Annotated in this window: 40 protein-coding genes and 1 pseudogene (2 of these 41 only partly in view); 15 read left to right on the top strand and 26 right to left on the bottom strand. The window is 61.2% G+C overall.

All coding sequences use genetic code 11. From position 1 onward, the window contains the following. The 3 genes from AC3IX1_RS03320 to AC3IX1_RS03330 form a co-directional block, all read left to right on the top strand. A protein-coding gene (locus tag AC3IX1_RS03320) for a prepilin peptidase (RefSeq protein WP_489387126.1) crosses the window boundary here: on the top strand, window positions 1–104 show its 3' portion. Its footprint begins 367 nt before the window's first position; only the last 104 of its 471 coding nucleotides appear in the window; the start codon falls outside the window, past its left edge; its stop codon occupies window positions 102–104. Window positions 105–218: 114 nt separating this feature from the next. Then, window positions 219–998, top strand: coding sequence for a response regulator transcription factor (locus AC3IX1_RS03325; protein WP_489387127.1), 780 nt, complete (start codon window positions 219–221; stop codon window positions 996–998). A 915-nt stretch (window positions 999–1,913) separates the two neighbouring features. Continuing rightward, on the top strand, window positions 1,914–2,177 hold the full coding sequence (locus AC3IX1_RS03330) for a DUF6124 family protein (RefSeq protein WP_489387128.1): 264 nt from the start codon (window positions 1,914–1,916) through the stop codon (window positions 2,175–2,177). Here the strand turns inward: AC3IX1_RS03330 and AC3IX1_RS03335 are convergent. The 5 genes from AC3IX1_RS03335 to cpaB all read right to left on the bottom strand — a co-directional run bounded on the left by AC3IX1_RS03335 (window position 2,174) and on the right by cpaB (window position 7,492). Further along, a complete protein-coding gene (locus AC3IX1_RS03335; protein WP_489388682.1) occupies window positions 2,174–3,064 on the bottom strand; it encodes a type II secretion system F family protein in 891 nt (296 codons plus the stop codon). The genes AC3IX1_RS03330 and AC3IX1_RS03335 overlap by 4 nt on opposite strands. A 2-nt stretch (window positions 3,065–3,066) precedes the next feature. After that, entirely contained in the window at window positions 3,067–3,951 is an 885-nt protein-coding gene (locus AC3IX1_RS03340) for a type II secretion system F family protein (RefSeq protein WP_489387129.1), read from the bottom strand. Window positions 3,952–3,960: 9 nt separating this feature from the next. Then, a complete protein-coding gene (locus AC3IX1_RS03345) occupies window positions 3,961–5,241 on the bottom strand; it encodes a TadA family conjugal transfer-associated ATPase (protein WP_489387130.1) in 1,281 nt (426 codons plus the stop codon). Continuing rightward, window positions 5,238–6,428: a CpaE/TadZ family protein gene (locus AC3IX1_RS03350; protein ID WP_489387131.1), complete on the bottom strand. Its 1,191-nt coding sequence runs from the start codon at window positions 6,426–6,428 to the stop codon at window positions 5,238–5,240. The genes AC3IX1_RS03345 and AC3IX1_RS03350 overlap by 4 nt, the downstream gene beginning before the upstream one ends. A gap of 119 nt (window positions 6,429–6,547) precedes the next feature. Beyond that, window positions 6,548–7,492, bottom strand: coding sequence for a Flp pilus assembly protein CpaB (gene cpaB / locus AC3IX1_RS03355; RefSeq protein ID WP_489387132.1), 945 nt, complete (start codon window positions 7,490–7,492; stop codon window positions 6,548–6,550). A 323-nt stretch (window positions 7,493–7,815) separates the two neighbouring features. On the opposite strand from cpaB, the gene AC3IX1_RS03360 reads away from it, so the two are divergent. From AC3IX1_RS03360 to AC3IX1_RS03370, 3 genes are all read left to right on the top strand, one after another. After that, on the top strand, window positions 7,816–8,013 hold the full coding sequence (locus AC3IX1_RS03360) for a Flp family type IVb pilin (protein ID WP_489387133.1): 198 nt from the start codon (window positions 7,816–7,818) through the stop codon (window positions 8,011–8,013). A gap of 75 nt (window positions 8,014–8,088) precedes the next feature. Beyond that, entirely contained in the window at window positions 8,089–8,502 is a 414-nt protein-coding gene (locus AC3IX1_RS03365) for a response regulator (RefSeq protein ID WP_489387134.1), read from the top strand. Window positions 8,503–8,703: 201 nt separating this feature from the next. Then, entirely contained in the window at window positions 8,704–10,008 is a 1,305-nt protein-coding gene (locus tag AC3IX1_RS03370) for an IS4 family transposase (RefSeq protein WP_489385590.1), read from the top strand. Between the two features lie 571 nt (window positions 10,009–10,579). Here AC3IX1_RS03370 and AC3IX1_RS03375 read toward each other — a convergent pair. Continuing rightward, window positions 10,580–11,434, bottom strand: coding sequence for a MaoC family dehydratase (locus AC3IX1_RS03375; protein WP_489387135.1), 855 nt, complete (start codon window positions 11,432–11,434; stop codon window positions 10,580–10,582). 2 nt (window positions 11,435–11,436) lie between these two features. Further along, entirely contained in the window at window positions 11,437–12,789 is a 1,353-nt protein-coding gene (locus tag AC3IX1_RS03380) for a 3-oxoacyl-ACP reductase (protein WP_489387136.1), read from the bottom strand. 221 nt (window positions 12,790–13,010) lie between these two features. On the opposite strand from AC3IX1_RS03380, the gene AC3IX1_RS03385 reads away from it, so the two are divergent. Beyond that, window positions 13,011–14,288 carry an acetyl-CoA C-acetyltransferase gene (locus AC3IX1_RS03385; protein ID WP_489387137.1) on the top strand — a complete coding sequence of 426 codons (1,278 nt, stop codon included), beginning with the start codon at window positions 13,011–13,013 and terminating at the stop codon, window positions 14,286–14,288. A 138-nt stretch (window positions 14,289–14,426) separates the two neighbouring features. Here the strand turns inward: AC3IX1_RS03385 and AC3IX1_RS03390 are convergent, their stop codons facing one another. Further along, a complete protein-coding gene (locus AC3IX1_RS03390; RefSeq protein ID WP_371319548.1) occupies window positions 14,427–15,194 on the bottom strand; it encodes a methyl-accepting chemotaxis protein in 768 nt (255 codons plus the stop codon). Window positions 15,195–15,284: 90 nt separating this feature from the next. Continuing rightward, window positions 15,285–16,706: pseudogene (locus tag AC3IX1_RS03395) on the bottom strand (cache domain-containing protein); the annotation flags it as partial. Between the two features lie 112 nt (window positions 16,707–16,818). Here AC3IX1_RS03395 and AC3IX1_RS03400 point away from each other — a divergent pair. Then, window positions 16,819–17,712: a PA4780 family RIO1-like protein kinase gene (locus AC3IX1_RS03400; protein WP_150727786.1), complete on the top strand. Its 894-nt coding sequence runs from the start codon at window positions 16,819–16,821 to the stop codon at window positions 17,710–17,712. Window positions 17,713–17,852: 140 nt separating this feature from the next. Here the strand turns inward: AC3IX1_RS03400 and cueR are convergent, their stop codons facing one another. From cueR to AC3IX1_RS03415, 3 genes are all read right to left on the bottom strand, one after another. Further along, the gene (gene cueR, locus AC3IX1_RS03405) at window positions 17,853–18,278 is read right to left on the bottom strand and encodes a Cu(I)-responsive transcriptional regulator (protein ID WP_489387138.1); all 426 of its coding nucleotides are present in this window, start codon (window positions 18,276–18,278) and stop codon (window positions 17,853–17,855) included. Next, complete coding sequence (locus AC3IX1_RS03410) at window positions 18,275–20,668, bottom strand: heavy metal translocating P-type ATPase (RefSeq protein ID WP_489387139.1); 2,394 nt, start codon at window positions 20,666–20,668, stop codon at window positions 18,275–18,277. The genes cueR and AC3IX1_RS03410 overlap by 4 nt, the downstream gene beginning before the upstream one ends. An 87-nt stretch (window positions 20,669–20,755) precedes the next feature. Further along, entirely contained in the window at window positions 20,756–21,139 is a 384-nt protein-coding gene (locus AC3IX1_RS03415) for a hypothetical protein (RefSeq protein ID WP_489387140.1), read from the bottom strand. Window positions 21,140–21,287: 148 nt separating this feature from the next. On the opposite strand from AC3IX1_RS03415, the gene AC3IX1_RS03420 reads away from it, so the two are divergent. Both AC3IX1_RS03420 and AC3IX1_RS03425 read left to right on the top strand, forming a co-directional pair. After that, the gene (locus AC3IX1_RS03420; RefSeq protein ID WP_046043755.1) at window positions 21,288–21,485 is read left to right on the top strand and encodes a cation transporter; all 198 of its coding nucleotides are present in this window, start codon (window positions 21,288–21,290) and stop codon (window positions 21,483–21,485) included. Window positions 21,486–21,575: 90 nt separating this feature from the next. Further along, complete coding sequence (locus AC3IX1_RS03425) at window positions 21,576–22,772, top strand: multidrug effflux MFS transporter (protein ID WP_489387141.1); 1,197 nt, start codon at window positions 21,576–21,578, stop codon at window positions 22,770–22,772. An 8-nt stretch (window positions 22,773–22,780) separates the two neighbouring features. Here AC3IX1_RS03425 and AC3IX1_RS03430 read toward each other — a convergent pair whose 3' ends face one another. Further along, window positions 22,781–22,954, bottom strand: coding sequence for a hypothetical protein (locus AC3IX1_RS03430; RefSeq protein ID WP_008050343.1), 174 nt, complete (start codon window positions 22,952–22,954; stop codon window positions 22,781–22,783). A gap of 238 nt (window positions 22,955–23,192) precedes the next feature. Then, the gene (locus AC3IX1_RS03435) at window positions 23,193–24,206 is read right to left on the bottom strand and encodes a zinc-binding alcohol dehydrogenase family protein (RefSeq protein WP_489387142.1); all 1,014 of its coding nucleotides are present in this window, start codon (window positions 24,204–24,206) and stop codon (window positions 23,193–23,195) included. 124 nt (window positions 24,207–24,330) lie between these two features. Between AC3IX1_RS03435 and AC3IX1_RS03440 the strand changes: the two genes are divergently transcribed. Further along, on the top strand, window positions 24,331–25,260 hold the full coding sequence (locus AC3IX1_RS03440; protein WP_489387143.1) for a LysR family transcriptional regulator: 930 nt from the start codon (window positions 24,331–24,333) through the stop codon (window positions 25,258–25,260). Window positions 25,261–25,575: 315 nt separating this feature from the next. Then, entirely contained in the window at window positions 25,576–26,310 is a 735-nt protein-coding gene (locus tag AC3IX1_RS03445; RefSeq protein WP_489387144.1) for a transcriptional regulator, read from the top strand. 54 nt (window positions 26,311–26,364) lie between these two features. Here the strand turns inward: AC3IX1_RS03445 and AC3IX1_RS03450 are convergent, their stop codons facing one another. The 6 genes from AC3IX1_RS03450 to AC3IX1_RS03475 form a co-directional block, all read right to left on the bottom strand. Further along, window positions 26,365–27,318, bottom strand: coding sequence for an adenosine deaminase (locus AC3IX1_RS03450; protein ID WP_218430886.1), 954 nt, complete (start codon window positions 27,316–27,318; stop codon window positions 26,365–26,367). 82 nt (window positions 27,319–27,400) lie between these two features. Then, the gene (locus AC3IX1_RS03455; protein ID WP_489387145.1) at window positions 27,401–28,366 is read right to left on the bottom strand and encodes an isopenicillin N synthase family dioxygenase; all 966 of its coding nucleotides are present in this window, start codon (window positions 28,364–28,366) and stop codon (window positions 27,401–27,403) included. 144 nt (window positions 28,367–28,510) lie between these two features. Beyond that, complete coding sequence (locus AC3IX1_RS03460; protein ID WP_489387146.1) at window positions 28,511–29,593, bottom strand: BMP family ABC transporter substrate-binding protein; 1,083 nt, start codon at window positions 29,591–29,593, stop codon at window positions 28,511–28,513. 245 nt (window positions 29,594–29,838) lie between these two features. Further along, a complete protein-coding gene (locus AC3IX1_RS03465; protein ID WP_489387147.1) occupies window positions 29,839–31,197 on the bottom strand; it encodes an 8-oxoguanine deaminase in 1,359 nt (452 codons plus the stop codon). A 164-nt stretch (window positions 31,198–31,361) separates the two neighbouring features. Beyond that, window positions 31,362–32,051, bottom strand: coding sequence for an SDR family oxidoreductase (locus tag AC3IX1_RS03470; protein ID WP_489387148.1), 690 nt, complete (start codon window positions 32,049–32,051; stop codon window positions 31,362–31,364). Between the two features lie 19 nt (window positions 32,052–32,070). Continuing rightward, window positions 32,071–32,427 (bottom strand): MerR family transcriptional regulator, encoded by a 357-nt coding sequence (locus AC3IX1_RS03475; RefSeq protein ID WP_150727943.1) that lies wholly within the window; start codon window positions 32,425–32,427, stop codon window positions 32,071–32,073. 83 nt (window positions 32,428–32,510) lie between these two features. Here AC3IX1_RS03475 and AC3IX1_RS03480 point away from each other — a divergent pair, with 83 nt between their 5' ends. Continuing rightward, on the top strand, window positions 32,511–32,945 hold the full coding sequence (locus AC3IX1_RS03480; protein WP_489387149.1) for a hypothetical protein: 435 nt from the start codon (window positions 32,511–32,513) through the stop codon (window positions 32,943–32,945). 72 nt (window positions 32,946–33,017) lie between these two features. On the opposite strand, the gene AC3IX1_RS03485 is transcribed toward AC3IX1_RS03480, so the two are convergent. The 6 genes from AC3IX1_RS03485 to AC3IX1_RS03510 all read right to left on the bottom strand — a co-directional run bounded on the left by AC3IX1_RS03485 (window position 33,018) and on the right by AC3IX1_RS03510 (window position 39,436). Further along, window positions 33,018–33,944 carry an ABC transporter permease gene (locus AC3IX1_RS03485; protein WP_489387150.1) on the bottom strand — a complete coding sequence of 309 codons (927 nt, stop codon included), beginning with the start codon at window positions 33,942–33,944 and terminating at the stop codon, window positions 33,018–33,020. Further along, complete coding sequence (locus AC3IX1_RS03490) at window positions 33,944–35,050, bottom strand: ABC transporter permease (protein ID WP_489387151.1); 1,107 nt, start codon at window positions 35,048–35,050, stop codon at window positions 33,944–33,946. Before AC3IX1_RS03490 ends, AC3IX1_RS03485 begins: the two co-directional genes overlap by 1 nt. Window positions 35,051–35,061: 11 nt before the next feature. Beyond that, complete coding sequence (locus AC3IX1_RS03495) at window positions 35,062–36,627, bottom strand: ABC transporter ATP-binding protein (protein WP_489387152.1); 1,566 nt, start codon at window positions 36,625–36,627, stop codon at window positions 35,062–35,064. Between the two features lie 548 nt (window positions 36,628–37,175). Beyond that, the gene (locus AC3IX1_RS03500; protein ID WP_489387153.1) at window positions 37,176–37,757 is read right to left on the bottom strand and encodes an IMPACT family protein; all 582 of its coding nucleotides are present in this window, start codon (window positions 37,755–37,757) and stop codon (window positions 37,176–37,178) included. Window positions 37,758–37,775: 18 nt separating this feature from the next. Further along, window positions 37,776–38,426, bottom strand: coding sequence for a TetR/AcrR family transcriptional regulator (locus AC3IX1_RS03505; protein WP_218480712.1), 651 nt, complete (start codon window positions 38,424–38,426; stop codon window positions 37,776–37,778). Between the two features lie 89 nt (window positions 38,427–38,515). Beyond that, window positions 38,516–39,436, bottom strand: coding sequence for a LysR family transcriptional regulator (locus AC3IX1_RS03510; RefSeq protein WP_056725212.1), 921 nt, complete (start codon window positions 39,434–39,436; stop codon window positions 38,516–38,518). Window positions 39,437–39,575: 139 nt separating this feature from the next. Between AC3IX1_RS03510 and aptA the strand changes: the two genes are divergently transcribed. Then, window positions 39,576–40,925, top strand: a complete 1,350-nt coding sequence (gene aptA / locus AC3IX1_RS03515; protein WP_150727764.1) for an omega-aminotransferase AptA — start codon at window positions 39,576–39,578, stop codon at window positions 40,923–40,925. 74 nt (window positions 40,926–40,999) lie between these two features. Next, window positions 41,000–41,451, top strand: partial view of a CoA-acylating methylmalonate-semialdehyde dehydrogenase gene (locus AC3IX1_RS03520; RefSeq protein WP_056725206.1) — the start only. It continues 1,042 nt past the right edge of the window; the window shows 452 of its 1,494 coding nt (coding positions 1–452); it begins with the start codon at window positions 41,000–41,002; its stop codon lies beyond the right edge, outside the window.

Here is a 41,451-nt window from a genome sequence, read left to right on the forward strand (position 1 = left end):
TTAGAACCCATCTTTTTTATATGGCACCTGAACTGTCAAGGAAGCAGCCATTTGCACCCTTCGTGCTGGTAGGGCTGATGCTGACATTTGCCTGGCTCCACTAGTCGACCCTTTTGTGTACATAGCTGGAAACTACGTCTACTTTTCAGACAGAAGTCGTACAGCCGCTGGCTGTTGGTGAGGGACGGGTCAACCTTTGACCTGACAGGGAGTTGCTCGTGAGCAAGTTTACTTCGGCAGTAAAAGTCCTTGTGGTCGACGATGCGCCATTGATCGTTGAAGAGCTTTGCGAATTTCTGGAGGGCAAAGGTTACCGTTGTGTTCCCTGCGAATCGGGCTATCAGGCGATCGAGCGTTTCAACGAAGACCTCGATATCGGTCTGGTGCTGCTGGACTTGCACATACCCGGCATGGACGGTATTGAGCTGATGCAGGAACTGCAACGGCTATCGGGCAAGCACCGGGCGTTCGAGGCGATCATGCTCACCGGGTGTGCCGACAAACAGGACGTAATCAAGGCCCTGCGCGCTGGCGTTGCCGACTATTACCAGAAGCCGATCGATCTGGATGAGTTGTTCGAAGGTTTGCAGCGGCAGGAAGTGGCCTTGCAGGAGAGGCACAAGAATCTGCAGTTGGGGCATTTGAATCAGAAGCTGCAGTATTTGTCAGAGTCGATCGATGATCTTTACCAGGACCTGGACAAGGTTCGGCGCGGTCCGCATGCCGACGCCGGTGACCGGGGTGTCGCTGATACTGATGCGGTGGAGGTTCCGGCGATTTTCCATCAGCTGTCTCCGCGGCAGCTGGAGGTGGCGCGGTTGGTGGGCAAGGGGCAGACCAATTATCAGATTGCCTGTGAGTTGGGGATTACCGAGAATACGGTGAAGTTGTATGTGTCGCAGGTGTTGCGGTTGACGCATATGCATAATCGGACGCAGTTGGCGTTGGCCTTGTCGCCCAGTGGTTCCGTGGGGCGGCAGCGGGTTACGGCGCATTGAGTCTTGGCGGCCTCTGGGCCGACCATGCTGGTGGTTTGAGTTGAGTACATATCCATTCCTGCGGTAACGGCTGCTTACGGTTCCGCTCTTACAGCGGGTCACTTTGGCAAACGCCCCAAAGTAACCAAAGGTCTCGCCCCTTACGTACGGCCCCTCGCTTAGGCTCGGCGTTCCTTCGCTACGGTATTCATCCGGGGGCATTGCCCTCCGGTCGGCTTCGCTTCGACCTACATGCAATGAGTTCGACTGCGTCGAACGGCGCTGCGCGCCAGTCCCCGGATGAACACCTCCACTCAGCCTTCCGAGGGGGCGGGTGGATCAAGATCAAAAGCTGCAGGCGAGCTAACGCTCGGCCTGATGAGTGGTGAAGAGCGTTGGTGTACGCCGACCTGCCTTTGCTCTTCTGTGGGAGCGAGCCTGCTCGCGAAGGCGGCCTGCCGGCCGACCTGAATCTGACAGATGTACCTCGACCCTGTGGGAGCGGGCTTGCTCGCGAAGGCGGCCTGCCAGCCGACCTGAATCTGGCGGATGTACCTCGACCCTGTGGGAGCGGGCTTGCCCGCGATGACGTCCTTCCAGCCAACAGATTCCTGTGTAGTTTTCCTCGGATCCCTAGGAATTCTCCGACACGCTTTTCAGGTTGTCCGTCGGAAGCGCGATCTCTAGCCTTTGTCGGTCGCTGCAAAATCAGTGACCGGGCTGTCGCGACCTTTTAGTCTACTTGGTGCATAATCCACCGGCTCAAACCGGAGCGCTTCGGTGCTTGTCGTTTGATGTAATGGTGGCTGTGCGCGGGATACCTTCGGGTATGCCGGGTTTCCAAGTAGCTCGGTCCGCGACCCCGCGTACAGCTGCCACCCTTGATTGCTGTCGCGGCGATCAGTGGCAGCTCCATTTCATACTTGGAGCTTCACCATGATCAAACCCACCCCAAATCCCCCCAGGCAACCTGTCCCCCACAAGCCCGGCACGATGTTCGTCGTCACCCCGGACATCGACACCGAGACCCTGCTGGCCCACGCCTGTGAATCACTGGCGTCGGCGAGTGTGATGGCGAGTGATTTCGCGGGGTTTTTGCAGGGCTCGCAGTGCAATACGATGCTGGGTATTGCGCAGGTGATCATGCTGGGTGAGCTGGCGGTGAATCGGGCGCTGGATAATCTCGATCCGCAGGATTAGTGACCAAAGGACCGGGCCAGGGCCGTGAAGCCCGGGCCGGCCAGGACGATCAACAACGCCGGGAAGAGAAACAGCATCATCACGACGGACATTTTGGCGGACATCTTGGAGATGTATTCCTGCAGGCGCGTCAGGCGCCGGTCGTCGAGCAATTGTTTGAGCGCCAGCAGGGACTTCATCGCGCCGCCACCCTGATGGATCAATTGTTGAAGGATCACGCAGGTGTCGGTGAACTCGTCTACCGCAAGCAAGCGGGTGGTCTTGTTCAGCTCTTCGCCCAGTTCCAGGCCGGAATCGACGCGGGTCAGAATCAGGCGTAGTTCATGGGTCAGGGCGGGCAGCAATAGTCTGCCCTCCTGGCTCAGCACACGCAGGGATTGCTCCACCGCCATGCCGGATTCGAACAGGGTGCGCAGCAGCGCAATGAAGGTCGAGGTCTCGGTGGCGAGTTGTTTTTGCCGGCGTTGTGCAGCTGCGGCCAGCCAGCGTTTGGGCAGTAGATAGCCGGCGCTGGTGGCGAGCATCGGGGCGATCCAGTGGTTCTCCACATTCGGGTAGAAAAGTCCCTGGATCAGCAGGCACAAGGTCAGTGCCAACACCGGCACGCCCACCTGCAAGGCGGCGAACAGTGAGCGCTGGCGTACACTGCGCCAGCCCAGGCGGTTGAGCAGGGCCTGGGTTTCGTTGTCCATTTTGACCGACTGCTGCCCCAGCCGACTGGCGCCCAGGGCCTGCAGCAGTAAGGTGAGGTGGCTATCACCCGGCGCCTTGCCATCCAGTCGCTGGGCTACCTGGCGTGCTCGTCGGCTTTGGTCCAGCAAGGCGCTGAGCAACAACAGTGCTGCCCCGAAAAGCAGCAGCGCGCTCACCAGCAAGAGCATCTTCATATTCATAGGCTACGCAACATGCGCCAAAGCGCCAGGCATCCGAACACCTGAAATCCGAAGGCACTCGCCAGCATCGTTTGCCCCGAGCTGTCGTGCCACATGTAAAGCAGGTAGGTCGGATTGGTGAGTAAAAAGTAGCCAGCGACCGAGACCGGCAGCAAGGCCAGGACCACAGCAGTGATACGGGTTTCGCCGGTCATGGCCTTCAGCTGGCGAGCCGCTTGCTCGCGTTCGCGGATCATCTTGATCAGGTTTTCCAGCAGCTCACTGGCATTGCCGCCGTAGCGGTGGTTGACCTTCAAGCCGAGTGCGAGCAGGCGCAGTTCGTCTTTCTCGTACAGCTCGGCGAAGTCCGAAGCGGCGTCTGCCAGGCTGACCCCCAGTAGCACATTGCGCTGAATCCGGCCCATGGCATTTTTCAGCGGGTCTTCGGCGGCATCGATGGCACCGAGCACGGCATCGGCCAGGGTCCGCCCGGACTTCAGGCTGCGCACGGCATGGTCGAGCAGCATCGGCAACTGTTCGATCATGCGACTGAGGCGACGCTGATAACGCCAGCTGATGAACAGTCGTACCGCCACCGGAGGCACCAGCAGCGCCAGCAGCGCGCCGACCCAGCCCCCCAGGGCAATTCCCGGCAGCACCCCGAGTATCCAGAACACCAGCCATTGGCCCAGGCGTTCGGTGGGGCGTCCGAGTCCGGCGCGCAGGAACGCCCGCTCAAGTCCCGCCCATGACGACTTCTGCACGACCCGCAGCGGTTGCCCCTGACTCAGGCGTCCCAGAATCCGTTCGTTGCCGGTCTGGCGCAAACCGCTATAGAGCAGGCGCAGCGCCAGACCGAGAAAGATCAGGCAAACGAGGATGAGCAGCGCCGGTTTGAGCATGCCGTGGCCTCAGTACGCCGAGGGAGACAGCGCCGAGTCCCGGCGCAATTTGTCGCCAGCCGGGTTCACGGCTTCGCGCAGGAAACCGAATCCGGTGTGGCGGTCGAAACGGAAAAGCGTGTTGGTGACATACACGTCGTCGCGCACACCGACGACTTCCACCACTTCACTGACGCAACGGCGCCCGTCGGGCATGCGCGTGAGCTGGATGACCACGTCGAGTGCCGCGCAGATCATTTGCCGCAGAGTGCGCTCGGCAATGCTGCGGCCGGTCAAGCCCACCAGGGTCTCCAGGCGCAGCAACGCATCCTGGGCGTTGTTGGCGTGTACGGTACTCATCGAACCGTCGTGGCCGGTGTTCATGGCGGTCAACACATCGACCACTTCGACTCCGCGAATTTCGCCGAGGATGATCCGGTCCGGGCGCATCCGCAGGGCGTTGCGAATCAGGTCGCTGGCTTTCACCTCGCCATGGCCTTCGGCATTCGGTGGACGGGTTTCCAGGCGCACGACGTGAGGGTGGCCCAGTTGCAGTTCGGCGACGTCTTCGATGGTGACCAGTCGTTCGTGAGGGTTGATCAACTGGCTGAGAATGTTCAGCAGCGTGGTCTTGCCGGTGCCGGTGCCGCCGCTGATCAGGATGTTGCAGCGTTTGCCCACGGCTTCCTGAATGAATTCGTAGATCGCGTGATCGATGGTTTGCATCGCCATCAGGTCGGAGCTTTTGAGCATGTCCTGGCGGAATTTTCGGATCGACAGGCACGGGCCATCGAGGGCTATCGGCGGGATGATGGCATTGACCCGGCTGCCGTCCGGCAGGCGCGCGTCGACCATAGGCGAAGATTCATCGAGACGTCGACCCAGGGGCGCGAGAATTCGTTGCATGACGCGTTCGACGTGGTGCGAATCGATAAAGCGCAAGTCACTCAGATGCAGCACGCCTTCGCGTTCGACAAATACCCGGTGCGGACCGTTGACCAGAATCTCGGTCACCGCCGTGTCGCGCAGCAGTACTTCCAACGGGCCGAAACCGGTGAGTTCGTCGACGATCTCTTCGGCCAGACGCTCCATTTCATAGCGGGAAATCGCCAGGTGCAAACGCGCGATGTACTCGGCCACCTTGTCGATCACGAACTGCGACAGCGCCTGGCGCGAACCCTCCAGCAGGTTTTTCCCCGACTCTTCGATGGCGTCGATGATGTAGCGGTGCAGCACCAGTTTCAGGCCTTCGTGGTCGGTATTGCCGACCGCGCCGCGCTGGGGTGAGCCAAAGAGTTTTTCACTGCTCATTGTGCGCCCCTCAAGCGGTTGAACCAGCCGGTCTTGGGTTTGACCAGGCCTTCGGAATGCTTGGCCAGGTGCTCACCGAGGGCGCGCAGGCTCTGGGTGAGACCCTCGCGTGGGGCCAGTTCGAACAGTGTCAGGCCCTGGTTCTTGGCGTTGAGCCGCACTTCCGGACTGTAGGCGAGGGTGGCGATGATCTCCAGGCCGAACGTCTTGCCCAGGGTGTCGGAGTCCGGTGCGACGCTGCGCAGGTAGCGGTCCACGAGCAATTTGGCGTGATCGAGCTTCATGCCTTTTTCGCGCCACAAGTTGAGCACCGTGAGGTTGCGGCGGCAGTCGAGCACATTCTGGTCGGTGTACCACAGCAGTTTGTCGCAATGGCTGACGAAGGTGCGCAGCGCTTCGCTGTCGGGTTGACCCGTGAGGTTGACCACGATGTGCTGGAAGTGCTGGCGCAGGGCACTGAGCAACATGTAAAGCTCGGCGGCGCTGGTGTGCTCCAGCGGTTCATCGCCGCTGGCGTAGGCGAGGATGCGCAACCCGGCTTCGCAACTGGTGAAGGCGCTGTCGATCAGCGTCGCGTCCAGGCGTCGCAAGTGGCGCAATGCATCGCCGAAATGAAACGAACTTTCAAGGCCCAGCAGCGCCAGGCTATCGCCCCGGGGTAATCCAAGGTCCAGCAGCAGCGTGTGCTGACCGCTTTTTTGCACCACTTGCGCCATGTGGGTGGCCAGCAATGCGCCGTCGGCGCTGCTCTGCACGCCATACAGCACAGTCAGGCGGCCCAGGTGCGTGTTCGGCGCGACCGCGGGCAAGCGTTTGCTCAGGCGCCGCACCAGCCCCGCGACTTCACTGGCGCGTGAACCATAGGCCACGAAATCCCTGGCCCCGGCACGCATCGCATTGAGTACAAGCTGGTTGTCCATGCCGTCGCCCAGCGCGACGATCGCCAGCATCGGTTTGGCTTCCAGCGCGCCTTCGATCAGCGCGCTTTGGGTGACCACGTGGTCGCGGTCCAGGCCAATGAACACCAGGCTGGCGCAGGTCACGTCCACCAATGCCAACAGTTCGTCGAGGCTGCCGCCACCGGCGCTGATCACCTGGCCCAAGGGCGCAAGGGCACCTTGCAGCCATTCCAGGTCGGTGCTGTTGCGTGTGATCGCGAGGAAGGTTTGACTCAGGTTCTGGCTCATTGCGATAACCCGCTACGTGATACCGCACTGGCTGGCAGGCCGCCGAGCAAAGCACCCCGGATCGAGCCATTGAACAACGACGTAAAACGTCTGCGCATGGAAAGGCGTCCTTGTTCGATTCAGGGGGTTTGTTGAGTGACTTCGTTGCCGCGAATGACTTCCACGCTGGTTTTGCGCGACGCGACACCAAGGCTGGGAACGGGTTTGGGTGGCGCAGTCATGGCCAGCTGGCTGAATTGCAATAACTCGCGGTTGGCATTGGTCAGGTTGGCGGCAGAGCTGCTTTCGCCGGCCCAGTAGCGCGCCAGGCGTTTTTCATCGGCGCTACGTACGGCCAGGCGCAGCACGCCGGCCTGGGTCGCGAGCATCAGGCGGCTCACCAGTTGTTCAGGAACGGCGAGCAACACGGTCCGGGCCGCGGCGCGGGATTGATCCTGTTTGAGTTTTTCCTCGGCGTTGCGCGCCGGGCCGGAAGGCTGGCCGTCGTTGGTCAACCCCAACTGCTCGCCGACCCCGAGCACCCGCAAGGCCGGCACCACGAGTTGGGCGGTTGGCTGAGGGTTGAGGGTGTCCATGCGCAGGAACAGCAGCACATCGACATAGTCGCCCGGTGTCAGTTGCCCGCCGACAATGACCACTTCATCCGTGGCGACTGCCAGGGCGCGCTCATTGGGGCGGATCATCCGCGACAGCTTGCTGCCGGCTTCGAAGCTTTCATCGTTGAGCCAGCTCCCGGCGGTGAGGGCGCGCCAAGGGGTGCGGCCAATCGCCTGGTCGAGGCTGGTCAGGCTGCCGGCGGGGACGGTGTGCAACTGTTCCAGGACGACATCGGCGGCGGTGATCGGCGTATACGACGCGACATCGTTCACCAGCACGACCACGGGATGGCGGGTCGGGTCATTTGCCGACACAGGCAGCTGTGCAATGGCGAACGGTGTGTTGATGGTGGATTGGGCAACGGCCTCGGGGGCCGGTTGACGACTCAATGTGAGTCCCCAGTAACCGGTAATGATGGCGCCGACCAGAAACAATCCGGCGAGGCCCAGAGTGACACGGCTGTTCATGAAGGCTCTCCCTTTCCTGCTGCGCAAACCCCGTCAAGTCCAACGAGACAACTTCGCAATCAGGCAGCTATGAACATGGAACTATTTCGCTATTTGACGGTAGCGCAGGTAAAGCAAAATGCCATTAGCGTGGGGGAAATATCTAAAGGAAGTGCAAGGTTGCGATAAAACGACCTGTTTTATGACGTCAACGAAACGGTTAATACTTTAGTGTTAATGCGTATTTACAGTTGTTGGGCCGGGGAATGCCGACAATGCTGGTGCTGGCACTGGGGAATCATGTTGCGTCCGTGCAACACCCGTCGTCGTCCAGGAGAAATGCCATGTCTTTTTCCAAGCTTGTCGAGAAGGTCAAATCCGGGATCGCTTTTTACAAGGACCTGGTCAGGGATACCGAGGGTGCGTCCGGTATTGAGTACGCGATCATTGCGGCCATGGTCGCGGTGGTGCTCGCGGGTTTCAGTGTAAATATCAGGGCTGCAATCACGACCACGTTCACCGCGATTCAAGCGGCGCTGTGACAAGGAAGTCGACAATTTGCTGTTGCTTCACAGGGTTTCTAACGTCAGCGCTTCGTCCATTGCAGGTGTTACCTCATGAACGCTCACGCACAGCCACGCCAACAGCTTCTTCTCGTGGATGACGAAGAGGACGCATTGCTTGAGTTGACGGAGTTGCTGGAGGGTGAGGGGTTCAATTGTTTTACGGCCACTTCGGTCAAGCTCGCGTTGCAGCATCTGACCCGGCATCCCGATATCGCTTTGGTGATCACCGATTTGCGCATGCCGGAGGAGAGCGGCATGTCGTTGATCAAGCGCTTGCGCGAACACACCTCGCGTCAGCATTTGCCGGTGATTGTGATGTCGGGGCATGCGGGCATGGATGATGTCAGTGACATGTTGCGCTTGCAGGTGCTGGATCTTTTTCGCAAGCCGATTTATCACGTGCGGTTGTTGGAGACGCTGAATAATCTGTTTCCTCAGCCGCAGGTTTATCTGGTCAAGCGTTGACTTGGCGGCCTCTGGGCCGACCATGTTGGGGTTGATCGAGTACATATCCATTTCTGCGGTAACGGCTGCTGACGGTTCCGCTCTTACAGCCAGCCCTTTCAAGGTCTTCGTTTAAACTCCCCCAAAACTCCAGTCAGGGTGACGAAAACGATGTGGGCAGAAGTTCTAGCACGGTTTGAAAAAAAGACACCGGCCAGTGTCATGACCAAGTTGATACTGGAGCAGGCTGTTCCTGCCGAATGGGTTGATCAGGTGTTCGAAGAACACCGTCAACGCCAATACCCGCGTGAGCTTTTGTTTTCGACCATCGTTGAACTGATGTCCCTTGTTTCATTGGGTTTGCGCCCTTCCTTGCATGCCGCTGCCCGCCAGATGGATGACCTACCGGTTACCTTGGCGGCGCTCTATGACAAGGTCAGTCGCACAGAGCCTGCATTGCTGCGGGCGTTGGTCACAGGGAGCGCTGAGCGCCTGACCCCGACGATAGAGGAGTTGGGTTGTCCCGCCATTTTGCCTGGCTGGCAATTGCGCATTGTCGACGGTAACCACCTGCCTTCTACCGAAAAACGCTTGGGGGCTTTGCGCCGGGAACGAGGTGCGGCCCGGCCAGGGTTTTCAGTCGTGGTCTACGACCCGGACCTGGATCAGATCGTCGACTTGCAACCTTGCGAGGATGCCTACGCGAGTGAACGCGTCAGCGTGCTGCCGTTGTTGGCCCGCGCTACTAAGGGTCAGCTGTGGATGGCCGATCGGCTGTATTGCACGCTGCCCGTCATGCAAGCCTGCGAGGAAACGCAGGCTTCGTTCATTATTCGCCAGCCAAGCAAACATCCACGGTTGATGGAGGAAGGCAGCTGGCAAGAACCTGTGGCGGTTGAATCCGGCACGGTGCGCGAGCAAATCATCGAACTCAAAGGTGGTCATCGCTGGCGCCGAGTTGAACTGACCCTGCAAACACCTACCGAATCAGGCGACTGCGTGATGTGGTTCTGGAGCAACTTGCCCGACACCATCAGCGCCGTGCAAATCGCCGATTTATATCGTCGTCGCTGGAGTATCGAAGGGATGTTCCAACGCCTGGAATCGGTGCTGGACAGTGAAATCGAAAGCCTTGGCGCTCCCCGGGCGGCCTTGCTGGGTTTTGCTTCGGCGATCTTGGCCTACAACGTCCTGGCAGTGCTCAAACGTAGCGTGGAACAGGCTCATCGCGAGACATTGCCTGAAGGTTGGGAGGCTTCGATCTTCCATCTGACCGTGCAAGTGCGTAGCGGTTACGAGGGCATGCAGATCGCGTTACCCTCAGATTACCTGCCCCTTCAAACGACCCTGGAAACGCTGGCAATGCGACTGTTGGCGCTGGCCAGGAATATCAAGCCCAAGCAAGTGGCCAAAAGCATACGCGGTCCCAAAATCGCCAAACCCAAGGAGTGGCTGGACGGCAAAGCTGCGCATGCTCATGTGTCGACCGATCGGGTGCTTAAGGCCCATAAAGGGAAAACACCTTGAAAGGGCTGGCTCTTACAGCGGGTCACTTTGGCAAACGCCCCAAAGTAACCAAAGGTCTCGCCCCTTACGTACGGCCCCTCGCTGAGGCTCGGGGTTCCTTCGCTGCGGTATTCATCCGGGGGCATTGCCCTCCGGTCGGCTTCGCTTCGACCTACATGCAATGAGTTCGACTTCGTCGAACGGCGCTGCGCGCCAGTCCCCGGATGAACACCTCCGCTCAGCCTTCCGAGGGGGCGGGTGGATCAAGATCAAAAGCTGCAGGCGAGCTAACGCTCGGCCTGATGAGTGGTGAAGAGCGTTGGTGTACGCTGCTCTGCCTTTGCTCTTCTGTGGGAGCGAGCTTGCTCGCGATGGCGGCCTTCCAGCCGACCAATTTCTTTCGAATGTACCCAGCCCAACTGTAGGAGCGAGCCTGCTCGCGATGGCGGCCTGAGATCCGACCAATTTCTTGCAAATGTACTCAGTACCTGTGGGAGCGGGCTTGCCCGCGAAGGCGGCCTACCGGCCGGCCTGATTATCTGAATGTATGCAGCCCATCAGGCAAACTCCCTCGCCACAAACATCAGCCTTGTCAGGCAACCGGCTGCCAATGCCCGACCATATGCTCCAGATCCCCGACACCCACCAGCTGAAAATCCCCGCTCGGCCCTGGCGCACTGGCCAGCAACGTCACTTCACTGGGTAACCGTACCGGTTTCTTGAACTGCACTGCGATCTCGACATTCGCCGCTGGCAGATGCCCGGCCAGCGCAGCCAGCGTGCGTGCCTTGTTCCACAGGCCATGGGCGATGGCGGTCGGGAAGCCGAAGAGTCGGGCGCTGGCCGCGCTCAGGTGAATCGGGTTGTAGTCGCCGGACACCCTGGCGTATTGCCGGCCGATGTCCGTGGGCGCTTTCCAGTGCTCGATTTCGCTCAGGGCCAGGCTCGATACCAGGCCCTCTTCAAGCGGTTCGCCCTCGAGTTTGACGCCGCGACAGAGCATCCGGCTTTGTGCTTCCCACAACGGGCCCAACTGATCGTCGAGGGTGGTCAGCAGATCGAACGTCGCGCCTTTGGCGTGGGGTTGCAGGTTCTGCACTTGCACGCTGACGCGCACCCGACTCACCCCGCCCATGGGGCGCAGTACACGAATGCGGTTGCTCAGGTGAATCAGACCCAGCAGCGGGAACGGGAAGTCCCTGGCTGTGAGCAATTGCATCTGCAAGGCAAACCCGAGGATGTGCGGGTAGGTCGGCGGTAGCAGGCCGTTGTCGGTGAAACCACAGACCTTGCGATAAGCCGCCAGGCGCTTGGGATCGACTTCGATCCAGCACCGCAAACCCGAGTCTGGCAGGCGGCTGCCAGTGATTTTTCGCCGTGTCGCCGCTCGTGCGTACAACCCCGTCAGGCCGGGTTCGCGGTTGAGTGTGTGCCAGTCGGTGATCATCCTTAAGCCCCCAGAGCGCTTTGCCCGCATACGCGCAATGCTTGCCCGGTGAACGCGCCGGTGCCCGGTTGCGCGAGCCAGGCTACGGCTTCGGCGACGTCCTGCGGCAGGCCGCCCTGGCCGAGAGAGCTCATGCGGCGTCCGGCTTCGCGAAGGCCGAAGGGAATGTGCGCGGTCATCTGCGTTTCGATGAAACCCGGCGCCACGGCGTTGATGCTGATGCCGCGCTCTTGGAGCAGCGGCGCCCAGGCTTGCGCCAGGCCAATGAGCCCGGCCTTGCTCGCCGCGTAATTGGTTTGCCCGCGATTGCCGGCGATGCCGCTGATGGATGCCAGCAGGATCACCCGGCCGTTGTCGTGCAGGGTGCCGCTGTCGAGCAGGGCTTTGGTCAGCACTTGCGGCGCATTGAGGTTGACCGCCAGCACCGCGTCCCAGAATTCCGGGGTCATGTTGGCCAGGGTTTTATCCCGGGTGATGCCGGCGTTGTGCACCACGATGTCGAGGCCGTCGGGCAGCTGTTCGACCAACTGCGCGGCGGCGTCTTCGGCGCAGATGTCGAGGGTGATGCTGCGCCCGCCGAGGCGCGCGGCGAGGGCTTCGAGATCGGTTTTGGCCGGTGGCACGTCGAGCAGGGTGACGTCGGCACCATCGCGGGCCAGGGTTTCGGCGATGGCGGCACCAATGCCCCGCGCAGCGCCGGTGACCAGTGCCTTGCGCCCGGCGAGCGGGCGTGTCCAGTCGGTGACTGGCGTCGCGCACGGATTCAAGCGAATGACCTGCCCGGACACGAAGGCGCTTTTCGGTGAGAGGAAAAACCGCAGCGGGCCTTCCAGTTGCGCCTCGGCACCTTCGCCGACGTAGATCAATTGCAGGGTGCCACCGCTGCGCAACTCCTTGGCCAGGGATCGGCTGAAACCTTCCAGGGCACGCTGGGCACTGGCGGCCAACGGATCAGACAGGGTTTGCGGGTCGCGCCCGAGAATCACCAGATGCGCACAGTGTTCGAGGTTCTTCATCAGTGGCTGGAAAAACTCGCGCAGTTGCTTGAGCTGATCGGTGTGCAGCAGGTCACTGGCGTCGAACACCACGGCCTTGAGTTTCGGTCCGTGGCCGGGAATCCAGGCCGTGGCCATCGACGGCTCGGTGCCGTAGCTGTAGATCGCGTCGGTCAGGCGGTTGGCGAAGGCGCTGACGTGTTCGGCCAACGGCCCGCCGCCGATCAGCAGAGCGCCTTCCACAGGTCGCAACCGACCCGCTTGCCAGCGCTCAAGCCTGGTCGGCGCCGGCAACCCCAGGGCGCCCACCAGACGGTGGCCGATGGACGAATTGGCGAAGTCGATATAGCGGTCAGACATGGAACGCGCTCCGAAAGCTGGGGATCAAAGTGTGGACCACGAATGGCGATCAGTCGTTCGATCCACGAGATAAGGCCTACGCTTGGTTACAGTGTAGGAGCGAGCCTGCTCGCGATGGCGATAAGTCAGTCGACATCAATGTAGCTGACAGGCCGCCATCGCGAGCAGGCTCGCTCCCACAGGAAGCACTGTCCAGACCAGATATTTCACAGGAGCTTTTCATGACCCCACTGCGCCGCGTCGCGATCATCGGCGGTAACCGGATTCCCTTCGCCCGCTCCAACGGCCCCTACGCCACGGCCAGTAACCAGGTGATGCTCACCGCCGCCCTCGAAGGCCTGATCGAACGTTACAACCTGCACGGCCAGCGTATCGGCGAAGTGGTCGCCGGGGCGGTGCTCAAGTTGTCGCGGGACATGAACCTCACGCGTGAGTGCGTACTGGGTTCGCGTCTGTCGCCCGCCACCCCGGCCTATGACATCCAGCAGGCATGCGGCACCGGGCTGGAAGCGGCGTTGCTGGTGGCGAACAAGATTGCCCTGGGCCAGGTCGACTGCGGCATTGCCGGGGGCGTGGACACCACCTCGGATGCGCCGATCAGCGTCAGCGAGGGCCTGCGCAAAATCCTCCTGCAAGCCAACCGCGCGAAAACCACCGGCGACAAACTGAAGACCTTCCTGCAGTTGCGCCCCAAACATCTGATCCCTGAATTCCCGCGCAACGGCGAGCCGCGCACCGGGTTGTCCATGGGCCAGCACTGCGAGCTGATGGCCCAGACCTGGAGCATCCCGCGCGAAGCACAGGATCAACTGGCGCTCGAGAGCCATCAGAAGCTGGCCGCGTCCTACGTCGAAGGCTGGCACAACGACCTGATGACTCCGTTCCTGGGTCTGACCCGCGACAACAACCTGCGCCCGGATTCGACGCTGGAAAAGCTCGCCGCGCTCAAGCCGGCCTATGAGAAAAGCGCCAAGGGCACCCTGACCGCCGGCAACTCCACACCTCTGACGGATGGCGCGTCACTGGTGTTGCTGGGCAGTGAAGAATGGGCCAAGGCCCGTGGCTTACCGATTCTTGCCTACTGGCGTGACGGCGAGGCGGCGGCGGTGGATTTCGTCAACGGCGCGGAAGGTTTGTTGATGGCGCCGGTCTACGCCGTACCACGGTTGCTGGCGCGCAATGGCCTGACCTTGCAGGACTTCGACTACTACGAAATCCACGAAGCCTTCGCCGCGCAAGTGCTGTGCACCTTGAAGGCCTGGGAAGATCCCGAGTACTGCAAAACCCGTCTCGGACTCGATGCGCCGCTGGGCTCGATCGACCGCAGCAAGCTCAACGTCAAGGGCAGTTCACTGGCGGCGGGGCATCCGTTTGCCGCCACGGGCGGGCGCATCGTCGCCAACCTGGCGAAGTTGCTGTATGCGGCGGGCAAGGGGCGGGGGCTGATATCGATCTGCGCGGCGGGCGGGCAGGGCGTGACCGCCATCCTTGAACGCTGAACACAAAAACTGTGGGAGCGGCGGTGCGGCGATCCGACTTGCTCGCGAAGAGGCCATCAGCTTCAACATCAATGTTGACTGCCATACCGCTTTCGCGAGCAAGCCCGCTCCCACAGGGATTGGTGGTGTGTCGGCTGATCAGGTACGGAACCTGCGCACCAACCCGTCCAGCTCATTCGACAACCCGGCCAGGCTCTGGGAATCCAGGCGCGCCGAGTTGGCCAGTTCCGCCACCAACTGCGCATCGCCATGGATCTGGCTGATGTGCCGGTTGATGTCCTCGGCCACTTGATGCTGTTGTTCCGCCGCCGTGGCGATCTGGGTGTTCATGTCGCGGATTACGTCCACCGACTCGCGGATCTGCCCGAAGCTGTTGCGCGCCTCGCCGATGCGCGTCACCGATTGCTGAGACACTTCCAGGCTGGCGTGCATCTGTTGGGTGACCTGGCTGGTGCGTTTGGCCAGGTTGCCCAGCAGTCCGTCGATTTCCGCCGTGGAGTCGGCCGTGCGCTTGGCCAGGGCCCGCACTTCGTCAGCTACCACGGCAAAGCCGCGTCCCTGTTCACCGGCACGGGCCGCTTCGATCGCGGCGTTCAGCGCCAGCAGGTTGGTCTGTTCAGCGATCGAGCGGATGGTCCCCAGGATCGACTGAATGTCGTTGCTGTCGCGTTCGAGCTGTTGCATCGACTGGGCCGACTGCTCGATTTCCTGGCTCAGGCGATCCACGCTGTTCACCGCCGCATCGATCTGTTGCTGACCTTCGCGCGCCTGGCGCTGGCCACTGTCGGCAGACTCCGCGGCCTGGCTGCAAGAGCGCGCGACTTCGTTGGCGGTGGCGACCATTTCGTGGAACGCCGTAGAGACCATGTCCACCGCCTCACGCTGGCGTCCGGCGGCTTCGGCCATGTCGCTGGAGACCTGGGTCGAACTCTTGGACGTGGCGAGGATCTTGCCCGCTGCGCCGCCGATGTTCTGGATCAGGTTGCGAATCGCAGTCAGGAACTGATTGAACCAGTTGGCCAGTTGCGCGGTTTCATCGTTGCCACGGATTTGCAGGTTCTGGGTCAGGTCGCCTTCGCCCTGGGCGATGCCTTCCAGGCCGCTGGCCACGCTGCGGATCGGGCGCACGATGAGGCTGGCAAAACTGGCGCCGACGACGGCGAAGATGACAGCCAGGACGGCGGCGATGATGGCGATCAACCAGGTCAACTGGGTCGCTGAGCTCATCACGTCGTCCTGTTTGATCAGGCCGATGAAGGTCCAGCCCAGTTGCTCCGACGGCCAGACATTGGCCATGTAGTGCTCGCCATTCAGCTCCACTTCCACCAGGCCTTTGCCGGCCTTGGCCAGTTGCGCGTAGCCGTCGCCAAGGCTGTTCAGCGGTTTGAAGTTGTGTTCCGGTTGTTTCGGATCCACCAGGACCATGCCGGTGTTTTCCAGCAGCATCAGGTAGCCGGTTTCACCGAGCTTGATCTGCTTGACGATCTCGGTGAGCTGCTTGAGCGTCACGTCGATGCTGACCACGCCGCCGTTGCTGCCCAGCTTGTTGTCGATGGTGCGCACGGTGCTGACGTAGGTCGCGTCGTCCTGGGCCCAGTAATAGGCCTCGGTGCGAAACGGTTTGCCCGGTTTGGCCTGGGCTGCCTTGTACCAGGGGCGCTGGCGAGGGTCGTAGTTATTCAGCTTCGGATCATCCGGCCACGACACGTAGCCGCCCGCCGCCGTGCCGAGGATGGCATAGGCGTAGGCCGGGTGGCTGTTGCCCAGGTCCTGGAGCAGGGTGAAGACTTTTTTGTCTGCCTCGCCCTGGGGGACGCTCTCTGCGTTGGCGGCCATGTAAGTCTTGAGGCTGTCGTCGGAGTTTCGGATCAGCGGTTGCCTGGCCAGGTAATCGACGTTCTGGCTGATGCCGTCAAAGAACAACTGCATGGCGTTGCTGACCTGACGAATCTCGCGGGCACTGCCGTCGACGAATTCGTCCCTGGCATCACTGCGCAGGTTCAGCACAACGAGGGTGGCGACCAGCACCACGGGCAGACAGGCGATGATTGCAAACGCCCAGGTCAACTTCTGTTTGATGTTCATCCGCGCTCCAGATTTTCTTGTAGGCCCACGCAGTGCCGATGACTCGCGGTTTATTGGCAGCCGTAATCGTTCTTGGTCAACCCGGGTCCTTGAGTGCGGCAACGCTTTTGTTGTGGCAGCGAATGTCGGACAAATCACTTTGTCACTAAGGACTTCGGCTGTTGTTGGAGGAAATTGAGGCCCGCTGGGAAAAATCCTACGGAAGGTATGAAGTGTGGTGTCAGCTTCTGTCGCAATTGCCCTCAATGCCCCTGCACAACAAGTGACGCAGGCTCGGCTATCATCTGGAACGACCATGGCGGTCGTCGGTTTTACCTGATGAAATCGGTACATTGTGTGCTTCTGCAATGTTCATAAGTCGGCAACCCCTCCCCCCCGTGAGTGGATTGCCGTATAACGAATGACTTTCGCGTGTTTGGTAATAAAGGACCCACAATAAAAGCTGATGAAGACTCCAAAACGCATTGAACCCCTGATCGAGGACGGTCTGGTCGACGAGGTGCTGCGCCCACTCATGAGTGGTAAAGAAGCAGCTGTTTATGTGGTGCGCTGCGGCAACGAGTTGCGTTGCGCGAAGGTCTACAAGGAGGCGAATAAACGCAGTTTCCGTCAGGCGGCCGAGTATCAGGAAGGCCGCAAGGTACGCAACAGCCGTCAGGCCCGTGCGATGGCCAAGGGCTCCAAGTTTGGCCGCAAGGAAACCGAGGACGCCTGGCAGAACGCCGAAGTGGCGGCGCTGTTCCGTTTGGCCAATGCCGGTGTGCGGGTGCCCAAGCCGTTCGACTTCCTCGAAGGCGTGCTGCTCATGGAGCTGGTGGCCGACGAGTACGGTGATGCCGCGCCGCGCCTGAACGATGTGGTGCTGGAGCCGGACCAGGCCCGGGAGTATCACGCGTATCTGATTTCCCAGATCGTGTTGATGCTGTGTACCGGTTTGGTGCACGGCGACTTGTCTGAGTTCAACGTGCTGCTGACGCCAACCGGCCCGGTGATCATCGACCTGCCGCAGGCAGTGGACGCAGCGGGCAACAACCATGCGTTCAGCATGCTGGAGCGTGACGTGGGCAACATGGCGTCCTACTTCGGGCGGTTTGCACCGGAGCTGAAGAAGACCAAGTACGCCAAGGAAATGTGGGCCTTGTACGAGGCCGGCACCTTGCACCCGGCCAGTGTCCTGACCGGCGAGTTCGCTGACACGGAAGAACTGGCCGACGTGGGCGGAATCATGCGCGAAATCGAGGCCGCGCGCCTGGATGAAGAGCGCAAGCAGGCCGTACGCGCGGCGGACGATGCGCCGCCGGGCAAGACCGAAGAACCGCCTCCGCCCTGGATGCAGTGATCGGATAAAGAAAAACCCGGCTTCGGCCGGGTTTTTTGTGCGCAATACAAATCCCTTGTAGGAGTGAGCCTGCTCGCGATAGCGTCGGCACTTTCAACATTGATGTGTCAGGCAGATTGCTATCGCGAGCAGGCTCACTCCTACAGGGAGTTGCGGTGGTTGGTAGGGGTGGCACAACACCCCGACTCAAGATTCTTGAGAATCGGGCAATCCGGCCGATGATCGCCCTGACAGTGCTCAACCAGGTCCTGCAAGGTGTCGCGCAACTGACCCAACTCGCGGATCTTCTGGTTCAACTCATCGATGTGCTGGCGGGCCAACGCCTTCACATCGGCGCTGGCGCGCTGGCGGTCTTGCCAGAGGGTCAGCAACTTGCCGACTTCTTCCAGAGAAAACCCCAGGTCCCGCGAGCGCTTGATGAACGCCAGCGTGTGCAGGTCGTCATCGCCGTATACCCGGTAGCCGCTGTCGGTGCGATGGGCCGCCTTGAGCAGGCCGATGGATTCGTAATAACGGATCATCTTTGCGCTCAGGCCACTGTGGCGGGCCGCTTGGCCGATGTTCATCGGTTGTCCTCCAGGTCCTTGGGTTTCCAGGTTTTCAACAGTAGCGCATTGCTCACCACGCTGACGCTCGACAATGCCATCGCCGCACCGGCCAGCACTGGATTGAGGAAGCCAAGCGCCGCCAGCGGAATGCCGATCAGGTTATAGACGAAGGCCCAGAACAGGTTCTGGCGAATCTTGGCGTAGGTCTTGCGGCTGATCTCCAATGCGGCCGGCACCAGTCGCGGATCGCCGCGCATCAGGGTGATGCCGGCCGCGTGCATGGCGACGTCGGTGCCGCCGCCCATGGCGATGCCGATGTCGGCGGCAGCCAGTGCCGGGGCGTCGTTGATACCGTCGCCGACCATCGCCACCACCCCGGTTTGTTTCAGTGCGGCGACTGTGGCGGCTTTGTCCGCCGGCAGCACTTCGGCATGCACATCGTGGATGCCCAGGGCCTCGGCCACCACCTTGGCGCTGCCGCGATTGTCGCCGGTCAGCAGGTGGCTGCTGATGTTTCGTGCGCTCAGTTGTTGCACCGCTTGCAGTGCGCCGGGCTTGAGGGTGTCACCGAAGGCGAACAGGCCCAGCACCTGTGGTTCGGGGGATTGTTCGATCAGCCAGGACAAGGTCCGGCCTTCTTTTTCCCACGCGATTGCCGAGTCGGCCAACGGCCCGGCATTCAAACCGCTGTCCTCCAGCAGACGCCGATTGCCCAGCGCCAGGCGACGGCCTTCGAGGTTGCCGGCGATGCCGCGGCCGGTCAGGGACTGGCTGTCGCTGACGTCGGCCACCTCCAATCCACGCTCGGCACAGGCATCCAGAACAGCCTTGGCCAGCGGGTGCTCGCTGCCGCGCTGCAGGGCGCCGGCCAATTGCAGCAGGCTCGCCTCATCACCGTCGATGGCACTCAGATGGGCAATGCGCGGGGCGCCGGAGGTCAGGGTGCCGGTCTTGTCGAACACCACCGCGCTGACTTCATGGGCACGCTCCAGTGCTTCGGCGTCCTTGATCAGAATCCCGTAGCGCGCCGCCACGCCGGTGCCGGCCATGATCGCCGTCGGCGTGGCCAGGCCCAGGGCGCACGGGCAGGCGATCACCAGCACCGCTACGGCGTTGATCAGCGCTGTTTCCATCGGTGCGCCGTACAGCCACCAGCCGATCAGGGTGGCCAGGGCAATCAGCAGCACGGCGGGGACGAACACCTGGCTGACTTTATCCACCAGTTTCTGGATCGGCGCTTTTGCGGCCTGGGCGTCTTCCACCAGACGGATGATCCGCGCCAGTACGGTTTCCGCACCGAGGGCTTGGGTACGCACCAACAACCGGCCTTCACCGTTGATCGCGCCGCCGGTGACCTTGTCGCCGGGCTGCTTGGGCACCGGCAGGCTCTCGCCGCTGATCAGGGCCTCGTCGGCGTGGCTCTGGCCTTCAACCACTTCGCCGTCCACCGGAAAGCGTTCACCGGGTTTGACCATCACCAGATCATTGAGGCACAGGGCGCTGATGGCGACGTCTTGCTCGTTGCCATCGGTCACCCGAATCGCCCGTTCCGGGCGCAAGGCTTCGAGGGCACGGATGGCGCTGGCGGTCTGGCGCTTGGCACGGCTTTCCAGGTATTTGCCCAACAGCACCAGGGCGATCACCACCGCCGAGGCTTCGAAATACAGATGCGGCATGCGCCCGGCGGCGGTGGCCCATTCGTACAGGCTCAAGCCATACCCGGCGCTGGTGCCCAGGGCGACCAGCAGGTCCATGTTGCCGGCTCCGGCGCGCACGGCTTTCCAGGCGGCGACGTAAAACCGTGCGCCGAAGATGAATTGCACCGGCGTGGCCAAGGCGAATTGCACCCAGGCCGGGAGCATCCAGTGCACGCCGAATGGCTGCAGCAGCATCGGCAATACCAGCGGCAAGGCGAGGGCAATGGCGATGATCAAGGCCAGGCGTTCGCGGTGCAGACGCTGTTTCTGATTGTCGGTTGGCGGGTGTTCGGCTTCCCAGATGCTGGCGCTGTAGCCAGCCTTGGTCACCGCGGCGATCAAGGTCTGCGGATCGATCTGGCCGAGCAGTTCAAGGTGGGCGCGTTCGTTGGCCAGGTTGACGCTGACGCTTTTCACTCCAGCAACCTTGCCCAGCGCACGCTCGACGCGACCGACACAGGATGCGCAGGTCATGCCGTCGATGCTCAGCTCCAGGCTCTGTTGCGGCACGCTGTAGCCGGCCTTGGCTACGGCATCCATCAAGGCCGGCAGGCTATCGCTGGGTGCCAGGACCCGCGCCTGTTCAGTGGCGAGGTTGACGCTGACGGCACTGGCGCCCATGACTTTGCTCAAGGCGCGCTCGACCCGCCCGGCGCAACTGGCGCAGGTCATGCCAGCAATCGGCAGGTCGAACGTGGTGGATTCGGACATCGGTCGCACTCCCTGTAGTAGATGACCACAGGATCAACCTTGCCATGCTGGCAAGGTCAAGTGCCATGTTTCAGATCAAATAGCCGATCAGTAACCGAGACCGGCGCGCTTGAGGTACATCCCTTCCTGGGACATCGCAATCCGGTACTTGAGCACATCCCCAGCCTTGAGCTGGATATCCTGCGAGCCAGGCGCGAGCATGCCCGGATTGCAACCCGGCATCTGGCCCGGCAGCAGCTTGAGACGCAGCGAGACGATGCCGGGCGGCAGGTTGAACGAGGTGCTCTGTTCCTGAAACAGCCGTGCCGCCAGTTGATCCTGGATGTACACACCGATTTCGCAGCTGGTCGCGACTTCCAGGCGCTCGCGGGAAATGATCAGCACGCCATAATCCTGACCGGCAGCATTGACCGAAGGCACGGCGGCGAAAAGGCTGAGAAAACCAAACAGGCTGAAAACTGACCAGCGCATGGCTGAATCTCCTGAGTTCGAGTCATTGATGGACGCAGCTTGGCCGAGCGTCGCGCCGATTGCCAGCCCGGCAGCTAACGTCAGAACTTGACCTTGCCATGGTGGCAAGCTCGAAACTGGGTTCAACCCTCGGAAAAGGAGTCATCCCATGCAAGTGTTCAACGTTGAAGGCATGTCTTGTGGTCACTGCGTCAAGGCCATCACCCAGGCGGTCCAGGCCAAAGACCCGGCGGCCAGTGTGCGGGTCGATCTGGCGGCCAGGGAGGTCGGTGTCGAAAGTGCGCTGACCGCCGAGCAGGTGATCGAGGCGATCAGCGAAGAGGGTTACGGCGTCAAACTGGCCTGAATTTGATAGTTAGCGAGCTACCTGAATGTTCAAGGCGTCCATGCGCGGCTAGACTGTCGGGCTGCCGACTTCTGCCCGACTGGATGCCTGATGAACTTCCGTACCATTCTGATTCTCGGCGCCTTGAGCGCTTTCGGTCCGCTGGCGATCGATTTCTACCTGCCGGCCTTCCCGGCCATGGCCCAGGCTTTCGGGACGGACGAAAATCACGTCCAGATGACGTTGGCGGTGTACTTCCTCGGTTTGTCCATCGGTCAGTTGGCCTATGGCCCGGTGGCGGATCGTTTCGGGCGACGCATTCCGTTGCTTATCGGTGTCGGTTTGTTCACCGCCGCTTCTGTGGCGTGCGCCTATGCGCCGAACCTGGAATGGCTGATCGGCGCACGTTTCATCCAGGCGTTGGGCGGCTGCGCGGGGATGGTGATTTCCCGGGCGGTGGTCAGTGACAAGTGTGATGCGGTGGGCTCGGCAAAAGTCTTTTCGCAGCTGATGCTGGTGATGGGGCTTGCCCCCATCCTCGCGCCATTGCTGGGTGGGTTGTTGGTCAACACCGCAGGCTGGCAGTCGATTTTCCTGGCCTTGACCGGTTTCAGTGCGCTGGCGGGGCTGGCGGTGGCGACGGGCTTGCCGGAAAGCATGCCGGCCGACATGCCGCGTCAACCGTTGTCGGGTGCGCTGCGTCAGTACGGCCGGTTGCTGGCCGACCCCATATTTCTTGGCCATGCCTTGACCGGGGGCATCGCCATCGCCGGGATGTTTGCCTACATCGCCGGTTCACCCTTCATCATCATCAAGCTCTACGGTGTTGCGGCCGAGCATTTCGGCTGGCTGTTCGGCATCAATGCGGCGGGCTTCATTCTGGTGGCGCAGGTCAACGCGCGGTTGCTGGCCAAGCGTGGCCCGACGTTCTTGCTGGCGCGTGCAGTGTGGGTTTATCTGGCGGCCGGCTTGGCCCTGCTGGCTGTCAGCTCCCTGCACCCGGCACAACTGTGGCCGCTGCTGATTCCATTGTTCATCTGTATCGCCAGCCTCGGTTGCATCAGCCCCAACGCCGCGGCTTGTGCGATGAACGGGCAGGGCGCACGGGCCGGCAGCGCGTCGGCGCTGCTCGGTTGCCTGCAATTCAGCGTGGCTGCCGGCGCCTCCGCACTGGTGGGCGTGCTGCACGACGGCAGCGCCGTGCCGATGGCCATGGTCATCAGCCTGTGTGGAGTTCTGGTGGTGAGCGCAGCGGTGCTCACCCGGCGTTTGCAAAATGCCCGGGCGCTGGCGCAAGCCCAGGTTTGAGGCCGGAGTCAGCCGGCTGCACGCTGCGCAAGGAGGACGGGAATCTGGTGAGGGGCCTGGATGCGGGCTTCAAGGGTACGCGTGAAAGCGCGAGCTTCTGCTTCGCTGCGGAACGTCACAGCATGTTGGTCTAGACGGACTTGCCACTGGGATTTTGCCAGTTCTTTGATCAGGATCTTCATTGCCGATCACCTCTCGTAAAAGACGTTTCGCAAAAGAATGCCTCGCAGGAGATTCGATTGTAGTCCCGTATACGGTCACCATTGTGACAAGGATCAACTGTCGGACTGACGGTTTGTAACTAAAAAAAAACACGGCTTTACGATGGAGTTTACGGGGCTGTCTGCGACCGGGACATCCCGGTCGCAGAGGAAAAAAACGCAGAGTGCGATGAAATCCGTGATGGTTTTTTTCAGCGCTTCAGAACCCTTCCAGCACGATCTTGCCCCTGGCTTTGCCGCTCTCAAGCAGGGCATGGGCACGGCGCAAATTGGCCGCATTGATCGTGCCGAAGTGTTCGCCCACCGTGGTTTTCAGGGTCCCGGCATCGATCAGCCAAGCGACGCGATTGAGCAGGTTGTGCTGCTCGATCATGTCCGCAGTTTCAAACAGCGAACGGGTGTACATGAATTCCCAGTGCAGTGACAGGCTCTTGCGCTTGAGCTTGGTCACGTCCAGCGACTTGGGGTCATCGATCAGCGCCAGTTTGCCTTGGGGTGCCAATGCCTCGATCAATTGGTCCAGGTGCTGGTCGGTTTGCGTCAGGCTGGCGACGTGGGTGACCTGATCCACGCCGGCACGCTTGAGTGCTTCGCTCAGTGGCTGGCCATGATCGATCACCAGATCGGCGCCCAGTTCCTTCACCCAGCTTTGGGTTTGTGCACGCGAAGCGCTGCCGATGACTTTCAGGGCCGTCAGTTGGTGAGCGAGTTGCGTAAGAATCGAGCCCACGCCACCCGCCGCGCCGACGATCAACAGGCTCTGGCCTTCGTCGGTTTTGCCTTCGCGCACTTGCAGGCGCTCGAACAACAGTTCCCAGGCGGTGATCGCGGTGAGTGGCAGGGCAGCGGCCTCGGCGAAATCCAGGGTCTTTGGCATGCGGCCGACGATGCGCTCGTCCACCACATGCAACTCACTGTTGCCGCCGGCACGGGCGATGGAGCCGGCGTAATACACCTTGTCGCCGGCCTGGAACAGCGTCACCTCACTGCCCACCGCTTTGACCACACCGGCCACATCCCAACCCAACACCTTGGCCGCGCCACCTTCGGGCTGGACGTTCTGGCGCACCTTGGTGTCCACCGGGTTGACCGAGATGGCTTTGACCTCCACCAGTAAGTCGCGGGGGCCGGCGACCGGCTCCGGCAGTTCGATGTCTTGCAGAGCCTTGTCGTCACTGATCGGCAACGAGGCGTAGTAGGCAATGGCTTTCATGGACGGCTCCGGAACACTGATAAAGAAGAGATTCGATGGGACAGATGATTGGCTATTTCTCCTGAAGATAAAACCGGCTAAAAGAGCAGTCTCTTTCAATATTTTTTTGATAATCGGTGCTCTGATGCTGCGTTTCGATGACTTGCAGTTGTTTGTCCGGGCAGCGGACCTGGGCAGTCTGTCCGCCGCCGCGCGGGGCATGGACATGTCGGCGGCCGTGGCCAGTGCGGCGCTCAAGCGCATCGAACAGCAACTTGGCGCCCGCTTGTTGGCCCGTTCGACCCGCAGCCTGCGCTTGACCGCCGAAGGCGAGGGCTTTCTCGAATACGCCCGCGCGGCCCTGAGCAGTCTCGACGAGGGCCGGCGATTGCTGGCCAGTGGTCAGGACCAGGTCAGCGGGGTACTGCAACTGTCGGCGCCATCGGACTTTGGCCGCAACTTGCTGTTGCCCTGGCTCGACGAGTTTCAACGCGAGCACCCGAAACTCACCGTGCGTTTGCTGCTGGGGGACCGCATCGCCGATCTGTTTCGCCAACCGGTGGACATTGCCCTGCGCTACGGTGAACCGGAGGATTCCAGCCTGGTGGCGTTACCCATCGCCCCGCAGAACCGCCGGGTGTTGTGCGCCGCTCCCGGCTATCTGGCCCGGCACGGCGAGCCGCGGCATCTGGAGCAACTGGCACAGCACAATTGCCTGTTGTACATGCTCGGCAGCCGGGTCCACGATCACTGGAGTTTTCACGACGGCAAACGCGAAGTCAGCCTGACCGTCAGCGGCGATCGCTTCAGTGACGATGCCGATGTCGTGCGCCTTTGGGCCGTGGCAGGTGCCGGGATCGCTTATAAGTCCTGGCTCGATGTGGCCGCCGATGTACTGGCTGGCCGCTTGAAGGTGCTGATGCCGGAGCTGCTCTGTGAGCGCGCACCGTTGAATCTGTTGTGCGCCCATCGCGCACAATTGAGTAAGCCGGTGAACCTGTTGCGTGAAATGCTTGCCAGACGATGCGCCCTTTTGAGCAGTCAATTTCCAGGCTTTTCGGAAGTCGATCATTAGTCGCCCAAAAAAAGAGAAATTTCCCTCAGGAACGATCACCACCTACGCCGGACGGAGGAAAGGATCCGCCGACCAACCCGCATATACTAGCGCCCTCATCATGTCAGTAGCGTCGGTCCCCAATGGCGGATCCACGTTCGAGTCGGCCCGGCTGCACGGTCATCCTTCTGGATTACGCAGCATCGACCAGGCAGCGCAAATGTGTGAGCAAGGCGTTGCCGGGCTTACGGCCGTTTCCACGGGTTGGCCGACGACACATTACTGGTCAAGATTTCTCTGGGCAGTAGACGAAACGATTCAACAGGGAGTGAATACATGGAACATGCACCTTGCATCAGCCAGATTGCCACGCTGCTGGCTGACCCAAAGCGCAGCGCAATGATGTGGGCCTTGATGGATGGTTCGGCGCGAGCAACCGAAGAGTTGGCATTGCTGGCCGGCCTGTCATCGTCGTCGGCCAGTGCGCACTTGGGACGTTTGTCCACCGGAGGTCTGCTGAAGGTTGAAAACCGCGGCCGCAAACGCTTCTTCCGCCTGGCCGCTCCCGAGGTCGGGGCGGCAATCGAAGCACTGGCCAGCGCGACCTTCGCCAGCGCACCCCAGGATATTCCGGACGTGTTCAAGCGCAATGCGCCTCTGGCCAAACCCCGGGCGGTGCGTTCGCCATTGCTCAGTGCCCGACTGTGCGAGGATCACTTGGGGGGCACCCTGTCCGCCGATCTGTATCAGCGGCTGCTGGAGGCGGGCTGGATCGAACACTTCGATCAGCGGGTCACGGTCACGCTCAAGGGCGCGACAGAGTTGGCGGCACGGGGAGTGTTCATCCAGGCGCTGGCCCATCACAACGGCAGGGTTGCCTGTGCCTGCCCTGACTGGAGCGAAAGACGTCCGCACATGGGAGGCTCGCTAGGCGCGGCATTGTTGCAGCTGTTCATGCAGTCGGGGTGGTTGAGCCTGCCCAACGATTCCCGAGCCTTGCAGGTGACGGCCTCCGGGCAACGCGAGATCTATCGCTTTGCCCAGGAGACCGAGTTGGAAATGGCGCTTTAGTGCACCACCGCGGGAGCGAACGCATTCGCTCCCGCGGGGCTGAGGCGCCGAGCCTTACGGTTTCACCAACCGCGCGTCGAGACTGTTCTGCGCCAGGCGTTTGGCCTGGTCCTGGGTCATGCCCAGGTGGGTGTGCAGCGCATGGAAGTTCTCGGTGACATAACCGCCGAAGTACGCCGGGTCATCGGAGTTCACGGTCACTTTCACGCCGCGCTCCAGCATGTCGAGGATGTTGTGCTGTGACATGTGATCGAACACGCAAAGCTTGGTGTTCGACAACGGGCACACGGTCAGCGGGATCTGCTCGTCGATGATTCGCTGCATCAGGCGCTCGTCTTCGATGGCGCGCACGCCATGGTCGATGCGCTGGATTTTCAGCAGGTCGATGGCTTCCCAGATGTACTCGGGCGGGCCTTCTTCACCAGCGTGGGCGACGGTCAGGAAGCCTTCGTGACGGGCGCGGTCGAACACGCGCTGGAACTTGCTTGGCGGGTGGCCCATTTCGGAGCTGTCCAGGCCCACGGCGACGAACGCATCGCGGAACGGCAGCGCCTGGTCGAGGGTTTTCTGCGCCTGGTCTTCGCTCAGATGGCGCAGGAAGCTCAGGATCAAACCACTGGTGATGCCCAGTTGCTGCTCGCCATCCTTCAGCGCGGCGGCGATGCCGTTGAGCACCACTTCGAACGGGATGCCACGGTCGGTGTGGGTCTGCGGGTCGAAGAACGGTTCGGTGTGAATCACGTTCTGCTCTTTGCAGCGCAGCAGGTACGCCCAGGTCAGGTCATAGAAGTCCTGGGACGTGCGCAACACATCGGCACCCCGGTAATACAGGTCGAGGAACTCCTGCAGGTTGTTGAAGGCATACGCCTTGCGCAAGGTTTCGACGTCGCTCCATGGCAAGGCAATCTTGTTGCGCTCGGCCAGGGCGAACAACAGCTCGGGCTCCAGCGAGCCTTCCAGGTGCAGGTGCAATTCTGCCTTGGGCAGGGCGTTCAGCCAGTCGTACATAATTCTTTTCTCATCAGGTGCAATGGTCGCCATTCTACAGAGGGTTGCCGCAACAATTGGTAAAACCTGACCAGGCGGTTCATCACACCGCTTCCGGTTCCCGTCGATAAGCGTAGGTATCGGCGAAGCGCGAGAGCAGGAACTCGGCGCAGGTGGTGGCCGGGTATTTCGCCGGATGCAATGCGTCCTGACAGCCGGGCAGGCAGTCGATGCGGGTATCCGGGTGCGGCTCGGCGAAGAACGGCATCGAATAACGATCCACGCCGAGGGGGCTGATCACCCGGTGCGGCGTCGACAGGTAACGGTCATTGCTCCAGCGCGCCATCATGTCGCCGAGGTTGACCACGAACGTACCTTCGATGGGCGGCGCATCGATCCATTCGCCTTGGACGTTGCGTACCTGCAAGCCACCGGCGGCGTCCTGATAGAGCAGGGTGATGCAACCGTAATCGGTGTGCGCCCCGGCACCTTGTTGCTCTTCGGAGCTGGCGGTGTGGCGCGGCGGGTAATGGATCATCCGCAGCACGCTGACCGGGTCATTGAAGCGTGTGTCGAAGAAATCGCGCTCAATCCCCAGCGCGATGGTCATGGCCCGCAACAGCGTTTGCGCCAGGGCTTGCATGTCGACGTAATGCTGTTCCATCAACGCTTCCCACCCGGGGATGGACGGATGGCGATTGGGGCCGCGCAAGGGTTTTTCCGCCAGTACGTCAGGGTGCCCGGCCGGCAGGTGCAGGCCCATGTCGAAAGTTTCTTTGAGGTCGCTGGGTTTGCTTGGGTCCAATTGCTCGGTGGCAATGGCGCCGTAACCGCGATGGTGGCGGGTCTGGGTGATGTCGATCTTGAGCTTTTCGGCAGTGGGTTGGCCGAAGAAGCGCTTGGCGCTGTCGAGCAGTTCGTCGATTCGCGCAGTGCTGATCGGGTGGCCCTTGATGTAGAAAAATCCCCACTCGCGGCAGGCGAGGTCGATTTGCCCGGCCACGGCTGGCCAGGCGGATGGGTCATCGCTGTAGAGCGGGGTGATGTCGATGATCGGAAGGCTGGTCATACGCAATCCTGAATACGCTGAAGATCAAATGTAGGAGTGAGCCTGCTCGCGATGAGGGCGTGTCAGACAACATATCTGCTGAATGAAACTCCGCTATCGCGAGCAGGCTCACTCCTACAGGGGATATGTGGCGTGGTCGGAGGGTTACTTCGGAATCTCGGCCTTCATGCCTTCCACGTAGTAGTTCATCGACGCCAGTTCCGCCGTGGTCGCGCTCGCGCCGGCCGGGATTTTCTCGACCCCGGCCTGATCCTTGATCGGCCCGGTGAACAGTTGCAGCGCACCGCTCTTGATGTCGGCGATGAGCTGCTCGGCTTCGCTCTTCACCGTCGCCGGCACCAGGTCGCTGATCGGCAGCTCAACCGTGCCTTCCTTCAAACCGCCCCAGTAGTCCCGGGGTTTCCAGTCATGGTCGAGCACGCTTTGGGTTGCCTGAACGTAGTGCGGGCCCCAGTCGTTGACGATGGAGGTCAGCACCGCTTTCGGTCCGAAATGCGCCATGTCCGAAGCGTAGCCCACGGCATACACGCCGCGACGTTCGGCGGCCTGGATCGGCGCGGGGCTGTCGGTGTGCTGGAACACCACGTCCACGCCCTGGTCGATCAGCGCGTTGGCGGCATCCGCTTCCTTGCCCGGATCGAACCAGGAATTGACCCACACCACCTTGATCTCGGTGCCGGGGTTGTACTTGTTCAGGGCCAACTGGATGGCGTTGATGTCGCGGATCACTTCCGGGATCGGGAACGAAGCGACGTAGCCGACCTTCTTGCTCTTGGTCATCTTCGCCGCGAGGAAGCCGCCGACGTAGCGACCCTCGTAAGTGCGCGCCAGGTAAGTGCCGAGGTTCTTGTCCTGCTTGTAGCCGGTGGCGTGCTCGAAGGTCACCTTGGGAAACTGCTGGGCTACTTTCACGGTCGGGTTCATGTAGCCGAAGGAGGTGGTGAAGATCAGGTCGTACTTGTCCTTGGCCATGTTGCGGATCACCCGCTCGGCGTCGGCGCCTTCGGCGACGTTTTCCACGTAGTTGGTGGTGATCTGCGAGCCGAATTTTTCCGCGAGTTCCTTGCGCCCCTGTTCATGCTGATACGTCCAGCCGTGGTCACCGATCGGACCGATATAGACGAAGCCGACTTTCAGCGGATCGGCGGCTAAGGCGGTCAGGCTGGCGCTCAAACCGATGGCCGCCGCAACGGCGCAAAGCAGCTTCTTCAACGGACGTTTGTGCATGAGTTGGAACTCCATTTTGTTGTGAGGTTGGCTGCGCTCTCTGGCTTGCACAGGGCAATGCAAATTGCTGACCAACAAGACAACAAAATATGAATCCGCGGTGATGCTATCGCGAGCAGGCTCGCGACAGGTCCTTGAAGTCCGATAACAGTGCATGTCCTTGCACAGCTGCCATCCACTGGTGCGCCAATCGACAAAACCAATGTGGGAGCAGGCTCGCTCCCACAGTTTTAATCGGTGTTGTATCAGGTCCCGGCGATCAGCTGTCGAGCCGCCTGGCTGTGGTCAGCAATCAAGCCTTTCAGATCCAGCCCTTCGACCTGCCCATCGATCACCCGCCACTTGCCGCCGACCATCACTCGATCCGCGCGATCAGCACCGCACAGCAGCAACGCCGAGACCGGATCATGGCTGCCGGAGAAGCGCAGTTCATCCAGCTTGAACATCGCCAGGTCAGCCTGCTTGCCCACCGCCAACTCGCCGATATCGGTACGGCCCAGCAGGCTCGCCGAACCCTTGGTCGCCCAGCCCAGCACGCGCTCCGGGGTGATCTTCTCGGCGCCATAACGCAGACGCTGGATGTACAACGCCTGGCGCGCTTCGAGCATCATGTTCGAGGCATCGTTGGACGCCGAGCCGTCCACGCCCAAACCAAGCAAGGCACCGGCATCGGTCAACTCGATGCTCGGGCAGATGCCCGAGGCCAGGCGCATGTTCGAACTCGGGCAATGGCAAATGCCGGTGCCGGCGGCGCCGAGGCGGGCGATTTCGTCCGGGTTGAAATGGATGCCATGGGCCAGCCAGGTGCGCGGGCCGAGCCAGCCGACACTGTCCAGATAGTCCACGGTGCGCAGGCCGAAGCGTTGCAGGCAGAAATCTTCTTCGTCGAGGGTTTCTGCCAGGTGGGTGTGCAGGCGCACGTCGAGTTTGTTCGCCAGCTCGGCACTGGCCGACATGATTTCCGGGGTCACCGAGAACGGCGAGCACGGTGCCAGGGCGATCTGGATTTGCGCGCCGTCTCCGCGCTCATGGTACTCGGCGATCAAGCGCTGGCTATCGGCGAGGATCACTTCGCCTTCCTGCACGGTCTGTTGCGGCGGCAGGCCACCGTCCTTCTCGCCGAGGCTCATGGAACCGCGGGTCAGCATGGCGCGCATGCCCAGTTCGCGAACGCTCTCGACTTGCACGTCGATGGCATTTTCCAGACCTTTCGGGAACAGGTAGTGATGGTCGGCCGCAGTGGTGCAACCGGACAGCAGCAATTCAGCCAACGCGACCTTGGTGGCGAGGGCGAGTTTTTCCGGGGTCAGGCGTGCCCAGACCGGGTACAAGGTTTTCAGCCACGGGAACAGCGGCTGATTGACCACCGGCGCCCAGGCGCGGGTCAGGGTTTGATAGAAGTGGTGATGGGTGTTGATCAGGCCCGGCAGGATCACATGCTCGCGGGCATCGAACACTTCATTGCACGGAGCGGACGGTTGTTGACCGGCGCCAAGCACTTCGACGATCAAACCGTCTTGCAGCACCAGGCCGCCACGGGCATCGAGACCGTTGGAGGTGAAAATGGCGAGGGGATTTTTTAACCAGGTACGGGTCGCAGGCATGTTGGCCGGCTCCTCTGAAAGTTGGGTTCAGGGTTGCCAGCTCAGTGTTGCCCTGTCTGCTGATCCAGGTTCGCCGGGGAGGCGAGGTGCGAAGTGTCGATCAAAACGCTCTGGCGGGCAAGCCCAACCCGACAGGACAACACCCCCCCAGTGGGCGACGGTGATTACCAGGGAATGGTTTCACCTCGGTAATTGATGAAGTAATGCCCGCCCTTGCCGACATACGCATTCACTTGATCGACCAGGCCACGGGTGCTGGTTTCCACGTCGATGTCCGCGCCTTCACCCCCCATGTCGGTTTTCACCCAGCCCGGGTGCAGCGACAGCACGGTGAGACCGGTTTCGCCCAATTGAGTAACGAAGCTGCTGGTCATGGAATTCAGCGCCGCCTTGCTGGCCTTGTACAGTGCCAGTTCCGGCGCATCGGGCATGGTCACGCTACCCAGCACCGAACTCATGAACGCCAGCACGCCGGTGTCCGGGCGGATCTGGTCGACAAAACGCTGGGCCAGGTTGATCGGCGCCACGGCGTTGGTGAAAAACAGCTGGCCGACTTCGGCCATTGTCGCGCCGCCGTTCGGCGTCTGGACATCCGGCCCCTTGACCCCGGCATTGACGAATAACAGGTCAAACACATCACCCTTGAGTTGTTGGCTCAGGGCGGACACCGCCGGCTGATCGTCCATGTCGAGCTTTTCGATCCGCACATTGCCCAGGGCCTGCAAGGCTTCGGCTTTTTGCGGATCGCGCACGGTGGCGGTGACTTGCCAGCCATCGGCCAACAGGGTTTTCACCAGCCCGAGGCCAAGCCCCCGAGAGGCACCGATGATGAGTGCGGTTTTTGCCTTGGACATGAGTGGCTTCCTTGAAAGTTCAGGATCGTGGATTCAATGGACACTGTTGCCCGAGCCGTTGTTGCAACTCATCGCGCAGCGCGCCGAGTTCGGCCATGCGGGCTTCGATCAGTTTGAGTTTGTCTTGCAGCAGTTGCGTGACGGCGCTGTCCGGATCGGGCGATTGCCAGATTGTAGCGACGCTGTTGCCGATCTCGCCGAGGGTAAAGCCCAGTCGTTGAGCGGTCTTGATGTACTGCACCAGTTGCACCATGTCTGGCGGATAGTCGCGATACCCGTTGGCGCTGCGTTGCGCTGCGATCAACCCGCGCTGCTCGTAGAAGCGCAGCGTGTCGCGGCTGACGGCGCTGGCCTGGGCTAATTCACCGATGCGCATCATGACGTCTCAAGGGGGGCTTGACCCTGGAGCATACTCCAGGCTTTAGCCTTGTTGCTCCCTGAATTGATGGAGCAATGTCGATGTGGACTACAGCGCAATATCGCCGGTTGGTGCAAGGCAGTGCCTGGTACGACCTGATCGTGACGGTCGCGTTTGTCACTCCGTGGAGTTTTGCGGCGTTGCATGGGGTTTTGACGGGGGTGAGTCAGGCGTTGAGTTTGCCCGGTGAACTGCCACCGTTCGAACCGGTGCACATGTTGATGGCGAACCTGTTGGGGTCGATTGTCTGCGTGTGGGCAGTGCTGCGGATTCGTGATCCGCAGCAGGTTTATGGGCGGTATGACGCCGTGGCCAGATTCCTGTTCTCGGCCTGGCAGGCTTATGCCCTGATCCATGGCGCGAGTTCGATTCTGGTGGTTTTTCTGGTGTTTGAATTGGCGTGGGGCGTGGCTCAAGTGTTGCCTGTTCGGGCCCCTTCGCGGGCAAGCCCGCTCCCACAAGGTACTGCTGTGTGATCTGGATTGTTGCCATGCCTGCGATCCCTGTGGGAGCGGGCTTGCCCGCGAAGAGGCCGGCCCAGTCGCCACCTAATGCCCGGCCTGCCACGGCTGCCCCAACGACACCGGCGCATACAACCGTGTTCGCAGCGCATCCCGTGACAGCAGCACCAGCACCACAATGGTCGCGACATACGGCAACATCGCCAGCAGACTCGACGCAATTGCCAGCCCCAACCCCTGCGCCACCAGGTGCAGGATGCTGGCGAGCCCGAACAGGTACGCGCCGAGCAGCAGGCGCCACACCCGCCAACTGGCGAAGACCACCAGCGCGAGGGCAATCCAGCCGCGCCCGGCGCTCATGTTCTCCGCCCACATCGGTGTGTAGGCCAGGGACAGATAAGCCCCGGCCAACCCAGCCATCGCGCCGCCGAACAACACCGCCAGGGTACGCACTGCCAACACCGGCAAGCCCATGGCGCTGGCGGCGTCGGGATTTTCGCCGACCGCCTGAATGATCAGCCCGACGCGGCTTTTCAGAATCACCCAGGCCACCAGTGCGAACATCGCGAGCGACAGATACACCAACAGGTCCTGGGCAAACAGCATCCGCCCGATCAGCGGGATTTCACTCAGATAGGGAATCGCCATCGGCTCGAACCCCGCCAGCGGCTTGCCGACCCACGCCGCACCGACGAAGGTCGACAGGCCCACGCCGAAAATCGTCAGGGCCAGGCCGGTGGCCACCTGATTGGCGTTGAACACCAGCGCCACCAGGGCGAACAGCGATGACAACAGCATCCCGGCGAGCATCGCCAGCAACACGCCGAGCCACAGGTGTCCGGTGTTGAACGCGACGATGAAACCGATCACCGCGCCAAACAGCATCATGCCTTCCTGGCCGAGGTTGAGGACGCCGCTTTTCTCGCAGATCAGTTCCCCCAGCGCCACCAGCAGCAACGGCGTACCGCAGCGGACCATGGCGTAGAAAATATTGCTCAGCAGATCGATATCCATCACAGCGCTCCTGCTTGTACGGCGGTGGCTTGTGCGCGGCGGGTCCAGCGCAGGTTCAAGCGCGGTCGGTAGAGAATCAGCACATCACTGGCCAGCAGGAAAAACAGCATCATGCCCTGGAACAATTGGGTGATCGCTTGCGGCAGGTTCAGGCTCATCTGCGCACTTTCGCCGCCGATGTACAGCAGCGCCATCAACAGGCTGGAAAACAGGATGCCGACAGGATTCAAACGGCCGAGAAATGCCACGGTGATCGCCGCATAGCCGTAGCCCGGCGAAACCTGCGGCACCAACTGGCCGATGGGGCCGGTGACTTCGCACACACCGGCCAGCCCCGCCAGGCCGCCGCTGATCAACAGCGCAAGCCAGATCAGGCGCTTCTCGCGAAAGCCGACGAAACCGGCGGCACGCTTGTCCAGCCCGAGCACCTTGATCTGGAAACCGACAAAGCTTTTCTGCAACAGCACCCACACCGCCACCAACACGAGCAGGGCGAAGTAAACCCCGGCGTGGACCCGGCCATCTTCCATCAGCAGCGGCAAGCGGCTGGCGTCGCCGAACATCGCCGATTGCGGAAAATTGAAACCTTCCGGATCTTTCAACGGGCCGTGAACGCAGAACAGCAGCAGGTTCAGTGCGATGTAGTTGAGCATGATGCTGGTCAGGATCTCATTGGCGTTGAAGCGCGTGCGCAACCACGCCGTCAAGCCGGCCCACGCGGCGCCCGCCAGGGTGCCTGTCAGCAGGATCAGCACCAGCGCCCAGCGGCTTTGCATATCGATGATGTTCACCGCCAGCGCACTGCCGGCCAACGCGCCGAGCAGCAGTTGACCTTCGGCACCGATGTTCCAGATGCGCGCCTGATAGGCGACGGCCAGGCCCAATGCGCAGAGCAGAATCGGCAGGGCTTTGACCAACAATTCGGAGACGCCATACAGGTCGCTGACCGGGGCGATCAGCAAGGTGTGCAAGGTCAGCAGCGGGTCGTGCCCGAGCGCGATAAACAACAAGGATCCACAGCCTAGGGTCAGTGCAGCCGCCAGCAACGGCGAGCACCACAGCATCAGGCGCGATTGCTGGCCGCGGGGTTCAAGAGAAAGCAGCATGTGACACTCCGTTAACGCGTGGCGGATGCGAGTGATTGAGGGGCACCGAACTGGCCGGCCATCCAGCCGCCGACATCGCTCAGGCGCGTGTCGACTGTGGTGTGGAGCGCCGACAGTCGACCGCCGCACAAGGCGCCGAGGCGGTCGCTGATCTGGAACAGTTCGTCGAGGTCTTCGGAAATCACCAGGATCGCCGCGCCGGCATCGCGCAAGGCAATCAAGGCGCGGTGAATGGTGGCGGCCGCGCCGACGTCCACGCCCCAGGTCGGGTGTGCGGCGACCAGCAGCCTGGGTTGCTGAAGGATTTCCCGGCCGAGGATGAATTTCTGCAAATTGCCCCCGGACAGGCTGCGGGCCGGCGCCTGGCTATCGGGTGTCTTGACCCCGAAACGGCGGATGATTTCCTCGGCCAGTGCTTCGGCTTTGCCGCGCTGGATCAGGCCGTTACTCACCAATCCTTGTTGGAAAGCGGTCAGCAGCGCGTTATCCGCCAGGCTCAGCTCCGGCACCGCGCCATGACCCTGGCGTTCGGCGGGGACGAACGCCAGGCCGAGTTGGCGGCGTGCATCAGGACGCAAATGGTCAACTGGCTCCTTGCCAAAACGGATCGTCGCGCTGGCGTTGCGGGGCAGCAGTGCTTCGCCGCTGAGCAAGGCCAGTAACTCGTCCTGACCATTGCCCGCGACACCGGCGATGCCGACAACTTCACCACAGCGCACTTCAAGGTCGATGTCCTTGAGCGAGCAACCGAACGGGTCGGGGTTGTGCCAGGACAAGCCATTCACACTGAGGAACGTCGCAGCGCCAGTCACCTTTGGATAATCGGTGATCAACTCCGCCGCTTCACCGACCATCAATCGCGCCAACTGCTGATCCGAACACTCGGCCGGCACGCAATGCCCGGCCACCCGTCCGCCGCGCAGTACCGTCGCGCTGTGGCACAACGCGCGGACTTCCCCGAGCTTGTGACTGATGAACAAAATGCTGCAGCCTTCGGCGGCGAGCCGGCGCAGGGTGACGAACAAGTCGTCGGCTTCTTGCGGCGTCAGCACCGAAGTCGGTTCATCGAGAATCAACAGGCGGATGTCCTGCATCAGGCAGCGAATGATTTCCACCCGCTGCCGTTCACCGATCGACAGGCTGTGGACAAGTCGCTCCGGTTCCAGCGCCATGCCGTAGCGCCGGGACACTTCGCGAATCTTCGGCTCAAGCTGTCTGGGTGTGCCTGCCGCCGCGCCCATGGCCAGGGCGATGTTCTGCGCCACGCTCAGGGTTTCGAACAGCGAGAAATGCTGGAACACCATACCGATTCCCAAACCCCGGGCCTGGGCCGGGTTGCGCAGGCTCACCCGCTGACCTTGCCAGATCACTTCGCCGGAATCGGCGTGGGTGACGCCGTAGATGATCTTCATCAGCGTGCTTTTGCCCGCGCCGTTTTCGCCGAGCAGGGCATGGATCTCGCCAGAGGCAATGGTCAGGTCGATGGCATCGTTGGCCAGGCAACCGGGGTAGCGTTTGCTGATTCTGCGCAGTTGCAGGCGCGGAACCGAATCGGGGATTGGAGCGTGATTGGGCATGACAGGCTCAGTGCTGTTGGACTTGTGCCTGTGGATAAAGCAATTTTCTGGCCACTAGGTCAGGAAAACGTCGAAGCCCTGTGACCAGAGGCGTTGAGTACGCAGCTTTCAGATGTGCCACGTAGAGCCCGGCACCACATGGGGGCAAGGGTGCAAATCAAGCCCCGATTTCGCTCGTGGGGTTTTGCTCAAAAAATGAGCAATCGACCACAAGCCATACCGTGCAGGGCGCCGAGACGGCCATGAACGGGTTATCCACAGATTGCTCCACAGTATTTGTGTGCAAGCTCGAAGCACGGGCATAAGCACTGAGTGGCTTTCTTCTAAAGGCGATAAACCGTTGTAACTGTTTGTTTTTATTTGAATTTGATGTGCTTGATGGCGGATTGGACGAAAATTGAGCAAAGTCCGCAAAGCCGCATGACAGAAGGGTTACAGCGGTATGTGCTCAGGTTATCCACAGGCGGGTGCACAGCAGATGTGGGCAAATATGGAATAAGTGAAAAAGCGGCGTGCCCCAAAAGATCGCAGCCTGTGCTGAAGCGCTTTTAGCGCTGCAACAAAATTCGTCCGCGACTCAAATCGGCCAGCTGTGACTGTAAGGTGTCGATCTGTGCATCGCCCACGGCCAACTGCAACTCGACACCATTGGCGGTGAAGCTTTCATCCACAACCAATCCACCAGCCTCCGCCACCCGCAGCTTGACCAGGGCCAACTCGGCAAATCCGCAAGTGCAACGCAGCGGCACCCGGCTGATCAGCTCGATCTTTGGCGCCGCTTGCAGGCATTTGTTTGCACCCCCGCCATAGGCCCGGGCGAGCCCCCCGGTGCCCAGTTGGATGCCTCCATACCAGCGAATCACCAGCACCGCGACCTGATCGCAATCCTGCGCCTCGATCGCCGCCAGAATCGGCCGGCCGGCCGTACCACCGGGCTCGCCATCATCGGTGCTGCGATACTGATCGCCGAGTTTCCAGGCCCAACAGTTGTGCGAGGCATTCAAGTCACTGTGCTGTTCAATGAACGCATGGGCCTCGGCCGGGCTGGAGATCGGCGCGGCGAAGGTAACGAAGCGGCTCTTGCGAATCTCTTCGCGGTATTCGCAAAAACCGCTGAGGGTAAATGGCATACGTACCTGAATGGCTACTTAGATGGCAGGTTTCAGGCCGCAGCCCTTGAGAATGATGCGGATCAGGTTGTCCCCGGCGTCTTCCATGTCCTGTTTGGTCAACCTGGTACGCCCGGTGACGCGGCAGATCTGCGTGGCGAAGTCGGCGTAGTGCTGGGTGCTGCCCCACAACAGGAAGATCAGGTGCACCGGATCGACCGGGTCCATTTTACCGGCGTCGATCCACGCCTGGAACACGCCCGCACGACCCTGGAACCAGGCACGATAATCCTGGTTGAAGTACTCGGTCAGGCATTCACCGCCGCTGATGACTTCCATGGCAAAAATCCGCGAGGCTTGCGGCTGGCGTCGGGAGAACTCCATTTTCGCGCGGATGTAGCGGGTCAAGGCTTCGGTCGGATCGTCCTCGGCGGTGAGGGTGTTGAAGGTGCTGTCCCACAGTTCGATGATGTTGCTCAGCACCGCCACGTACAAACCGAGCTTGTTGGTGAAGTAGTAATGCAGGTTCGCCTTGGGCAGCCCGGCATTCTGGGCGATGGTGTTCATGCTGGTGCCTTTGTACCCGTGACGGGCGAACTCGTCTTCGGCGGCTTTGATGATGGTCTCTTCGTTTTTCTGACGAATGCGGCTGACGGGTTTTCCGCCGTGGGCTGGGACTTCAAAGGTCATAAGCACTTCCGAACTGATGGGTGGGACGGCCAGTGCGTTGATAACGTACCCACTGGCTTCAGACAAGTCATTATGTGGCGCAATGATCATTAACGCGTCGCGGCCAGGCTCTCGAGAAAACTCTCCAGCACAAGATGCGGGCGACGCCCCTTGCGGGTGACCGACGCCAGGCTCAGGTCATAGAAACGCGTTTTGGCTTTCAACGCGCGCAACCGACCTTGCTGCACCCAAAGACTCGCGTAGTGATCCGGCAGATAACCGATGTAACGCCCGGTCAGGATCAGGAAGGCCATGCCTTCGCGGTCCGAGGCGCTGGCGGTGCAATTGAGCGCCTGGTAGTGAGCCTGGATCTCCGCCGGCAAACGGAAGGTGGGCGCGATGGCGTCCTGACTGTTCAAACGTTCATCGTCCAGTTGCTTGTCGTCGACATAGAACAGCGGGTGACCGACCGCGCAGTACAACAACGAGCGCTCGCTATACAGCGGTTGATACTCCAGCCCCGAGAGCGCGCTGGCCTGCGGCACCACGCCGACATGTAGACGGCCGTCGAGTACGCCTTGTTCGACTTCATTGGGCGCGATCATGCGGATCTGGATCTGCACGTCGGGGCCGCGTTCCTTCAATTGCGCTAGGGCATGGGTGATGCGCATGTGGGGCAGGGTGACCAGATTGTCTGTCAGACCAATGATCAATTCGCCACGCAAGTGCTGGTGCAGACCGTTGACCTCGGTACGGAAGCTTTCCAGTGCACTTAGCAGTTGTAACGCCGATTGATAAACCTCGCGGCCTTCCTCGGTCAGGGAAAACCCGGCACGTCCCCGCTGGCACAGGCGCAGACCGAGGCGTTGCTCCAGATCGCTCATCTGCTGGCTGATCGCCGAGCGACCGATGCCCAGCACGGTTTCCGCCGCGGAGAAGCCACCGCATTCCACCACGCTGCGAAAGATCCTCAGCAGGCGAATATCAAAGTCGCTGACCTGGGCCAGCGGATCGGGACGGCGAGAGCTCATGCGGGTTACTCAATAGTTTAGTAATTGGCTGACTGAACATTAGAAGAGTTGGATTTCACAGACTTTATCTCCGTGGCAATTTAGCTGCAACAACGGTTTTCATTCCTTACGCCGCTTATTGCCTTGCGAGGTTTCGCCCATGAACCAGCCTGAAAACGCCCCGACTTCCCTGGCCAGCCAGCTCAAGCTCGATGCTCACTGGATGCCTTACACCGCCAACCGCAACTTCCAGCGCGATCCACGCCTGATCGTTGGCGCCGAAGGCAGCTGGCTGATCGACGACAAGGGCCGCAAGGTGTATGACTCGCTGTCCGGTCTTTGGACCTGTGGCGCCGGGCACACCCGCAAGGAAATCCAGGAAGCGGTCGCCAAGCAGTTGGGTACCCTCGATTACTCGCCAGCCTTCCAGTACGGCCATCCGCTGTCCTTCCAGCTGGCTGAAAAAATCACCGACCTGACCCCGGGCAACCTGAACCACGTGTTCTTCACCGACTCGGGCTCCGAGTGTGCTGACACCGCCGTGAAGATGGTCCGTGCTTACTGGCGCCTGAAAGGCCAGTCGACCAAGACCAAAATGATCGGCCGTGCCCGTGGTTACCACGGCGTGAACATCGCCGGCACCAGCCTCGGTGGCGTGAACGGCAACCGCAAACTGTTCGGTCAGGCGATGATGGATGTCGACCACCTGCCGCACACCTTGCTGGCAAGCAACGCTTACTCCCGTGGCATGCCGGAGCAGGGTGGTATCGCCCTGGCTGATGAGTTGCTGAAGCTGATCGAACTGCACGATGCTTCGAACATCGCGGCGGTATTCGTCGAGCCATTGGCCGGTTCCGCTGGCGTGCTGGTTCCACCACAGGGTTACCTCAAGCGTCTGCGTGAAATCTGCGACCAGCACAACATCCTGCTGGTGTTCGACGAAGTGATCACCGGTTTCGGCCGCACCGGCACCATGTTCGGCGCCACCACCTTCGGCGTGACCCCGGACCTGATGTGCATCGCCAAGCAAGTCACCAACGGTGCGATCCCGATGGGCGCGGTGATTGCCAGCTCCGAGATCTACCAGACCTTCATGAATCAGCCGACGCCTGAATACGCGGTCGAATTCCCGCACGGCTACACCTATTCCGCGCACCCGGTGGCTTGCGCCGCGGGCCTGGCAGCACTCGACCTGCTGCAAAAGGAAAACCTGGTGCAGAGCGTGGCCGAAGTCGCACCGCATTTCGAAAATGCGCTGCACGGCCTCAAAGGCACCAAGAACATCATCGACATCCGCAACTTCGGCCTGGCCGGTGCGATCCAGATCGCGCCACGTGACGGCGACGCCATCGTGCGTCCGTTCGAGGCCGGCATGGCGCTGTGGAAAGCCGGGTTCTATGTACGCTTCGGCGGCGACACCCTGCAGTTCGGCCCAACCTTCAACAGCAAGCCGCAGGATCTGGATCGTCTGTTCGACGCGGTCGGCGAAGTGCTGAGCAAGATCGACTGATTTCTCCTTCTATATACCTACAAACAACAGGTGCTCCGAAGCGAGCACCTGTGGACAACTTTTCAGGAGCTTCCATGAGTGTTATTCCGCATTTGATCAATGGCGAACTGGTGACCGAGAACGGTCGCGCGGTTGATGTGTTCAACCCGTCTACCGGTCAGGCTATCCACAAGCTGCCGCTGGCGACCCGCGAAACCATCCAGAGCGCCATCGACGCGGCCAAGGCTGCATTCCCGGCCTGGCGCAACACGCCGCCGGCCAAGCGTGCCCAAGTGATGTTCCGCTTCAAGCAACTACTGGAGCAGAACGAAGCTCGCATCTCGCAATTGATCAGCGAAGAGCACGGCAAGACCCTGGAAGATGCTGCCGGTGAATTGAAGCGCGGCATCGAGAACGTCGAGTTCGCTTGCGCGGCTCCGGAAATCCTCAAGGGCGAGTACAGCCGTAACGTCGGCCCGAACATCGACGCCTGGTCGGACTTCCAGCCGCTGGGCGTGGTTGCCGGTATCACGCCGTTCAACTTCCC

The organism is Pseudomonas sp. KH_046_2 (genome assembly GCF_057838985.1).

What these genes read in the sequence shown, in the direction of transcription:
- AC3IX1_RS03460 (WP_489387146.1), bottom strand. Translation starts at nt 29,593, where the DNA reads ATGCACAAACGTCCGTTGAAGAAGCTGCTTTGCGCCGTTGCGGCGGCC.
- AC3IX1_RS03400 (WP_150727786.1), top strand. Translation starts at nt 16,819, where the DNA reads ATGAAGACTCCAAAACGCATTGAACCCCTGATCGAGGACGGTCTGGTC.
- AC3IX1_RS03390 (WP_371319548.1), bottom strand. Translation starts at nt 15,194, where the DNA reads ATGGCCGAAGCCGCCGGACGCCAGCGTGAGGCGGTGGACATGGTCTCT.
- AC3IX1_RS03450 (WP_218430886.1), bottom strand. Translation starts at nt 27,318, where the DNA reads ATGTACGACTGGCTGAACGCCCTGCCCAAGGCAGAATTGCACCTGCAC.
- AC3IX1_RS03445 (WP_489387144.1), top strand. Translation starts at nt 25,576, where the DNA reads ATGGAACATGCACCTTGCATCAGCCAGATTGCCACGCTGCTGGCTGAC.
- AC3IX1_RS03420 (WP_046043755.1), top strand. Translation starts at nt 21,288, where the DNA reads ATGCAAGTGTTCAACGTTGAAGGCATGTCTTGTGGTCACTGCGTCAAG.
- AC3IX1_RS03500 (WP_489387153.1), bottom strand. Translation starts at nt 37,757, where the DNA reads ATGCCATTTACCCTCAGCGGTTTTTGCGAATACCGCGAAGAGATTCGC.
- AC3IX1_RS03455 (WP_489387145.1), bottom strand. Translation starts at nt 28,366, where the DNA reads ATGACCAGCCTTCCGATCATCGACATCACCCCGCTCTACAGCGATGAC.
- AC3IX1_RS03440 (WP_489387143.1), top strand. Translation starts at nt 24,331, where the DNA reads ATGCTGCGTTTCGATGACTTGCAGTTGTTTGTCCGGGCAGCGGACCTG.
- AC3IX1_RS03340 (WP_489387129.1), bottom strand. Translation starts at nt 3,951, where the DNA reads ATGCTCAAACCGGCGCTGCTCATCCTCGTTTGCCTGATCTTTCTCGGT.
- AC3IX1_RS03360 (WP_489387133.1), top strand. Translation starts at nt 7,816, where the DNA reads ATGTCTTTTTCCAAGCTTGTCGAGAAGGTCAAATCCGGGATCGCTTTT.
- AC3IX1_RS03435 (WP_489387142.1), bottom strand. Translation starts at nt 24,206, where the DNA reads ATGAAAGCCATTGCCTACTACGCCTCGTTGCCGATCAGTGACGACAAG.
- AC3IX1_RS03465 (WP_489387147.1), bottom strand. Translation starts at nt 31,197, where the DNA reads ATGCCTGCGACCCGTACCTGGTTAAAAAATCCCCTCGCCATTTTCACC.
- AC3IX1_RS03380 (WP_489387136.1), bottom strand. Translation starts at nt 12,789, where the DNA reads ATGTCTGACCGCTATATCGACTTCGCCAATTCGTCCATCGGCCACCGT.
- AC3IX1_RS03485 (WP_489387150.1), bottom strand. Translation starts at nt 33,944, where the DNA reads ATGGATATCGATCTGCTGAGCAATATTTTCTACGCCATGGTCCGCTGC.
- AC3IX1_RS03330 (WP_489387128.1), top strand. Translation starts at nt 1,914, where the DNA reads ATGATCAAACCCACCCCAAATCCCCCCAGGCAACCTGTCCCCCACAAG.
- AC3IX1_RS03505 (WP_218480712.1), bottom strand. Translation starts at nt 38,426, where the DNA reads ATGACCTTTGAAGTCCCAGCCCACGGCGGAAAACCCGTCAGCCGCATT.
- AC3IX1_RS03345 (WP_489387130.1), bottom strand. Translation starts at nt 5,241, where the DNA reads ATGAGCAGTGAAAAACTCTTTGGCTCACCCCAGCGCGGCGCGGTCGGC.
- AC3IX1_RS03510 (WP_056725212.1), bottom strand. Translation starts at nt 39,436, where the DNA reads ATGAGCTCTCGCCGTCCCGATCCGCTGGCCCAGGTCAGCGACTTTGAT.
- AC3IX1_RS03385 (WP_489387137.1), top strand. Translation starts at nt 13,011, where the DNA reads ATGACCCCACTGCGCCGCGTCGCGATCATCGGCGGTAACCGGATTCCC.
- AC3IX1_RS03375 (WP_489387135.1), bottom strand. Translation starts at nt 11,434, where the DNA reads ATGATCACCGACTGGCACACACTCAACCGCGAACCCGGCCTGACGGGG.
- cpaB (WP_489387132.1), bottom strand. Translation starts at nt 7,492, where the DNA reads ATGAACAGCCGTGTCACTCTGGGCCTCGCCGGATTGTTTCTGGTCGGC.
- AC3IX1_RS03425 (WP_489387141.1), top strand. Translation starts at nt 21,576, where the DNA reads ATGAACTTCCGTACCATTCTGATTCTCGGCGCCTTGAGCGCTTTCGGT.
- AC3IX1_RS03470 (WP_489387148.1), bottom strand. Translation starts at nt 32,051, where the DNA reads ATGTCCAAGGCAAAAACCGCACTCATCATCGGTGCCTCTCGGGGGCTT.
- AC3IX1_RS03350 (WP_489387131.1), bottom strand. Translation starts at nt 6,428, where the DNA reads ATGAGCCAGAACCTGAGTCAAACCTTCCTCGCGATCACACGCAACAGC.
- AC3IX1_RS03475 (WP_150727943.1), bottom strand. Translation starts at nt 32,427, where the DNA reads ATGCGCATCGGTGAATTAGCCCAGGCCAGCGCCGTCAGCCGCGACACG.
- AC3IX1_RS03490 (WP_489387151.1), bottom strand. Translation starts at nt 35,050, where the DNA reads ATGCTGCTTTCTCTTGAACCCCGCGGCCAGCAATCGCGCCTGATGCTG.
- AC3IX1_RS03430 (WP_008050343.1), bottom strand. Translation starts at nt 22,954, where the DNA reads ATGAAGATCCTGATCAAAGAACTGGCAAAATCCCAGTGGCAAGTCCGT.
- AC3IX1_RS03365 (WP_489387134.1), top strand. Translation starts at nt 8,089, where the DNA reads ATGAACGCTCACGCACAGCCACGCCAACAGCTTCTTCTCGTGGATGAC.
- AC3IX1_RS03370 (WP_489385590.1), top strand. Translation starts at nt 8,704, where the DNA reads ATGACCAAGTTGATACTGGAGCAGGCTGTTCCTGCCGAATGGGTTGAT.
- AC3IX1_RS03480 (WP_489387149.1), top strand. Translation starts at nt 32,511, where the DNA reads ATGTGGACTACAGCGCAATATCGCCGGTTGGTGCAAGGCAGTGCCTGG.
- AC3IX1_RS03335 (WP_489388682.1), bottom strand. Translation starts at nt 3,064, where the DNA reads ATGAAGATGCTCTTGCTGGTGAGCGCGCTGCTGCTTTTCGGGGCAGCA.
- AC3IX1_RS03415 (WP_489387140.1), bottom strand. Translation starts at nt 21,139, where the DNA reads ATGCGCTGGTCAGTTTTCAGCCTGTTTGGTTTTCTCAGCCTTTTCGCC.
- aptA (WP_150727764.1), top strand. Translation starts at nt 39,576, where the DNA reads ATGAACCAGCCTGAAAACGCCCCGACTTCCCTGGCCAGCCAGCTCAAG.
- cueR (WP_489387138.1), bottom strand. Translation starts at nt 18,278, where the DNA reads ATGAACATCGGCCAAGCGGCCCGCCACAGTGGCCTGAGCGCAAAGATG.
- AC3IX1_RS03410 (WP_489387139.1), bottom strand. Translation starts at nt 20,668, where the DNA reads ATGTCCGAATCCACCACGTTCGACCTGCCGATTGCTGGCATGACCTGC.
- AC3IX1_RS03495 (WP_489387152.1), bottom strand. Translation starts at nt 36,627, where the DNA reads ATGCCCAATCACGCTCCAATCCCCGATTCGGTTCCGCGCCTGCAACTG.